Origin of the sequence: Collinsella aerofaciens (assembly GCF_015554145.1) — a bacterium.
In the GTDB taxonomy this organism is placed as follows: Bacteria; Actinomycetota; Coriobacteriia; order Coriobacteriales; family Coriobacteriaceae; genus Collinsella; species Collinsella aerofaciens_AA.
In genome coordinates this window covers 57,672-115,342 of the sequence record NZ_JADNHZ010000001.1, presented here as the reverse complement: position 1 = coordinate 115,342, position 57,671 = coordinate 57,672, and the positions used below count along the sequence as shown (strand labels likewise).

At 60.3% G+C, this 57,671-nt stretch carries 50 protein-coding genes and 1 riboswitch (2 of these 51 cut by a window edge); of the genes, 39 read left to right on the top strand and 11 right to left on the bottom strand.

Going from position 1 to position 57,671, the window contains the following annotated elements; all coding sequences use genetic code 11:
- Both map and I2E13_RS00545 read right to left on the bottom strand, forming a co-directional pair.
- A protein-coding gene (map, locus tag I2E13_RS00550; protein WP_117584149.1) for a type I methionyl aminopeptidase crosses the window boundary here: on the bottom strand, nt 1-24 show its beginning. The gene continues 864 nt to the left of window position 1, outside the view; only the first 24 of its 888 coding nucleotides appear in the window; the start codon lies at nt 22-24; the stop codon falls past the left edge of the window.
- A gap of 160 nt (nt 25-184) precedes the next feature.
- Complete coding sequence (locus I2E13_RS00545) at nt 185-961, bottom strand: radical SAM protein (RefSeq protein ID WP_195403872.1); 777 nt, start codon at nt 959-961, stop codon at nt 185-187.
- A gap of 225 nt (nt 962-1,186) precedes the next feature.
- Here I2E13_RS00545 and I2E13_RS00540 point away from each other — a divergent pair, with 225 nt between their 5' ends.
- The 8 genes from I2E13_RS00540 (at nt 1,187) to I2E13_RS00505 (ending at nt 8,115) form a co-directional block, all read left to right on the top strand.
- Entirely contained in the window at nt 1,187-1,984 is a 798-nt protein-coding gene (locus I2E13_RS00540; protein ID WP_195403871.1) for an alpha/beta fold hydrolase, read from the top strand.
- Nucleotides 1,985-2,195: 211 nt separating this feature from the next.
- Nucleotides 2,196-4,076, top strand: a complete 1,881-nt coding sequence (locus I2E13_RS00535) for a diguanylate cyclase (protein WP_195403870.1) — start codon at nt 2,196-2,198, stop codon at nt 4,074-4,076.
- A gap of 24 nt (nt 4,077-4,100) precedes the next feature.
- The gene (locus I2E13_RS00530) at nt 4,101-4,457 is read left to right on the top strand and encodes an Hpt domain-containing protein (protein ID WP_089572324.1); all 357 of its coding nucleotides are present in this window, start codon (nt 4,101-4,103) and stop codon (nt 4,455-4,457) included.
- Between the two features lie 230 nt (nt 4,458-4,687).
- Nucleotides 4,688-5,248 carry a hypothetical protein gene (locus tag I2E13_RS00525; RefSeq protein WP_117798465.1) on the top strand — a complete coding sequence of 187 codons (561 nt, stop codon included), beginning with the start codon at nt 4,688-4,690 and terminating at the stop codon, nt 5,246-5,248.
- 8 nt (nt 5,249-5,256) lie between these two features.
- Nucleotides 5,257-5,586 carry a helix-turn-helix domain-containing protein gene (locus tag I2E13_RS00520; protein ID WP_195403869.1) on the top strand — a complete coding sequence of 110 codons (330 nt, stop codon included), beginning with the start codon at nt 5,257-5,259 and terminating at the stop codon, nt 5,584-5,586.
- A 144-nt stretch (nt 5,587-5,730) separates the two neighbouring features.
- On the top strand, nt 5,731-6,492 hold the full coding sequence (locus tag I2E13_RS00515; RefSeq protein ID WP_195403868.1) for an ABC transporter ATP-binding protein: 762 nt from the start codon (nt 5,731-5,733) through the stop codon (nt 6,490-6,492).
- Nucleotides 6,489-7,313, top strand: a complete 825-nt coding sequence (locus I2E13_RS00510) for a hypothetical protein (RefSeq protein ID WP_195403867.1) — start codon at nt 6,489-6,491, stop codon at nt 7,311-7,313. The genes I2E13_RS00515 and I2E13_RS00510 overlap by 4 nt, the downstream gene beginning before the upstream one ends.
- Nucleotides 7,297-8,115, top strand: coding sequence for a hypothetical protein (locus tag I2E13_RS00505; RefSeq protein WP_195403866.1), 819 nt, complete (start codon nt 7,297-7,299; stop codon nt 8,113-8,115). The genes I2E13_RS00510 and I2E13_RS00505 overlap by 17 nt, the downstream gene beginning before the upstream one ends.
- 110 nt (nt 8,116-8,225) lie before the next feature.
- Here I2E13_RS00505 and I2E13_RS00500 read toward each other — a convergent pair whose 3' ends face one another.
- The 5 genes from I2E13_RS00500 to I2E13_RS00480 form a co-directional block, all read right to left on the bottom strand.
- Entirely contained in the window at nt 8,226-9,035 is an 810-nt protein-coding gene (locus tag I2E13_RS00500) for a gamma-glutamyl-gamma-aminobutyrate hydrolase family protein (RefSeq protein ID WP_195403865.1), read from the bottom strand.
- A gap of 87 nt (nt 9,036-9,122) precedes the next feature.
- Nucleotides 9,123-9,887 (bottom strand): amino acid ABC transporter ATP-binding protein, encoded by a 765-nt coding sequence (locus I2E13_RS00495; protein ID WP_117746439.1) that lies wholly within the window; start codon nt 9,885-9,887, stop codon nt 9,123-9,125.
- A 37-nt stretch (nt 9,888-9,924) separates the two neighbouring features.
- Entirely contained in the window at nt 9,925-10,758 is an 834-nt protein-coding gene (locus I2E13_RS00490) for an amino acid ABC transporter permease (RefSeq protein WP_117629933.1), read from the bottom strand.
- Entirely contained in the window at nt 10,755-11,414 is a 660-nt protein-coding gene (locus I2E13_RS00485; RefSeq protein WP_022094657.1) for an amino acid ABC transporter permease, read from the bottom strand. Before I2E13_RS00485 ends, I2E13_RS00490 begins: the two co-directional genes overlap by 4 nt.
- A 138-nt stretch (nt 11,415-11,552) precedes the next feature.
- The gene (locus tag I2E13_RS00480) at nt 11,553-12,545 is read right to left on the bottom strand and encodes a glutamate ABC transporter substrate-binding protein (RefSeq protein ID WP_117802881.1); all 993 of its coding nucleotides are present in this window, start codon (nt 12,543-12,545) and stop codon (nt 11,553-11,555) included.
- A gap of 269 nt (nt 12,546-12,814) precedes the next feature.
- Here I2E13_RS00480 and I2E13_RS00475 point away from each other — a divergent pair, with 269 nt between their 5' ends.
- Nucleotides 12,815-14,017: an iron-containing alcohol dehydrogenase gene (locus I2E13_RS00475; RefSeq protein ID WP_195403864.1), complete on the top strand. Its 1,203-nt coding sequence runs from the start codon at nt 12,815-12,817 to the stop codon at nt 14,015-14,017.
- A gap of 288 nt (nt 14,018-14,305) precedes the next feature.
- On the opposite strand, the gene I2E13_RS00470 is transcribed toward I2E13_RS00475, so the two are convergent.
- Nucleotides 14,306-16,087 carry a 1-deoxy-D-xylulose-5-phosphate synthase gene (locus I2E13_RS00470; RefSeq protein ID WP_195403863.1) on the bottom strand — a complete coding sequence of 594 codons (1,782 nt, stop codon included), beginning with the start codon at nt 16,085-16,087 and terminating at the stop codon, nt 14,306-14,308.
- 228 nt (nt 16,088-16,315) lie between these two features.
- Here I2E13_RS00470 and I2E13_RS00465 point away from each other — a divergent pair, with 228 nt between their 5' ends.
- From I2E13_RS00465 to I2E13_RS00430, 9 genes are all read left to right on the top strand, one after another.
- A complete protein-coding gene (locus tag I2E13_RS00465) occupies nt 16,316-16,873 on the top strand; it encodes an HD domain-containing protein (RefSeq protein WP_195403862.1) in 558 nt (185 codons plus the stop codon).
- Nucleotides 16,874-16,876: 3 nt separating this feature from the next.
- Nucleotides 16,877-17,896 (top strand): putative ABC transporter permease, encoded by a 1,020-nt coding sequence (locus I2E13_RS00460; protein ID WP_233502303.1) that lies wholly within the window; start codon nt 16,877-16,879, stop codon nt 17,894-17,896.
- Nucleotides 17,897-18,093: 197 nt separating this feature from the next.
- Nucleotides 18,094-19,371, top strand: coding sequence for an ammonium transporter (locus tag I2E13_RS00455; protein ID WP_117563834.1), 1,278 nt, complete (start codon nt 18,094-18,096; stop codon nt 19,369-19,371).
- A gap of 146 nt (nt 19,372-19,517) precedes the next feature.
- Nucleotides 19,518-19,856 carry a P-II family nitrogen regulator gene (locus I2E13_RS00450; protein ID WP_099432138.1) on the top strand — a complete coding sequence of 113 codons (339 nt, stop codon included), beginning with the start codon at nt 19,518-19,520 and terminating at the stop codon, nt 19,854-19,856.
- A gap of 87 nt (nt 19,857-19,943) precedes the next feature.
- Nucleotides 19,944-20,801, top strand: a complete 858-nt coding sequence (locus tag I2E13_RS00445; RefSeq protein WP_195403861.1) for an HAD-IIB family hydrolase — start codon at nt 19,944-19,946, stop codon at nt 20,799-20,801.
- A 471-nt stretch (nt 20,802-21,272) separates the two neighbouring features.
- Entirely contained in the window at nt 21,273-21,398 is a 126-nt protein-coding gene (locus I2E13_RS11035; protein WP_022094649.1) for a hypothetical protein, read from the top strand.
- A gap of 249 nt (nt 21,399-21,647) precedes the next feature.
- On the top strand, nt 21,648-22,358 hold the full coding sequence (locus I2E13_RS00440) for a TetR/AcrR family transcriptional regulator (RefSeq protein WP_117785895.1): 711 nt from the start codon (nt 21,648-21,650) through the stop codon (nt 22,356-22,358).
- An 11-nt stretch (nt 22,359-22,369) separates the two neighbouring features.
- Nucleotides 22,370-27,151, top strand: coding sequence for a 2-hydroxyacyl-CoA dehydratase (locus I2E13_RS00435; protein WP_195403860.1), 4,782 nt, complete (start codon nt 22,370-22,372; stop codon nt 27,149-27,151).
- A gap of 496 nt (nt 27,152-27,647) precedes the next feature.
- Complete coding sequence (locus I2E13_RS00430; protein WP_195403859.1) at nt 27,648-28,097, top strand: hypothetical protein; 450 nt, start codon at nt 27,648-27,650, stop codon at nt 28,095-28,097.
- 128 nt (nt 28,098-28,225) lie between these two features.
- Here I2E13_RS00430 and I2E13_RS00425 read toward each other — a convergent pair whose 3' ends face one another.
- Complete coding sequence (locus tag I2E13_RS00425) at nt 28,226-29,365, bottom strand: DUF389 domain-containing protein (RefSeq protein ID WP_195403858.1); 1,140 nt, start codon at nt 29,363-29,365, stop codon at nt 28,226-28,228.
- A 307-nt stretch (nt 29,366-29,672) separates the two neighbouring features.
- Here I2E13_RS00425 and I2E13_RS00420 point away from each other — a divergent pair, with 307 nt between their 5' ends.
- Nucleotides 29,673-33,128, top strand: a complete 3,456-nt coding sequence (locus I2E13_RS00420) for a CAP domain-containing protein (RefSeq protein ID WP_195403857.1) — start codon at nt 29,673-29,675, stop codon at nt 33,126-33,128.
- Nucleotides 33,129-33,329: 201 nt separating this feature from the next.
- On the opposite strand, the gene I2E13_RS00415 is transcribed toward I2E13_RS00420, so the two are convergent.
- On the bottom strand, nt 33,330-35,033 hold the full coding sequence (locus I2E13_RS00415; RefSeq protein WP_195403856.1) for an OPT/YSL family transporter: 1,704 nt from the start codon (nt 35,031-35,033) through the stop codon (nt 33,330-33,332).
- A 192-nt stretch (nt 35,034-35,225) separates the two neighbouring features.
- On the opposite strand from I2E13_RS00415, the gene I2E13_RS00410 reads away from it, so the two are divergent.
- The 13 genes from I2E13_RS00410 (at nt 35,226) to I2E13_RS11030 (ending at nt 47,023) form a co-directional block, all read left to right on the top strand.
- Nucleotides 35,226-36,077, top strand: coding sequence for a type III pantothenate kinase (locus I2E13_RS00410; RefSeq protein ID WP_195403855.1), 852 nt, complete (start codon nt 35,226-35,228; stop codon nt 36,075-36,077).
- Between the two features lie 84 nt (nt 36,078-36,161).
- Nucleotides 36,162-36,686: a deoxycytidylate deaminase gene (locus tag I2E13_RS00405; RefSeq protein WP_099432128.1), complete on the top strand. Its 525-nt coding sequence runs from the start codon at nt 36,162-36,164 to the stop codon at nt 36,684-36,686.
- A gap of 172 nt (nt 36,687-36,858) precedes the next feature.
- Entirely contained in the window at nt 36,859-37,137 is a 279-nt protein-coding gene (locus I2E13_RS00400; RefSeq protein ID WP_035137589.1) for a NifU family protein, read from the top strand.
- A gap of 109 nt (nt 37,138-37,246) precedes the next feature.
- The gene (gene lgt / locus I2E13_RS00395) at nt 37,247-38,068 is read left to right on the top strand and encodes a prolipoprotein diacylglyceryl transferase (RefSeq protein ID WP_195403854.1); all 822 of its coding nucleotides are present in this window, start codon (nt 37,247-37,249) and stop codon (nt 38,066-38,068) included.
- 145 nt (nt 38,069-38,213) lie between these two features.
- Nucleotides 38,214-40,397: a DUF6020 family protein gene (locus I2E13_RS00390; protein ID WP_271817551.1), complete on the top strand. Its 2,184-nt coding sequence runs from the start codon at nt 38,214-38,216 to the stop codon at nt 40,395-40,397.
- 164 nt (nt 40,398-40,561) lie between these two features.
- Complete coding sequence (locus I2E13_RS00385) at nt 40,562-41,368, top strand: YebC/PmpR family DNA-binding transcriptional regulator (protein WP_006234926.1); 807 nt, start codon at nt 40,562-40,564, stop codon at nt 41,366-41,368.
- 166 nt (nt 41,369-41,534) lie between these two features.
- Nucleotides 41,535-42,080: an Asp23/Gls24 family envelope stress response protein gene (locus I2E13_RS00380; RefSeq protein ID WP_195403853.1), complete on the top strand. Its 546-nt coding sequence runs from the start codon at nt 41,535-41,537 to the stop codon at nt 42,078-42,080.
- Entirely contained in the window at nt 42,073-42,450 is a 378-nt protein-coding gene (locus I2E13_RS00375; protein WP_233504631.1) for a DUF2273 domain-containing protein, read from the top strand. The genes I2E13_RS00380 and I2E13_RS00375 overlap by 8 nt, the downstream gene beginning before the upstream one ends.
- Nucleotides 42,451-42,494: 44 nt before the next feature.
- Complete coding sequence (locus I2E13_RS00370; protein WP_195403852.1) at nt 42,495-43,016, top strand: Asp23/Gls24 family envelope stress response protein; 522 nt, start codon at nt 42,495-42,497, stop codon at nt 43,014-43,016.
- 223 nt (nt 43,017-43,239) lie between these two features.
- Nucleotides 43,240-44,262, top strand: coding sequence for a YitT family protein (locus I2E13_RS00365; protein ID WP_195403851.1), 1,023 nt, complete (start codon nt 43,240-43,242; stop codon nt 44,260-44,262).
- Nucleotides 44,263-44,412: 150 nt separating this feature from the next.
- A complete protein-coding gene (locus tag I2E13_RS00360) occupies nt 44,413-45,729 on the top strand; it encodes a zinc-ribbon domain-containing protein (RefSeq protein WP_158567279.1) in 1,317 nt (438 codons plus the stop codon).
- Between the two features lie 195 nt (nt 45,730-45,924).
- Complete coding sequence (locus tag I2E13_RS00355) at nt 45,925-46,533, top strand: DUF4234 domain-containing protein (RefSeq protein WP_118081062.1); 609 nt, start codon at nt 45,925-45,927, stop codon at nt 46,531-46,533.
- Entirely contained in the window at nt 46,526-47,023 is a 498-nt protein-coding gene (locus I2E13_RS11030; protein WP_271817550.1) for a DUF2752 domain-containing protein, read from the top strand. Before I2E13_RS00355 ends, I2E13_RS11030 begins: the two co-directional genes overlap by 8 nt.
- Nucleotides 47,024-47,129: 106 nt before the next feature.
- On the opposite strand, the gene I2E13_RS00345 is transcribed toward I2E13_RS11030, so the two are convergent.
- Nucleotides 47,130-48,593: a M20 family metallopeptidase gene (locus tag I2E13_RS00345; protein ID WP_195403850.1), complete on the bottom strand. Its 1,464-nt coding sequence runs from the start codon at nt 48,591-48,593 to the stop codon at nt 47,130-47,132.
- 162 nt (nt 48,594-48,755) lie between these two features.
- Between I2E13_RS00345 and I2E13_RS00340 the strand changes: the two genes are divergently transcribed.
- The 7 genes from I2E13_RS00340 to I2E13_RS00310 all read left to right on the top strand — a co-directional run.
- Nucleotides 48,756-50,399: an amidohydrolase gene (locus tag I2E13_RS00340; RefSeq protein ID WP_229057752.1), complete on the top strand. Its 1,644-nt coding sequence runs from the start codon at nt 48,756-48,758 to the stop codon at nt 50,397-50,399.
- A gap of 918 nt (nt 50,400-51,317) precedes the next feature.
- Nucleotides 51,318-51,611, top strand: a complete 294-nt coding sequence (gene groES / locus I2E13_RS00335) for a co-chaperone GroES (RefSeq protein WP_022094351.1) — start codon at nt 51,318-51,320, stop codon at nt 51,609-51,611.
- A gap of 96 nt (nt 51,612-51,707) precedes the next feature.
- A complete protein-coding gene (groL, locus tag I2E13_RS00330) occupies nt 51,708-53,345 on the top strand; it encodes a chaperonin GroEL (protein ID WP_006234938.1) in 1,638 nt (545 codons plus the stop codon).
- Between the two features lie 368 nt (nt 53,346-53,713).
- Nucleotides 53,714-53,906: riboswitch (FMN riboswitch) on the top strand.
- Between the two features lie 5 nt (nt 53,907-53,911).
- Entirely contained in the window at nt 53,912-54,502 is a 591-nt protein-coding gene (locus I2E13_RS00325; protein ID WP_055252299.1) for an ECF transporter S component, read from the top strand.
- On the top strand, nt 54,499-56,403 hold the full coding sequence (locus tag I2E13_RS00320) for an energy-coupling factor transporter ATPase (protein WP_195403849.1): 1,905 nt from the start codon (nt 54,499-54,501) through the stop codon (nt 56,401-56,403). Before I2E13_RS00325 ends, I2E13_RS00320 begins: the two co-directional genes overlap by 4 nt.
- Complete coding sequence (locus I2E13_RS00315; RefSeq protein ID WP_195403848.1) at nt 56,403-57,203, top strand: energy-coupling factor transporter transmembrane component T family protein; 801 nt, start codon at nt 56,403-56,405, stop codon at nt 57,201-57,203. Before I2E13_RS00320 ends, I2E13_RS00315 begins: the two co-directional genes overlap by 1 nt.
- 30 nt (nt 57,204-57,233) lie before the next feature.
- Nucleotides 57,234-57,671: the 5' portion of a pyridoxamine 5'-phosphate oxidase family protein gene (locus I2E13_RS00310; RefSeq protein ID WP_195403847.1), read on the top strand. It continues 9 nt past the right edge of the window; the window shows 438 of its 447 coding nt (coding positions 1-438); it begins with the start codon at nt 57,234-57,236; its stop codon lies off the right edge, out of view.

Genomic DNA, 57,671 nt, shown 5'->3' with positions numbered 1-57,671 from the left:
GGGCACGGGTCCTTTGTCATACATGGCTAACTTCCTTTCATTCGCAGCTAGTATAGCCCACCCACGCGGCCATAAAAGTTGCGGTGATATAGTTCCGATTTAAGCGGTTTAACAGCACAAATAGGAACTATATCACCGCAACTGATGGGGCGGGATGGCGGGCACTAGCTGCTGCGTGGTTTTGCTAGTAGCTCACCTGGCAGGGAATACCGAGGGCGCGCACGCGCGCGGCAATGGCGTCGAGCACCTCGGGCGCTGCTTTGGCAAGGCCGGCGACTGGTGTCTCGCGCGCGACCGTGTAGATGGTCGCCTCCTGCGGACGAATGCGCTCAAGCGCCGCGAGCCAGGGGGCAACATACTCCTCGCCGGTATTGTCGATGAGCTTGCCCTGATACTCGCCGGTCAAAAAGATCGTCTGGATAATAACGTGACCGTCAAAGCTTGCGAACGTCTCAATCTGGTGCTCGACGTCGTAGGGGCCAACAGGCTGGTCGAGCAGCTGGATAAACGCCGGGTCGACGGTATCGAGCTTGAGGATGTTGTCGTCGACCATCATGAGCGCATCGTGCACTTGGGGACGGTCGGCGCGCGTGCCGTTGGAGAGCACGGCGATCTTGGAGTTTGGGGCTAGCTGGTCGCGCAGCGCAACGGCGCCGGCGATGGCCTGCGGAAAATCGGGTGCGGCGGTGGGCTCGCCGTTGCCTGCGAAGGTGATCACATCGGGGAGCTCGCCCTCGGCTGCCATCTCGCGCAGCTTTGCCTCGAGCGCGTCGAGTACCACGGCGGCTGTGTTGTACGGCTCGTGGCAGGGGCGCTCGGCGTTGAGGCCGTTTTCGCAGTAAATGCAGTCGAACGTGCAGATCTTGCCGCTGGCCGGCATCATGTTGACGCCGAGCGAGAGACCAAGGCGACGGCTGCGAACGGGCCCAAAGATGGGGCTGGCATTCAAAAACGTAGACATAGGCATATGCTCCTCAAGACAATTGTGCCTAAGCATAGCATCGGCTCCAAAGCAAGGTGCGGGCTCTTGCTTTACAAGTTTCGTTTTTTCACGTCGCTCATTATGACGTGCCATGAAAAGCCTCGGGTCGGGTACAGTTAATCTGTTAACAAGGCGTAAGGCAATGCGGGTCCATCCAACCGTACTGATGTACAACTGGATGGGCATTGATGACGGGGGCACAACATGGATTTTACGGTCGAGAACGCGGGCACCACGATTGCCTGTCGCGAATATGCCGGCCCGGATGTATCGCCTGATGCTCCCGCCTTGGTGTGCGTGCACGGTGCGTGCGTCGACGGCGTCTTTTTTGACGCCATCGCCCGCGAGCTCGCCTGTGGCTATCGCGTCATTGCCTACGACCGCCGCGGTTGCGGCGAGAGTGGCGACGCTGCAGACGGACGCTACGACCTCGCCACCCAAGCCGCCGACCTGCAGGCCGTTATCGAGCATATTGGTGCTCCGGCAAACGTGCTCGCGCACAGTGCCGGTACGCTGGTGACCCTGGAGCTTCTCCGTGCAAACCCCGCCATAATCTCGCGTGCGATTCTGCATGAACCCGCCGTGACGGATGAGGGTGCCGGCCTGGGCGCGGCCCCGGTTTTGCTCGAGATGATCGCCGCGGGAAAGGTCTCCAGGGCATTACGGGCCTTCCTGGGTGCCATCGGCGATTCGGACCCTGAGGCCCCCAAGTTAACCGAGGCAGAAGCCAAGCATGCTCTGCGCAACGGCCGCAGTTTCATGGCGAACGAATACGGGATTACTATGACCTGCGTTCCCGATTGGGGCAGCGTTCGTGCGTCAAAAACGGTGGCCGCCGTGCTTTTGGGCGAGCTCTCGATTGGTACGCCCCGCGAGGCGGGAACGAGGATAGCGGCTGAGCTTTTGGACTGTCCGCTCGTAATGGTTCCCGGCGCGCACAACGGCCTGCGCGATCGCCCGGCAGCGGCTGCCCAGACTGTCCGTGGCATCCTGGGGCTCTAGCAGCTGCAAAAAACAAAACAGGCTTCAGCCGCAAACGTTTCGGCCATGTTAACAAATGTTCTCAAAACCTCACGTCTGCGGCTTCAATCGCGCCGTCTGCCAACTCATAAAAATGTAACAGCATTCACGTGCTTACCTGCATCGACAAGGTGCTACTCTGGTACCGTTTGGAACCCACCGCTACCAAGCGAAACTATCGAAAGGGCCCCATATGCTCAATAATCACGAGGCAAATCTAACCGACGAGGAGGCTGCCGCTGAGGTCGCCCGCGTCGCGAAGACCTACCCCGTGGTGCGTTTGCTGTCGGCCGATCAGATTAAGAGCGAGCCTAACTGCCTACTCGCCGGCGATCGGTGTCCCTGTCTGCGTCAGTCAAGTCTTGAGGCCTTAGCAGGTTCCGATGATGTATCGGAGCAGCTACTCAATGATGGTACTGAGTACCGCGCCCGTCTGCGCCCTCTGAAGGTCGAGGGCGAGCCTCACGTCCTGCTGATGGTGCGTCCGATTGATGAGCAAGAGGCCGCAGAAGAGGACCTTGTCTACACCGACGTGCTGACGAGCGTGCGCAATCGCCGATATTACGAGGAAAAGCTCCGCAACGCCCGCATGAAGGCCGGTGTTGCGATGATCGACCTTGATGATTTTAGGGTCTTCAACGATACGTGTGGCCGCCATGCCGGCGACCTTGCGCTCGGTGCTGTGGCAACAGCCATACGCAGCGGTATTCGTTCGACTGACGAACTTGTGCGCTATGGCTGTGACAAGTTTGTAGCTGTCATGCCCAATATTCCCTCCGATGACTTTGCCCGTCGTCTGCGTCAGGTATCCGATGCCGTCCATTCCACGATTATTCCGGGCCATGAGCACGTGAGCTTGACGGCATGTGTTGGTGGCGTTCGCATTCATGGCGAGACGGTCGATGAGGGCGTTGGCCGCGCTGTCCAGTTACTGAGCCGTGCCAAGGCAAAAGCCGGTACGGTCGTGACCGATGGCGATTCCATCGAGGCCTTCCAAAGCGAAAAGCCTTCGGTGCTTATCGTCGATGACTCCGAGATGAACCGAGCCATTCTCAGCGAGATGCTCAAGGACGAGTATTGCATCCTCGAGGCCGACCACGGTCGTGCGGCGCTCGACATGGTCGACCGCTATGGCGATGAGTTGTCGCTCGTGCTGCTGGATATTGTCATGCCGGGCGTAAGCGGCTTTGAGGTGCTGGCCGATCTGTCGCGCCGATCGGTTAGTGACAATCTGCCCGTCATCATGATTTCGAGCGAAGATTCCGATGATATGGTTCTGCGCGCGTACGAGCTGGGCGCCTCGGACTATATCAACCGCCCGTTTGACTCCCGTGTCGTGCGCCGCCGTGTAAGCAACACCATCCGCCTATACGCCAAACAGCGCCGCCTGACGAACCTGCTGTCCCAGCAGTACAACGAGCGTGTCAAGAACAGTCGCATGCTCATCGACATCATGGCTGGCGTCATGGAGCTTCGTAACGGCGAGAGCGGCAGGCACGTTACGAACATCGAGAAGCTGACCGAGCTGCTGCTTGGCTGTCTGGTCCGGCGTAGCGACACGATCTCCCTCGACAATGAGGAACGCTCCACGATCGCCCTGGCTTCGGCGCTGCACGATATCGGCAAGATGTCGATTGACGATGCGATTCTCAACAAGCCCGGACGCCTTACGCCCGAGGAGTTCGAGATTATGAAGACGCATACCACGATCGGCGCCGACATGCTGCGTGAGCTGGGTAGCCATCACGCCGGCAATGCGCTTATGGAATATGCGTACCAGATCGCGCGTTGGCACCACGAGCGCTGGGACGGCAAGGGTTATCCCGATGGCCTTAAGGGCGACGAAATTCCCATTGCCGCACAGGTGGTTTCGGTGGCCGACGTGTACGATGCCCTGACGAGCGTGCGCGTGTACAAGGACGCTATCCCGCACGAGGAAGCGATCAAGATGATTCTGGACGGTAAGTGCGGCACCTTTAACCCGTTGCTGCTCGACTGTTTGCTCGAGGTGCAAGACCAAATTGCCGAGACATTGGCACGCCCCGCCGATGTCGTCGCGTTTCCTACGATTTAGTTTGACCAAAGGAGTTTTTAATCCATGATTTCCATGCGTGAGGCGTATGAGAAGATCGGCGCTAATTATGATGACGCGTGCGCTCGGCTGATGGGCGGGGAAATGCTTGCCCGCTTTGCCCTCAAGTTTTTGGATGACGAGAGCATGGACAAGCTGGAGGCCGCCATGGCGGCGGGAGACGCCGAAGGTGCGTTTATGGCAGCGCACACGCTCAAGGGCGTGAGCCAGAACCTGGGATTCGATAATCTGTACGAGCCGGCGGTCGTGGTGACCGAGGCGTTGCGCGGCGCCGATGCCGTTGACGGCGCTCGCGAGGGAATGCATGCGTTGCAGCAGCAATATGCGGCAACGATGTCGGCCCTGCGCGAGGCGGCCGAATAAGAGCTTGCGGGCCTTGATGACTATGAGAGTGGATAATCTCCCGTTTTAGGCCCGGTGGCGGCCTCAAAGTGGGAGATTATCCACTCTCGTTCGATATGTGTCCAAAAATCCACGCTCACCCCTCCGGGTTAGTAAATGGCCTATGCGCACTGGCGGGGCTTTCCGCATGCAATCAATATCGTTGTTCGATAAACTGTTCGAATAACGATAGAGTCGATGAGGGTGAGTGTATGTCTAACAGCGTTCAGCGTATGGCCAAAGCGGGCGAAAATATCAGGAAGCTTGGCTTTTGCATGGCAGCCGTTTTTGCAGGGATGCTCGTCGCTTTTGCCGCGTTGGTTGTTTACGTGATCTGGTATGCGGTTGCAAACGTTGCCTCTGTCGATTCTTTCGGCGTCGTGACGCTTCTCGATGGCGGGTGCATCGTTATCCCAAGCGGACTGTGCCTGGCACTCGTCGTGGGTATTTCGCTTGTCGTTCTGTGTGGGATCAGCCGTAACATCTCGCGAGGCGTCTCGCCCTTTACCAAGACGCATGTGCGGCTTATCCGTGTTCTTGCGCTTGCCTTTGCTGTTAACGCCGCGGTTTCGCTTATTGGTGCCTACGGATCGGTCAATCTTACCATTGGTGGGCTGGAGCTTTACGTCGTGCCTCATTCCTTCGTTATTGAGATTTGCCAAGGCGTTGCCTTTGATGCGGGGTCGCTTATCGGCGCGGCTGTCTGTCTGTGTATCTCGGTGATCTGGAGTTATGCCTCGCTGCTCCAAGAGCAGTCTGACGAGCTTGTGTAGGAGGAAGCATGAGCTATCTCATCATCGAGCTTGAGACGCAGCTACTTAAGACCGGAAAGACCAGTGCTGATCTGATTCGTGCCACGGGGCATACTCCGGCTAATATTTCTAAGCTAAGAAACGGAAAAATTAAAGCTATTCGCCTTAAGACGCTTCTCGATATTTGCGATGAACTTGACTGTCAACCGGGAGATATTATTCAGCGCGTGAGCGAGAAAGAGCTTGAGGAGCTTATTGTTGAGCGTGCAAAAAATATCGTGAGGCAGATGCGGGACGGCGGAGGCAATGAGGCGTTGCTTCCGACATCAGTCTTTGCTGTAGATTTGAGCGACGAGTAGCATAAAGCGAACAACTATAACGAAATATCAGCGTAAAGGGGCCCGTGTCTAACACGGGTTCTTTCTTTTAGATTACCTTGACAAATATGAGTTATCGAAAAACAATAACAACTATGAAAAACGATAAAGGAAAGAAGGAACGATATGAGCGGTTTTGCTATCAAGCAGAATAGGAGGCCAATGAGCGCATCAGCGATAAAGCTATCAAAGGTGTCAAAGCGCTATGGAAAACGGCGTGTGTTGCATGACGTTTCCTTCGAGGTGCATCAGTCTGAACTTTGCGCCCTTGTTGGTGCAAACGGGGCGGGCAAAAGCACGCTTATTAAAATAGTGCTGGGCCTCTGTGAGCCATCGTCGGGGAGCGTGGAGCTCTTTGGAGGCAAGTCGAAAAAAGAGCTGAGCCTGATGCGGACGCGTGTCGGCTATGTGCCAGATTCCAGCGGAGCATACCAATCCCTCAGTGCGGTGGAGAATCTTCGGATCCGATGTGCGGAATGGGGGCTCGATGAGAAACGTGAGGTTCCTCGCGTCTTGGGCCTAGTCGGGCTGGACGTCGATGAGAAAAAGAGCGTGAGCAGTTTTTCTCTGGGAATGAAACGGCGACTGGATATAGCTACGGCTTTGTTGGGCGACACCGACGTACTAATTTTCGATGAGCCGGCAAATGGGTTGGACCCGCTGGGCATCGAGAGTATATGGGCCCTTATCGGCCGATTGAATCGAGAACAGGGTAAGACCATGCTCATCTCTAGCCATGATTTGGATGAGTTGGCATCGGTTGCAACAAGTTGCGTGTTTATTCATGACGGTGAACTGCTGAAAAAGGAATCGATGGATGTCATAAGGGATGAGGCGTCGTCCCTAAAAGAATATTACAGGCGCTTGATGAACGCGGTCTCGCTATGAAGCGGGCGATCCATCCCATAAAGGCAGATATGATGCGTCTACACAGGATGTTTCCGGCGCAGTTTGGTCTTACGCTTATGTTGGCGTGCGGTCTTCTCTTCGGTGTTTTTCTAAATAACGGAGCAACGTTGCTAGGCTTTGGCTATGGCGTTTGTGGGGAGGATATTGGTTTCTTCTGGAATGCAATCGATCCTTCTGCGCCTGATGAGTCCCTTGCGCGCAGCGCTTTTGCCGGTACATCCCTGTTCGTTCCACTCATCGTTTGTTTGGTGCTTTTACAGGAGCATGGCTATAAAGAGGGATACCGAATTTCTTCAGCAAGAGGTCTCGCCCGCTTTAATGGGGCTTTGGCACATGTGCTTTCGTCTGCTTTAATAGTCGGCGCAGCATATAGCGCACTTTGCCTTCTTTTGTTTGCAATAGCCATACTGCGTGGGGGGCAAAACTACACGCACGGCATGCTGACTGCATTTTTGCCTGCGATGATAATCAACGCCGTATTGGTGATATCGGTTGCGCTGGAGACGGTGACCATCTATCGGATTACAGGCAGCGCTGTATTGAGCGGGGCTGCAATCATAATCGGATTTGTCATGAGCTTGACGCTCTACGGAGCCTTCCTTCAGGCACCTATACCATCCTTGCGATGGATCTTCTTCCTTCCTGGGCCGTACCTTGGAGTCGGATGCGCCCTTGGGTATAGCGATATGGGGCAACTGGCGCTTCTGGGCTATGGCGTGGCAGCCAGCTGTTTATCGGTATTGATTTACGCTCTCGTGAGCTTTCGTGCTGGGGGTGTGCTCAATGGCTCGTCAGATTAAAAGATTCCTCCATTCAGAATTGAAGCACGTGAGTAAATGGACGTACGCCTTAATCCCGGTAATTTATGCGTGCATGGTGATATTGCAGCTTAATTCTTTCCCGATGTGGTTCTGCAGCCTCCGTGAGAACAGTTTCTTGGGCTTCTTCCCAGACCCGACGCTTCGGCTATCGGCGGAGGATGTCCTTCTATTTGGTAATGCAGAGGTTTTTCGCGGTCTGCTGTTCAACGTAGCCCCGTTGGCTCATGCATTGTTCTTTCCGTTCATCGCGGCTTGTATTGTGCCGCGCTTTGTCAGTTCGGGCTTTGTCGAGGAACCGTGGGGGCTGTCGGAGGCTCGGGGAGGGAAGCGGGCGTGCGTTACCGTTGCGCGAGCGATGCTGTCTTCTTTCGCCCTATTGGGCGCGTTTATCCTGTCAAGTGTCGTTTTGTACTGTCTTAACTGCGCAATCGTTTTGGATGCTCAACAGTATTTCAACCTGAATATGTTTTGCGATCGACTTCTTCTGGCGAGTGCGGTCTGCCTTGCATACGTGGTCTCTTGCGTGATCGTTGTTTCCTATTTTGGATCCGGCTTCGGTCCTATTGGCATGCTGTTGCTTGTCAACGTCGTAACGATCTACATACAGGTCGGAGCCAATTCCATGCTTCCGTTTCCGTCCTCGATGCTCATGTGGATTTGCGGCGTGACCCCGTTGGAGGATGGTCAATGCGTTTCGATTTTAATTGACTGCCTCATAAACGTAGCAAGCGTTCTTGCCATTTGCTTTACCGTCGACCAATTGCGGTCGAGATTTCTTTGATTGTTTGTGAGGGATAATCATACCGAGCATATCAAATACAGGGGGGCGGGCACCGTAGCTGGTGTCCGCCCCCCCCGGCTTAGGAGGCTTTAACCTGAGTGGTTCGCGAGCTAGCGGGCCTGCTTTACCTTTGCCGCCGCCTCGACAAACGACTTCCACAGGTTAAAGTCGGTTTCGAGCGTCTTCCACGTGTACTCGGGATGCCATTGCACGCCTAGACAGAATGGTTGGCCTTCGACCTCGATGCACTCGGGAATACCGTCGGTTGCCTTGGCGACCAAGCGCGTGCTTTTACCCAGACGATCGACGCAGCAGTGATGTGCTGAGTTGGTCTGGATCAGTCTGTGGCCGCCAAGCGCGCGCTCCAGCAGCGAGCCCGGCATGACTTCGACAGGGTGCACGGGATCGTTGAGCACGTGGGTATGGCGCCACTGTGTGCGGCCCTCGCGAGCGCCCAGGCTCGGCACGTCCATGCACAGAGTGCCGCCAGTGGCGACATTGAGCAACTGCGTGCCGCGGCAGGTGGTAAAGAGCGGCTTTTTGGCGCGGAGCACCTCGCCGACCAGCTTAAACTCAAAGCAATCGCGGATCTCGCAGCAGAGGGTGGGGTCGTAGGGTCGATCATCGCCCCAGCGTTTGGGGTTGACATCCGGGCCGCCGGGAATAGCGATACCGTCGGCGATATCGACGTAATGGCGGATGACCTCAATGTCCTCGGTGATGGACATCTGCAGCGGCAGGCCGCCGGCGGCAAGGATGGCATCGACAAAGACGCTGGCAATCTCCTCGTTGGGGGAGAGCGTCTCGCTTAAAAACGGCTTTGCCTCTTCCCAACGCGGCGCGACGAGGATGAGTGGGCGGTCGGCGGGGGCGACGTCGACATGTGGGGTGTAGGGCGATGAACTGCGAGTTCCGATCATAGGTGTTGCTTTCGAATCTAAAGGTGACAGGGCGCATGAGAGACGTGGGACAACACTTCCGATGGATTTGTCCCACGGGGTGGCTGGTTAGTGGCCCTTGATGGAGTTGAGGAAGTCCTGGGCGCGCTTGGTCTGGGGATGGTCGAAGAACTCATCGGGCGTGCCGGTTTCCACGATCTGGCCATCGGCCATAAACACGACACGGTCGGCCACGCGGCGGGCAAAGTTCATCTCGTGCGTAATGACGATCATCGTCATGCCCTGCTGCGCCAAGCGCACCATGACCTCGAGCACCTCATTGATCATCTCGGGGTCAAGGGCACTCGTGGGCTCATCGAAGAGCATGGCCTTGGGCTGCATAGCAAGTGAACGGGCGATGGCCACGCGCTGCTGCTGGCCGCCCGAAAGCTGTGCGGGTACCTTGTCGGCCTGCTCGGCCACGCCCACGCGGCTCAGCAGGTCCATGGCGCGCTCACGAGCCTCCTCCTTGGATACGCCCAGCACATCGACCGGTCCCAGCATGACGTTCTGCAGTACCGTCATATGTGCAAACAGGTTGAACTGTTGGAACACCATGCCCAGCTCGGCACGCATGCGGGCAAGGTCTTTGCCTTCCTGCGGCAAGGGCTCGCCCTCGATGAGGATCTCGCCCGAGTCGATGGTTTCCAGGCGATTGATGGTGCGGCACATGGTCGACTTGCCCGAGCCCGAGGGGCCGATCACCACGACGACTTCGCCGCGGTCGACCGAGAGATTGATGTCGTTGAGAACGTGCAGGTCGCCGTAGTGCTTATCGACGTGCCTGAGCTCGATCAGCGGCTGATTGCCGGTGGAAGAGGTGCTCTGTGCCATGGTGCTCGGCTCCTTATGACTCGAAATGGTAAAAGCGTTAGCGGATGATCGTCGCGCCGGTCTTGTGCGAAACGTAGACAGCGGCCTTGTTGATCGCGACGTTGATGAGGATGTAGATGACCGCGATAACCAGGTAGACCGACACGAGGGCGTCGTAGTTGGTAATGAGCACGCGGGCATTTTGCATGAGGTCGGGGTAGCTCACCACATAGGCGACGGTGGTGTCTTTGACTACGACCACGAGCTGCGAAATCAACGACGGAATGATAAACCGAATCGCCTGGGGCAATACGATTTTAAAGGTGATTTTGGCCTTGGAGAGACCGAGCGCCTGGGCTGCCTCGACCTGACCACGCGGCACGGCGTTGACGCCGGCGCGGAAGATCTCGGCAAGTACGCCGGCTGCAGCGAGCGCGACGGGAAGCGTGAGCATCCAAAACGACGGCAGTGAAATCTTGTACTGAGGCAGCACCAAAAAGAAGAAGTAGATGAACAGCAGGCTCGGCACGCCACGGAAGAAATCGGTGAGCACGCGGCAGACCAGCTGCAGCGGCTTGATGTCGCTGGTACGGCCGAGCATGAGGGCTAAGCCCAGTACCAGCGCGATGGCGCCGGCGGTGAGCGCGACCTTAACCGTGCCCTCAAAACCGGCAAGCAGGAACTTCCAGGTGGTGAGGTGCGTAAAGAAGTACCAGTAATGGACCGAAAGCTGGCCGGTCACATAAAAGCGCTGCAGTACCAGAGCGATGAGCGCGGCCACGGCAACAAGTGAGATGGCGGTGCCGACGCGAATCTTGGCGCGCATCTTGGGGCCGGGAGCCTCGTAGAGCGCATCGCGCATGGTGAGCGCAGAGGTGGAGTGCTTGCTCATCGGAGGATCCTCACCTTCTTATCGATATAGTTGCCAATGTGGCTCACCACAAAGGCCGTGCCCAGGTAGCCGAGCGCCGAGATGAAGAACGCGGCGACGCCGCCGAGCGAGCGCGTGTTGATGTAGCTCACCACGCCGGTGAGCTCCTGCGGTTTAAGCGGCACCTGACTGCCGAGCGCGGTGGTGAGCATGACGGCGATAAAGAGGTTGGTCATGGGCAGCACGCTCGAGCGCAGCGCCTGCGGAATCACGATCTTAGCGAGGATACGGCTGAAGCTCATGCCCAGCGAGCGGGCGGCTTCCACCTGGCCGACACCGACGGTGTTGATGCCGCTCATAAAGTTCTCGGAGCCAAAGGCGGAGCCCAGCAACACCGTGGCGACGATAACGCAGGTACGGTAGGGCAGAACGACCTTGAGTGGCGGCAATGCGTAGACGACGATGATGAGCAGCGCGATGCCGGGGATGTTACGGAAGACCTGGACATACAGGTCGCCAAAGACGCGCAGCGGCTTGAGCGGCGACACGCGCATCACGGTGACGGCGACGGCCAGCACCATGGCGATGGCAAACGACTCAAGCGTCATGCCCCAGGTTGCTAGCAGCGCGTCAATGTAGTTCTGGCCATAGAGCGACCAGAGCTCGGAGAGACTCATGCGGACCTCCCGCCGATAAGGAAAGGGGCTCCCGTGTGTACGGAAGCCCCGACAACTCAGTAAGGAAACAGTTTAGCGCAATAAAGCGCACCGTGCGTTTCCGTATGGTTTCGTTGCGGCCGTTACTAGGCGCGTTGCCTAGGCGCCGATCTCGGGCAGCTCGGGAACATTGGTGTCGCCCGTGCGGTCACCGATGCAGATCTGCCACAGCTCGGTCCAGGTGCCGTCGTCCTCGATCTTCTTAAGGAAGTCGTTGACAAAGGCGACGCCGTCGGAATCGAGCGGCAGGCCGATGCCATAGGGCTCCTTGCTGCCGAAGGGCTTGCCGGCGATCTTATACTTACCGGGCTCGCGGACCAGGGCGCTCTGCTGCATGTTGTTGTCGATGACGTAGGCGTCAACGCGGCCCTGCTGGAGTGCCTGGCGGGCCTCCTCGTCGGTCTTGAACTCCTGCTGGCTGGCCTTGGGAGCGAGCTCCTCCAGGATGGCGGGGCCGTTGGAGCCGGACTGGACGGCGACGTTCTTGTCGGCCAGGTCGTCGACGCTCTTGATGTCGTCGTTGTCGGCGAGCACCAGGATGGCCTGCTGGGTGTAGTAGTAGGGACCGGCGAAGGAGACGAGCTTCTTGCGCTCGTCAGTGATGGTGTAGGTGGCAAAGACAGCGTCGACTTGGCCGTTCTGCAGGACGGACTCGCGCGTGTCCGAGGTCACCTGGGTGATCTCGACCTTGTTCTCGCCCAGAATGTAGTTGGACAGGAGCTGTGCGATACCGGCGTCGAAGCCGCGGGTCTGACCGTCCTTCTCGTTGAGGAGGGAGAAGAGCGTGGAGGTCTGGACGCCACCGATCGTAAAGACGCCGGCATCCTTGACGGCCGTAGCCCAGGTGCTGGCGGCGATGGCGTCATCATCGGCCTTGGGGCCGTCGTTGACCAGCTTGTCGAATGCCTTGGCGTCGAGCGTGGCGGAAACCTCGGTATCCTCGGAGCTCTTGGAGGAACCGGCGGAACCCTTGTCGGCCTCGGTACTGGTGTCGGAGCAGCCGGCAAGACCAAGGCCGGCGACGGTTGCGAAGGTGGCGGCGACGAAGCCGCGGCGGTCGAGAACGACCTGCTGGGAGAGGTTCTTGCTCATGGTAGAACACCTTTCTCAATAAAATCCCTAGTGGTTGAGTAGAGTTATACCCTATCGCGCTCAAATGGGTCAACACGAAATAACTCAGAAACATACTTACCTTATGGGTTATTCTACCTACCATAAAGGGACAGGTTTATTTTGGTAGGTTTTACCTGGGGAAACGTCGATTATTATGGCTGAGATAGCGTTTTGCCGACGGCATGATCGCTCGCAGCGGTCGCTATAATGGCGGCAATGCGACGCATATATAAGTAAGGAGATCGCGTATGAACGGTTATTCGTTTTTCGCACCGACCAAGGTGTTGTCTGGCGCGGGCAAATTGGGCGAGCTGGGCGCGCAGAAGCTGCCCGGCACCAAAGCGCTCATCGTTACCACGGGTGGCAACTCGGTCAAGCGCTTTGGATATCTGGGACGTTTGGAGGTCGAGCTCGAACGCGCCGGCGTGGCGCACGAGCTGTTCGATCGCATTGAGCCCAACCCCCTGCGCGAGACCGTCAACGCAGGTGGCTGGATGGCGCGCACCCATGACTGTGACTTTGTGCTGGCGCTCGGCGGCGGTTCGGTCATGGACGGCAGCAAGGGCATCTGCGCGGTGGCGACCAACCCGCATACCGATGCCGAGGGCAACGAGTGCCCCGGTGACATCTGGGACTTTGTGAATGGTGGCACTGCGCTCGGCCTGTCCATCCCTAACGATCCGCTGCCGCTTGTTTGCGTGACCACCACGGCGGGTACCGGCTCCGAGGTCGATGCGGGCGGTGTCCTGTCCTGCGAGGACAATGATGAGAAGCTTCGCCTGGGCGATCCGCGCCTGTTTCCGGTACTTTCGATCGTTGATCCCGAGCTTATGGTGAGCGTTCCGGCACGTCTGACCGCCTATCAGGGATTCGACGCCCTGTTCCATTGCGTTGAGTGCTACATCTCAAATACCAACACGCCCATGGGTGACATGGTTTGCCGCGAAGGCATTCGCCGTGCCGCCGTGGCGCTGCCTGCGTGCGTCAATAATGGCGATGACCTGGAGGCGCGCTCGAGCCTTGCGTTTGCCAACACGCTCGGCGGTTACGCCATGGATGCCTCGGGCACCACGGGCTCGCATGGTCTTGAACATGGCATGAGCGCGCATCATCACGACCTGCCGCACGGCGCCGGTCTCATTATGATCGCCCGTGCCTATCACACGTGGATGATCGATCATGGTGCCGCACCCGAGCGCTATATCGACATGGCGCGTCTGATGGGCAATGCCGCCGCGGATGATCCGCACGATTTTGTGATTGAGCTCACGCGCCTGATGGAGGCTTGCCATGTGGCAGACCTCGCCATGAGCGAGTGGGGGATTACGGTCGAAGAGCTGCCGGCCATCGCGCACAACGCTCTGACGACCAACGGCGTCCTGTTCAGCCACGACCCCGTGACGCTGACCGACCCCGACGTCGTCAAAATTCTCAAGAACAGCTACCGTTAGTTGCCTTGCTGCTTTGTCTCGATCTGTAACATCTGCAGCCGTTTTTACCGAGTAACTGTTACAGATTGAGATTTTCTCTTCAGGGGAATTCGAATGTCTCAATCTGTAACATCTGGACGGCCAAAAGGTCTCTATCTGTTACAGATTGAGACAAAGGTCTGGGACTAAGACGTCTTATCTAGATCTGTAACAGTTAGACGGGAATTCGGGCCCTAGATGTTACAGATCGAGATAATCGCGTCGCGAAAATATAAACCTCCGCAGGGGTGCTTCCCTTGCGGAGGCTTTTTACTTGTTGAGTAGCCTTACGGCCTCGGCGGCCATGTTCTCGACCGTCATGCCGTTCTGAGCGAGCAGCTCGTTGGGGTCGTAGCGGTCGGGGAAGCCCTTGGCGATGCCGAAGGTGCGCGTGCGCACGGGCGTGCAGGCCAAGTAGCACGCGACGCGTTCGCCCCAACCGCCGTCCAAGATGCCGTCCTCGAGGGTGATGACAACGCGATGCTCGGCGGCAAGGCTGTCGAGGAACTCGCGGTCAAGCTCGGTTGCAAAGCGAGGGTTGACGAGCGTGGCCTCGATACCGTATTCGGCTGCCAAGCGGTTTGCCACGCGCTCGCCCAGCTCAAAGAAATCGCCGAGCGCGAGCACGGCCACGTCGCGGCCCTGGCGCACCACGTTGTAGCGCGCGACACCGTAATCGGCGTCCTCGGCAGGCGCCAAGTCGGGGCGGCTTACCAGGCCAATGCCGGGCACGCGAATCGCCACAGGATGCTCGCGATGGTCGAGCGACCAGCTCAGCATGGATAGATATTCCTCCATGCAGGCCGGCGCCAGGTAGCGCATGTTGGGAAGACCGCCCAGCATGGAAATATCAAAGAACGAGAGATGCGTCTCGGATGTGGTGCCAAAGATCGACGCGCCAAATACCAGGATGGTTGCGGGGGCGTCGTTGAGGCACAGGTCGTGCCACAGCTCGTCGTAGGCGCGCTGCAAAAACGTGCCGTACACACCAAAGACTGGCTTGGCGCCCGAGCGCGCAAGCGCGGTGGCAAAGGTCACGGCGTGCTCCTCGGCAATGCCCACGTCAACAAACTGCTTGCCTGCCGCGGCGCGAAGCTCGGGCGTAAAGCCCATGATGTAGGGCGTTGCGGCCGTGATGCCCACAACCTGCGGATCGCGCTCTATGGCAGCGCTCAGGGCCTCGCCCGTAATGTCGGCATAGGTGCGCGGCGCAGGCTCGCTCGGATGGCCCGGGCAGAGCTTGCGCCCAGTCGCCATGTCAAACGGACCTACATGATGCCAGCGCTCGGGGTCGCTCTGGGCTGGCTCAAAGCCCTTGCCCTTGGCGGTCGAGACGTGCAGCACGATGGGGTGATCGATATCGCGCAGCTCCTGCAGCGCGTCGACGAGGGCCAACACATCGTTGCCGGCGTCTAAATAGCGGTAGTCGAGCCCCATCGCGCGGAAAACGTTGCGCCTGCAGGTGCCGTTGCTGGCGCGCAGCTCGGCCAGATTGCGATACAGGCCACCGTGGTTCTCGGCAATGGACTGGTCGTTGTCATTGACAACGATGATCAAGTTGCTGTCGAGCTCGGCGGCATTGTTGAAGCCCTCAAACGCCAGACCGCCCGAAAGCGAACCGTCGCCAATGATGGTGATGACGTTGTACGCATCGCCCGCCAGGTCACGAGCGTGCGCCAAGCCGCAGCCCAGGCTCACCGATGTAGAGGTGTGGCCCATGGCGAACAGGTCGTGTTCGGACTCGTCGGGATTGGCAAAGCCAGAGGCCTCGCCGTAGCGTGCCGGGTCGATATAAGTGTACGCGCGCCCAGTCAGCGCCTTGTGGGCATAGGTCTGGTGCGATACGTCAAAGACAATTTTGTCGGTGGGGGAGTTAAACACGCGATGAAGCGCAACCGTAAGCTCAACGACGCCCAGGTTGGGGGCAACGTGCCCGCCGACGGCGGCGGAGCTTTCGAGGATGGCGTGGCGGATCTCGCCGCAGAGCAGCGGAAGCTCGGCGCGATCGAGAGCCTTGACGTCCTCGGGCGTTGTCGTTTGCGTAAGCAGCATCGTTGTGGGTTACTCCATGCGAATCGTGCGCCGGCACTCCCTCGGCCGGCACAATTGCACAAGACAGTCTCGCACATTTTGGCGTTTGATATGTGACGGCGGCGCGGTAATTCGCCAACTGGTGGGGCAAAACGTTTTGTCCGATGCCATACTGATAAGTTCCATGATGATTTTATTCATTGCGTGCAGGCTGCGGCTTGCCGCCGAGCGCCGCCGGAAGGAGGCCGCATGTCCGATACCGTTCGTGCCGAGAAAATCGCGCGCGAGGTCGACGATGCCGCCCGTCAGCTTGCCCAGGCGGGCCGCTTGGACCTGATGCATGAGTTTATCCAACATGGCGATGTGACGGTTTATGCACATGTGACCTCGGTGGCGCGGGCAAGTCTGTCCGTTGCCGAGCGCCTGGGCCGCGTCGGTATCTCCGTCGACCGCTTATCGCTGCTGCGCGGGGCCCTGCTGCACGATTACTTTCTCTATGACTGGCACGATCCCGACCCAAGCCATCGGCTGCATGGCTTTCGCCACCCGTTTTTTGCCTTGGCGCGTGCGGAGGAAGATTTTGAGCTGACGCCGCGCGAGCGGAATATTATCGTACGGCATATGTTTCCGCTGGTACCGGTGCCGCCGACGTGTCGTGAGGCATGGATTGTGTGCCTGGCGGATAAATGGTGCGCGCTGCGCGAGACGATTGCCGGCCGTCTGCCGCGCAAAGGCGGCGCGAACGATTTGAACGAGGGGTCGAGTGACGGCTCGAGCAAAGAATCGAACGAAAAGAGGAGTGGGTAGACGGTGGGAACCGCGATCGACATGGCATTTGACGGCGCGACGCTTGCCGCCTGTCCGCTCTCGGCGCTGGTACTCTCGTTTGCCTTCTACGGTTTTTGCGGCTGGGTATGGGAGTCGACAGTCTGCGCCATGCTCAACCACGGACGCTTTGCCAACAGCGGCTTTTTGCTAGGGCCGTGTTGTCCCATCTACGGTGCGGGCGGCATCGCGTGCTGGTTGCTGCTGCGTGGAATCCCAGACGCCTCGAGCCAGTTTGTCGCTGCCGCGCTCGTATGCAGCGTGATCGAATATAGCGTGGGCGTGCTGTTGGAAAAAACGACGGGTGCCCGGTTTTGGGATTACTCGCATCTGCCGTTTAACCTGCACGGACGCATCTGCCTGTACTGGGCCTGCGCATTTGGCTTGGGTGCGTTGTGTATTTGCCGTTTAGTGGAGCCGGCATTGCTGGGGCTGCTTGGCCATCTGCCGGTGCTGATTGTGCGGCTGTCCGCCTTTATCGTCGCGGTCGCGATGATGGTCGATGCGGTGTGCTCGTTGGCCAGCTGGCGCCGCCTGTCCGATCAGCTTGAGCGTGTGCGTGCCGACCTTGCCGACCGCATCAATGAGTCGCTTGCCGACGCCTCCGACTCTATGCTCGAACGTATTCCCGATTCGGCGATCGACTCGGTGGCGCAGACGCATATCCGCGGTCGCGCCGTTAACGCTTGGCTGGCCGAGCTGGGCGACGCGGCGCTCGATGCCCTGCGCGAGAAGGCTTCGATGCCGACGTTTATCTCGGATGGTGCTCGCGGCCTGGCGCTTGCTGCCCGCCGCGTTGCCGATGCCGCGCCGAGCATGCCGCGTCCGTCGCTCAGTCGTCGCCTTGCCGGCAAGCGCATGAGCCGTCCGGTGCCGAGTGTGTCGCTCAGTCGTCGCGACCTGCGCTTCTTCAATGCCTTTCCGCGCTTGCGCATCAATCGCTACGAGGGCGTCATCCGGGCCACCGATCTCCGCGACCGAGCTCGCGAGCTGTTCCGGCGCTAGGCGGGGCGGGCGCGCTCACGGCTTCCTTGCTCGCGTATTTCCCGTTCGTTTCGCGCCCGTTGCCGCGCCGTTTCCAAGATTGCGGCACCGTTTCCATTCGACAACGCAGCGTTTAACAACGCCGTATCTGGTCTACACCAGTTGCCCCTCGGCCGCATTATGGGCGCCGACAACGTTCATGCGACCAAGGGGGACGAATGTACGATACGGGATCGACAACGTTTATGCTCATCTGCACCATGCTCGTGTTTTTAATGACACCGGGCCTGGCGTTTTTCTATGGCGGTCTGTCTAGGCGCAAAAATGTCATCAACACCATGCTTATGTGCTTTGGCGCCATTGGCCTGGTTGGTGTGCTGTGGATTGTTGCCGGCTGGTCGCTGGCCTACGGCGGCGACGGCTCGAGTCCGTTTATTGGAGGCCTTGACCAGTTGCTGTGCCTACCGGTGCTCAACCAGGTGCTGCAGGCGGCCGAGGGCAATGCCGCGGGCGGTGCCGTCTACCCTCAGATCATCAACATCGCCTTCCAGATGGCGTTTGCCATGATCACCGCCGCTATCGTTACGGGCAGTCTGGCAGGCCGCGTTAAGTTTGGTGCCATGACGGCCTTCCTGGGCATTTGGCTGCTCGTGGTCTATGCGCCGCTCGCCCACATGGTTTGGGGCGGCGATGGTTCCTTTATCGGCGACATCATCGGCGCGCTCGACTTTGCCGGCGGCGACGTGGTACACATTTCGTCTGGTCTCACGGGCCTGATTCTCTGCTTAATGCTCGGCCGTCGTCGCGGCTTTGGCATGGTGAGCTACCGTCCGCATAACGTGCCGTTTGTGGCGCTGGGCGCCGGTCTACTTTGGTTTGGTTGGTTTGGCTTTAACGGCGGCAGCGAGTTTAAGGCCGACGCCGTGGCGGCACTCGCCATCCTCAACACCGTGACGGCCAGCGCGGCGGGCATGGTCTCGTGGCTTGCCGTCGAGCGCGTGCACACCGGTCGTCCCACGCTGGTGGGCGCCAGCACCGGTCTGGTTGCGGGCCTTGTGGTGGTCACGCCGGGCGCGGGCTTTGTCGAGCCGTGGGCGGCGCTGGTCATGGGCCTGATCGTCTCTCCCGTCTGTTACCTGGCCATCAGCCATCTCAAGACCAAGTTCGGCTACGACGATGCGCTCGACGCGTTTGGCTGCCATGGTATCGGCGGCATCTTGGGCGGCGTGCTCACGGGCCTGTTCTGCGTGCCGGAGCTTTCGTGGACCGGTAAGGGCGGCCTGTTCTACACGGGTGACATGTCGCTGCTCATCTCGCAAATCCTGGGCATTGTGGTGACGGTCGCTATTGTGCTGGTGCTCGACTTGGTGATTGCCGCGGTGGTCAAGGCGCTGTTCCGCGGCAGCCTGCGCGTGGACGAGGCCGATGAGGCGCTGGGCTTGGATGCAAGTCAACACGGCGAGAGCGCATATCCCTCCTTCTCGGGACTTGACTAGCGGCTTCCCCAGGCACCGCACCTTGGGTTTCAAACCGTCGCTTGCGTACAAAAGTACGCGGCGCTCCTCTTTCAACCCAATCTGCGGCACCTGGGAAACCCGCGTCTCATGTAAAGGGATACGTTGATTATTGAGAGGAATTCATTATGAAAAAGATCACGGCTATCGTGCGCCAGGAGAAGCTTGAGGTTCTTAAAGACGCGCTGTTTGCTGCTGATGTTCGCGGTATGACTATCAACCAGGTGCAGGGCTGCGGCGCGCAGCATGGCTGGAAGGAATACGTGCGCGGCAACGAGTTGCTTGTCAACACGATCCCTAAGGTGCAGTTCACCCTCATCTGCGCCGATGAACATGTCGACGGAATTGTCGACATCATCTGCAATGCCGCCCGCACCGGCGCCGTCGGCGACGGCAAGATCTGGGTCGAGCCGGTCGAGGAAGTCATCCGCATTCGCACCGGCGAACATGGCCCCGCCGCGGTGTAGGACAATCTTTCGCCTGACGGGCGTGCCTCTCTTGGGGCGCGCCCGTTCTCGTCTACAATATCGTGCAGACGAAAGAGAGGCATGCCCATGATCAAGATGTTCGCGAGTGACTTAGACGGTACGTTGCTTAACGCCCTGCACGAGGCGGATGGGACCATCCGCCGTGTCATTCGCGAACTGACCGAGGCTGGCCTGCATGTGGTTCCCGCGACCGGACGCTCGACGCTGCCGATCGGCGAGCATGGCTTTACGGGGCTGGCGCTCGATGCCTGCTGCTCTAACGGTTCCATTGTGCGCGACAGTCATGGCGAGGTGCTCAAGACCTGGACCATCGATCCGCAGATCACCGAGGAGCTACTCAAGGAGTTTCCGGATATCTGTTTTGATTGTTCTACGCCCGATGGCATGTTTTCGAGCGGTTCGTTCGAGATGCATCAGGCGGGCTTTAAAAAAGACAGTCCTATCAAGCGCATCTTGATGCGCGGCATGCGTGCGCGTGGCGGGTACCATGAGGAACAGTATTTCGACCAGTCGATCGGTGACATCCTGCGTCACGATGTATGCAAGATCAATTGTCGCGTGACCTCGCCCGAGCTGGAGCGTGACCTTAAGACATATTTGGCCGAGCGTTCGGACCGTGTGGTCAACGCGCCGTTCGACCCGGTGATGTTCGAGATCACGGACGTGGCGTGCAACAAGGGCGAGAGCGTGGCCTGGCTGGCGGGCTACTACGGTATTGCCGAGGACGAGGTTACGGTCTATGGAGACGGCGGCAACGACATCGCCATGCTCAAGCGTTTCCGCCACAGCTACGCGACCAAAAACGGCAGTGATGCAGCTAAGGCCGCCGCGAGTGCGACCATCGGCAGCTGCATGGTCCACGCCGTCCCCAAACACATGCTCGCCACCATGCGCAAGCAAAACTCCCGCACCGTCATCGAATAATGTGACAAAGGGACTGTCCCTTTGTCACATGGGAGATACCGGCTTTTGGCGTATAGGACTGTCACACTTTCGCTACCAACAAATTTCGAGTTATTCGGCCTGTCGGAGGTCGTTAAATGGCTAGAGATGCCCTCTCGGGAACATTCATGCCTCTAATGGTGTTTGATTCGGTGACGTAAGTGCGCAAATGGGCATGTATACGCTCAAATAAGGACAAAAACCCTCAGATAATCCCGGCGGTGCATTTATACAAAACCAGTAGCGTGGCCGAATAACTCGAAAAATGTAGTTGGCAGTTCGGCGACAAGCTCGGGTATGGCAAAGGAACTGCTCCTTCGCCATACCCGAGCTCCGATCTTCTGAAATGCGAACAAACATTCGCATATCTAACTGCGCTTTGATAGAATCGGTATCGTTGACGGCAGTTCCATGTGCCGGGCAGCGCCCTCCATTTGATGGGAGGTGATGCCCATGACCGATTTGATTGATTTCGTGAGACTTCTGACCGCTTTGGTCTCGTTCTTCACGGCGCTTGTCGGCCTTTCCGAGGCACTCAAGCAGCGTTCGAAGCGCAACAGAAGGGGTCGCCGCCGCTAAGGCGTTGACCCCCTAATGCAAACAACGGCGCTGCCCAGCCAGCTACAACTTGGGCTGCCGTCGACACTATTCTACCCACGAATGACATTTTGGACAATCGGTAATGCCGCTCCAAAAGCCAGGCGGGTTGTGACAAAGGGGCTGCCTCCTCGTCACATTCCAAATATTGCCTTTACGTGTTGATGCACACGGTGTGCAATAATACTCGCACTGTGCAATAGCGCACAGGCTGAGTAACAAGGAGGACGCTTGTCCCAGCTCGAGAAATGCGATCGCCGGTCCCTTCGCTCGCAGCGTGCCCTTCGCCAGGCACTTGCCAGCGAGCTTGCCGAAAGCGGCGACCTTTCGCGCATTAATGTCGCGTCGCTCACCGAGCGCGCCGGTCTTACGCGTCGCACGTTCTATTCGCACTACCGCGATATCCCCGACTTTATCAATCAGATCGAGGATGGCTTGCTGGCCGAGATCCGTGAGCGCATTGAGCTCATCACCGCAGCTCAGCTGCCCGATCTCTATCACAACATCGATGAGCTCGAGCCGGCGCCCGGTTCGGTTGAGCTGCTGCGTTATCTTGCGGCCAACCGCGACTTAATCGGTGCGCTGCTGGGTCCGGGCGGCGACCAGGCCTTCATTAAAAGGATCATCGACACCGCGCGTGAGGCTGTGGTGCCGCGTGCGCAGACGGGCATTTTGGGCCTGGCGCTGGGCACGTTCTTTGACTACTACGTCACCTACGTCGTGAGTGCCGAGGTCGGCCTGATTCAGCGCTGGTTTGAGCGTGGGCTCACCGAATCGCCCGAGGCCATGGCGCGCATTATGACGGTGCTCGCTTTTGTGCGCCCCGGCGACCTGTATGGCCAACCCATCGATATCAACGTGCCGGAATACGGCATGAAGCTATTGAACTTGCAGCTCGAGGACGCGGCCGACACCGCTGCAACCGTCGAGTCCAACAACTAAGAGGAGAGACAATGAGCAAACTCGTCGAGGGCATCAAGGACCGCATGGTTGCTGCCGCACGCGAGGCCGCGCCCACCGTGATGGACGCTGCGCAGAAGGCCGCGACCGCGGCTGTCGAGAAAGTTGCCGAGGCAGTTGCCGATGCCAAGAACGCGGCAGGGGAGACGTCCGTCGCCGCCGAGCCCGCTACCGCTACTGAGCCCGTAGCCGCCGCCCACGCCCCCGAAGGCGCGATTTTCAACCCCGAGGCCGCCCGCGGCAACCTACACCTGGGCATCGATGTGGGCTCCACCACCGTCAAGCTCGCCGTGCTCAACGACGACAACCAGATCGTCTACGCCAAGTACCAGCGCCACCACACCGACGTCCGTGCCTGCGCCCGCGACCTGTTCGAGGGTGCTGCGACCGTGCTGCCGACGGCCCAAATGACCTGCGCCATTACCGGCTCGGGCGGTCTGCTGCTTTCCCAATGGCTCGACCTAGAGTTTGTCCAGGAAGTCATCGCCAGCAAGCGCGCCGTCGAGACCCTCATCCCGGCCACCGATGTCGCCATCGAGTTGGGCGGCGAGGACGCCAAGATCATCTACTTCGATAACGGCATCGAGCAGCGCATGAACGGCACCTGCGCCGGCGGCACGGGCGCGTTCATCGACCAGATGGCAACCCTGCTCCACACCGATGCCGGCGGCCTCAACGAGCTCGCGGCCAACGCCACCACCATCTATCCCATCGCCAGCCGCTGCGGCGTTTTTGCCAAGACCGACGTGCAGCCGCTGCTCAATGAGGGCGCCCGCCCCGAGGACGTGGCCGCCTCCATCTTCCAGGCGGTCGTGACCCAGACCATCTCGGGTCTGGCGTGCGGCCGTCCCATCCGCGGCAACGTCGCCTTCCTGGGCGGCCCGCTGCAGTATCTCTCCGAGCTGCGTCACCGCTTCTACCTCACGCTCAACCTGGACGAGGAGCACCGCATTGTGCCCCAAAACGCCCACCTGTTTGTGGCAAGCGGCGCCGCCATGGCGCACGAGTCCAACAAGCTCAGCACGTTCCCGCAGCTCATCGAGGCCATCGACAGCTTGGGCGACACGCAGGGTGCCGAGGTCGAGCGTCTAGATCCGCTCTTTGCCACCGACGAGGACTTTGCCGAGTTCAAGGGTCGCCACGACACCGAGGTCGTCCCCAAGGGCAAGCTCGACGGCTACACCGGCCGCGTGTTCATTGGCATCGACGCCGGCTCTACCACCATGAAGGCCGCGCTCGTGGGCGAGGATGGCCAGCTGCTGCACACCTGGTACGGCAACAACAACGGCGACATCCTGGGCACGGCCAAGGTCATCATGGCCGATTTCTACAACCACATCCCCGCGGGCTGCACCATCGGCCACGTGACCACCACGGGCTACGGCGAGGCGCTGCTCATCGAGGCCCTCAAGGCTGACTCCGGCGAGATCGAGACCGTCGCGCACCTGCGCGGCGCCAAGGCATTCCTGCCCGGCGTCGAGTTTATTCTGGACATCGGCGGCCAGGACATGAAGTGTCTGCGCGTCAAGGACGGCGTCATCGAGCACATCATGCTCAACGAGGCCTGCTCGTCGGGCTGCGGCAGCTTTATCGAGAGTTTCGCCGTGTCTATGAACATGGACGTGCGCGCGTTTGCCGATGCCGCCATTCATGCCAAGGCCCCCGTCGACCTGGGCAGCCGCTGCACGGTCTTTATGAACTCGCGCGTCAAGCAGGCGCAAAAGGAAGGCGCCACGGTGGGCGACATCGCGGCCGGCCTGTCTTATTCCGTCATCAAGAATGCCCTGTTCAAGGTCATTAAGCTGCGCGACCCCAAGGAGATCGGCAATCAGGTGATCGTCCAAGGCGGCACCTTTATGTCCGACGCCACGCTGCGTGCGTTTGAGCAGCTCACCGGTGTTCACGCCGTGCGCCCCGACATCGCCGGCTGTATGGGCGCCTACGGTGCGGCCCTGCTCGCCCGCGATCGCGCCGGCGCCGACGGCACCTCGACCATCCTTTCGGCCGAGGACATCGCGCACCTCACCGTGACGCAAAAGCACGTCCGCTGCGGACGTTGCTCCAACAACTGCCAGCTTACCGTCAACGATTTTGGCGGCGGCAGGCGCTTTATCACCGGTAACCGCTGCGAGAAGGGTGCCGGCCACAAAAAGCAAAAGACCGAGGCCCCCAACCTCTTCAAAAAGAAAAACGAGTTGCTGTTTAACCGCGAGGTGCTGAGCCCCGACGAGGCCCCGCGCGGCACCGTGGGTATCCCGCGCGCACTCAACATGTACGAGAACTACCCCTTCTGGCACGCGTTCTTTACGCGCCTGGGCTTTAGCGTGCAGCTGTCCGACCAGTCGAGTAAGAAGACCTACCAGGCGGGCATCGAGTCCATGCCGTCCGAGAGCGTGTGCTACCCGGCAAAGATGAGCCACGGCCACGTGATGAATCTCATCGACCGCGATGTCGACTTTATCTGGATGCCGTGCGTGCGCTGGGAGCGCAAGGAGGACCCGACGGCTGGCAACTGCTATAACTGCCCCATCGTCATGAGCTACCCCACGGCGCTGGCGCTCAACATCGACGAGATCCGCGAGCAGAACATCGAGTTCTTGTATCCGTTTGTGCCCTATCATGACAAGACCGAGCTCAAGCGCCGCCTGTACCAAGTGCTCGCCGTCGACCGTGTGGCCGACGCCGAGGCCGGTCGCGGTCGTGTGCGCGGCCCCAAGATTACGCGCTCCGAGGTCGATGCCGCCGTCAACGCCGCCTACGAGGCCGACGCACGTTTCCACGAGGACATCCAGACCATGGGCGAGGAGGCCCTTAAGTGGGTCGAGGACCACGGCGGCCACGGCATTGTGCTCGCCGGCCGTCCCTACCACAACGACCCCGAGATCAACCACGCCCTGCCCGAGCTTATCTCGAGCTTTGGCTTTGCGGTCTTTACCGAGGATTCGCTCGCGCATCTGGTGAAGCCCGAGCGCCCGATCCGCGTCGTCGACCAGTGGATGTACCACAGCCGCCTGTATGCCGTCGCTCGTTTTGTGACCATGCGCAACGACCTTGACCTGATCCAGCTTAATTCCTTCGGCTGCGGTCTCGATGCCCTGACCACCGACCAGGTGCAGGAAATCCTGGAGGCCAGCGGCAAGATCTACACCGTGCTCAAGATCGACGAGGTGTCCAATCTGGGTGCCGCGCGCATCCGCATCCGCTCGCTCATGGCGGCACTCAAGGACCAGGAGGCCGAGCGCCTGGCAGAGGCCACGGCCGCGGGCGAGGCCTACGAGCAGGGCGATGCCGCGCCGGTGGCTCCCTCCGCGGATGCCCCCGCGTTCGCGAGCCGCAAGTATACGTTCGAGGCGCAGCGTGAGAGCGCTTCGACCGCATGGCCCAAGGTGCCCTTTACCGAGCAGATGCGCGAGGAGGGCTACACCATCCTGTGCCCGCAGATGGCGCCGATCCACTTTGACCTGGTCAAAGAGGTGTTCCGTGGTGCCGGCTACAACCTGGAGCTGCTGCCCTCGACTGACCACGATGCCGTCGAGGCCGGTCTGCGCTATGTGAACAATGACATCTGCTATCCGTCGATTCTGGTGACGGGCCAGATCATGGAGGCCATCGAGAGCGGTCGGTACGACCTGTCCAAGACGGCCGTGGTCATCAGCCAGACCGGCGGCGGCTGCCGTGCCACCAACTACATCGCGCTCATCCGCAAGGCACTGCGCGAGAGCGGGCACCCCGAGATCCCGGTGATCTCGCTTTCGGCCGTGGCGCTTGGCGAGGACAACCCCGGCTTCAAGCTGACGCCGGCGCTGCTTAAGCAGGCGGTCTACGCGGTGCTCTTTGGCGACGTGATGATGCAGATGCTCTACCGCTGCCGCCCGTACGAGGCCACGCCCGGTGCCGCCAACGCGCTCTATGAGGAGTACATGGCGCGCGCTCGCAAGCTGGTGCCCAAGTTCAACAGGCATAACTACACCAAGCTGTGCCGTGAGGCCATTCGCGCGTTCGACACCATGCCACTTGTGGGCGAGGGTACCAAGCCGCGTGTGGGCGTGGTCGGCGAGATCCTGGTCAAGTTCCACCCCACGGCCAACAACCACGTGGTCGATGTCATCGAGCGCGAGGGCTGCGAGGCCGTGGTGCCGGGCCTGCTCGACTTCTTCCTGTACTCCATGAGCAACGCCGAGCTGCAGAAGGACGAGTTGGGCAGCTCTGCCACGACGCGTGCGGGCATGCAAGCGCTCATCAAGCTGGTGGACTGGATGCGCACGCCGGTGGAGGAGATGCTCGAGAAGTCCCGCCGCTTTGAGGCGCCCGAGCGCATCGGCACCATGGCTGACAAGGCCCGCACGGTGCTTTCGGTGTGCAACAACATGGGCGAGGGCTGGCTGCTCACGGCCGAGATGCTCGACCTGATCGATCACGGTGCGCCCAACATCATCTGCACGCAGCCCTTCGCGTGCCTGCCCAATCACGTGGTGGGCAAGGCTGTAATCAAGGAGCTGCGCCGCCAACATCCCGAGAGCAACATCGTCGCGGTGGACTACGACCCCGGCGCGTCCGAGGTCAACCAGCTCAACCGTATTAAGCTCATGATCAGCGTGGCCAAGGAGAACATGCGCGCCGGTAAGGGCTTTAAGCTCGAGAAGGTGGCGCCGCTCGCGATGGACGAGGTCACCGGCCAGATGCGTGCCCACGATGGCTGCGTGAGCTGCGGGCCGGCCAGCGAGGAGGCCGTTGCATCGGTCGCCAAGCGTCTGGGGCGCTGCATTAAGAAGTAGCCGGCCTGCTTTGGGCTAGATATGAGACAAGCGGGTGGTAGCCGTACCGGCTACCACCCGTTTTTGCTGGACATATGTTGCGCAAATGACCTTGCTACAGCCTTCCGTGGGCTTGTCCGATTTTTGGGCCGGTTCGGGCTTTGAGGACAAGTTGCTGCAGGCTCAAGGCGATTATTCGCTCAACGCGGGCCAGCACAGTTTGACCTATCTGCCAAACGACGAGATGATCGCTGAGGACTGCCCATCGCTACCTACGAGATGGAAGCCGAGAAGTACATCTATCGCGTGTACAAGTACAAGTTGTAGCGCTGCGCTTAGGTTTGACCAATGGAGTATGAAAACACGCCGTTCGCCGATGCCCCCTCCGCGAGTGGCAGCCATATGGTTTGATGTTGGAAACATATGATTGCCGGCAGGCCATAGGTGACGTTCCCCCTGATATCGGAGGTTCCAGGTATGTTTCGCGCTCCGTTAAATAACTATCGGTTGGGCTAACATGGGTCGCCGTGCTATTTCGATAACCCTTGCAGTGGTCTGCCTGGCTGTGCTCTTTGGCGCTACGGGGCTGTTTGCTATAAGTCGAGAAACATCCTATATGCAGGAATGTGCTTCCGAAGGCTTTGCCATTGATGGTTACTATCGGGATGATAAAACGAGTCGGGAAACCCTGGCTTTTCTTGAGGAGGACAACTGTCGATGGCAGCTGGTCGACCAAGACGGAATCTGCACAGACGGGCAGTTTAAGCGTGCGGATGACCCCAACATCCTGATATTAAAGAAGGAAAACGGTGAAGAATTCGGTACGGTCCACGTGGCGTACTTGTCACGCCGACGCGATCAGGGCTTGCTCTACCTATTTAGAGATACCAGGGTGACCCGTTTTTATCTGGTGAGTACCGGTCCGGCGTTTACGGTGGAGTCTGGCGATGTCGATGCGGACAGTTGATTCACGGCAATAAAACAGCGAGCGGGGCACGGACATGAATCGCGCCCCGCTTTTTTGCTCGCGGCCTGCGTCGCGTCTGCGCCTCGTTCCGACTCGCGCCTGTGCGCGCATCCATCTCACATCCCGCATCACTTCACATCGAACTCCACGCGATCGAGCTCGGGCACGTTGAGGTCGATGAGCTTGCGGGCGACGTGACGGTCGTGTGCCCCGAGTGTCTCGCTCGTCGTCACGTGGGCGACGATTTCGCGCTCTACAATGCCTTCCTCGTCCCCTTCGGTGGCCGAGGTCTCGACGGCGACGGTGTAATCCTTAAAGCCCGGCAGCACCGCGGCAAGCTCGCGTGTGGTCTCGGTGACGCCGTAGCCGTCCTGCACGCCGACCTGCGCCGAGCCAATAGACCCCGCGGTCATAGCGATGCAGGGGATGGCAAAGATCACCGTGCCCACAATAATGCGGCGGCGCACCTTGCGTGACAGCTCGTCGACCTCGGCATTTTCCTCAGCAGTCACAATACCGTCGCCGTTGAGGTCGCGCTTGAGCGGCACACGCAATAGAAGTAGTACGGCTTCGGCAGCCAGTGCGATAAAGACCACGTTGATGCCAAACTCGTAAAGCGCCGAGAGAAACAGCGACCCGCTTGCGATGGCGATGCCGTAGCCCGCCGCGCACAGGGGTGGCATGAGCGCGGTCGCCACGGCCACACCGGCGATGAGCGTGGCGGGTTCCTGGTCGCGCGAGTTGCCCAGGCCGCCTGCAAAGCCGCCGGCGAGCGCGACAGCGAGGTCCCAGACAGTCGGTGTCGAATTGTCGATAATGGCGGCCGTGGTGGTGCCAAGGGGCGAGAGCTTAAAGTACAACGTGGATGTGACCAGGCAAAAGGCCATTTGCAGCGCAAGGCTGGCGACGGCTTCGACGGTAATCTCGCGGTCGAGCGTGGCAATGCCGTATGCCATGGCAAGAACCGAGCCCATGAGCGGGCAGATGAGCATGGCGCCCACGATGGCGATGTCCGAATCGATATCGAGGCCGATGCTCGCGATCAACATGGCGATGATGAGGATGCATAGGTGGGAGCCAGTCAGACGCGCCCCGTTTACAAAACGCTTGCGGATCACGTGATAGGGCGCGCGTCCCTCGCGAATGTTGAATGCGCGCTTTAGGAAGCGGGTGGCGTTCTCCATGGCCTCACTATGGGCAGGGCGGATGCCGTGACGCCGATGATGACGCTCGCGCAGGCGCTTGAGCTGTTGGTTATCGAGTTCCATGTTCACCTCGTTCTGGCACGGGCCGCGCAACGCGCCCGTTGTCTTAACTCTACACCGTGGCGGGCGGGGTGTCTGTTGGATGCGGAATCCGATAGGGTGGATGACGCGGGAGCAAATACAAATCACAGGCTCAATTCGATCCCGCAAGAATATGATGCACCAGCTCCTACATATGTGACGAAATTGTGAAGCACGAGAGCGCGAATTTCAAAAAATCCGCTGGTGACCAATGTTGCGCAACAGAATTCAAAAATCAGCTCCTACATTTTGAAGCGTATGGATACATCCGTGTCAAAGGGAGAAAGCCATGGCAAACTACAGTCCACAACACTTTGAGCCTCGGGCCAAGGCCGTCAACGTCAAGGGCGTTGCCAACCGCGCCGTCGCAACCGTTTTGACGGCGGGCCTCATCGCTCAGCCGCTCATGTCGCCGCTGGCGGCAATCGCCGCACCGACGGCAGATAACGGCGATTCTGTTCAGGGGGGGGGTAGTTCTGTAGAGAACACCGTTGCCGCCGGCAACCAAGCGGTCGTAAAGACGGCTGCCCAGCTGGCAGAGGAGTCGGCAAAGCAGCTCAAGGACGCTCAGGCCGCCTACGATGCGGCTCAGAAGAAGGCCGACGCGGCGGGCCAGTCTCAAAAGCAGGCACAGCAGCAAAAGAATCAGGCCTCGCAGGCTGTGAGCGACAACGAAATCGAGCAGAACGCAGCAGAAGTCGCCGCGCTCCAGGAGAAGATTGACGAGCTCAAAGTCGCCGTCGAAAAGACCGAGCAGCAGCAGAAGAAGCTGGGCGACCTGAACGATCAGCTCGAACAGGCCAACAAGAGTGTCGAGGATAAGACCCAGGCGCTCAAGGACGCCAAGGCAAAGCAGGATGAGGCCAAGAAGGCCCTCGATGATGCCCAGGCCAAGCTCGAGGCCATGGGTATGGACGAGTACGAGGCCGCCAAGAAGGCCGTCGAGGACGCGCAGGCAAAGCTCGATGACGCCAATAAGGCCGTTGCTACTGCACAGGACAATCTGGACCAGGCCAAGGCTGCCGAGGCCAGCGCCCAGCAGGAAAAGCAGAATACCGAGGCAGCTTTGACGACTGCCCAGGCCAAGAAGCAGGAGACTGCCGCTGCTCTCGCAGCCGCAACCACCGCGCGCGATAACGCCCAGCAGAAGTTCGACCAGGCGCAGGCCGCGCTCGATGCTGCCGTCTCGGGTACGGGTGTTGACCTGAGTGCGCTTGAGGCCGCCAAGAAAGCTGCTGCTGGTGAGCTCAAGACCGCGCAGGCGGAGCTCAATGCCGCGACGGATGCCGACGCTACCGCCCAGGCGAACCTGCAGGCGGCCCAGAATACCGCCACCGCCGCGCAGGAGAAGGCCAACGCCGCCAACGCTGCTGTGGCATCTGCCCAGACTGCATACGATGCGGCAAACAAGGAGTACAAGGACGCGGCCAGTAAGCGTGACGCCGCGAAGTCGGCATACGAGCAGGCGCAGCAGACCGAGGCCGACAAGAAGGCGGAGTACGACCGACTCGTCGAGGTTCGTCAGCAGAAGAGCAACGAGTTCGATCAGGCTCGTGCTGAAGTAACCGACGCGCAAAATGCATACGACGCCGCAAACGCCGAGGTCGAGAAGCTTAATCAGCAGATTGCCGACCTCAAGTCGAACATGACCGTAGACCAGAATGTCATCAGCCAGGGCATGTTCGGCTTCATGAACTACATCATCGGCGGCAGCCAGTTCACAGCCACGCAGAAGTCGAATGCAAGTACTGCCGCGTCGATGCTCATGGGGACGACAGAGAAACAGGACTGGTATGATAATTACGTCGATCAGGACATGTCTCGCGACACCAATCCGCTCTCCTTGGAACAGATGCGTAACGCCCTGACCTATCTCGATACCCAGAACAACCTCCGCAAGGCGAACGGTCAGTCGGAGCTTAGCGTCAGCCTCCGCATGACTGCGGCAGCCGCCCTTAATACATCATATTCATCGAACATCTGGGGACACTCGGACTGCTATTTCGATGAAAGCGAGAATCTTGCAGGCGGCGGTGGAGCATACACCGGAGGCGAGACCGAGGATACGCTTGGCTGGCCATATACCGGTCTCTACACCCAGGAGAAAAAGGCATTCGATAAGTACGTCGAACAGTATGGTGACGCACTTGGAAGCCATCGATATGATTCATACTATATCTACCAGCATTACTACAGCATCTACAAAGAGTGCGGGCACTATCTCAACATCATCGATGCCGGTGCTACCGCTATCGGTATCGCAACCGGTAGCGGCAAGAACACCGATTCCGAGGTAACCGTTTTCGACTATAGCGGAAGCGCGAGCCAGGCCGATTTCACGGTCTCCGAGTTCAAGAAGCTCGTGAACGACTACATCGACTCTGCCTACAACGCAGGCGGCACTCAGGAGCAGAAGGAGCAGCTGAAGCAGCTTCAGAATAAGCTGGCAGAGGCGCAGAAGAACTTCGGGGCTGCTGGAACGGCTTATTCTAACGCATTGGATAAGCAAGAAAACGCACGCGACGCCTATACCGCGGCCGACACGAACATGAACACCGCCAAGGGCGAGTACGAGAAGGCTAAGTCCAACACCGCCGCCGCGAAGACGGCATACGACGCCGCCGAAGCCAAACTCAAGGGCATCGACGTCAAGACGCCTCAGGCCAAGCTCGATGCCGCCAAGAGCAAGGCCGCTACTGCCCAGGCGGCCCTCGACAAGGCAAACGCCACGCTTGCTGACAGCAAGAAGAAGGCGGCCGATGCCGCTGCTCACAAGGCGAAGGCTCGCAGCGCCCGCGATGCCGCCAAGGCAAAGTCCGACAAGGCCAACGAGGCGTATGACAACGCCACTGCTTCGGTCAAGGATCTCACTGCCAAGCGTGACGCCGCTAGGGCGGACCTTGCGAACAAGCAGGGCACGCTTAACGATGCCAAGAAGGCCGACGACACTGCCCAGGCTGGCGTTGACAAGGCTCAGGCATCAGATGCCCAGGCCGCGACCGCTCTTTCGGACGCCAAGCAGGCAGTTGCCGCCAAGACGCAGGCTGTGTCCGACGCGCAGGCCGAGGCCAAGGCTGCCGAGGGTGAGCTGACCCGCGCAAACAAGGCCTTCGAGCGCTTCGCCGGCGCTCAGAAGGCGGTCGACGACGCTAAGGCCGTCTATGACGCTGCCGTAGACGGTGTCGCCGATGCCCAGAAGCAGCTTGAGGCCGCCAACGAAGCCGTCGTCGATGCGAACCTCGAGATCGTCAAGGCCAAGGCCGAGCTTGCCAACGATGAGGCACTCAAGGCCGATCTTGAGGCTGTCGACCACAAGGCATCCCTTGCCGCGGGCACGACGGGCAACGAGAAGCTGGTCAAGCTGAACGCTGCCTACGCTCGCTATAAGGCCGCCGTCGATGCCGCCGCTGGCCTCAAGGCTGCTCTGAGCGATGCCGATGCCAAGCTGTCCGATGCCAACGACGCCTATGCCGCCGCGCTGGCCGAGCTTGGCGATGCCAAGGATGCCCTGGCTGCCGCACAGGCCGAGTACGACAAGTATCATCCCAAGGCTGAGCCGCAGGCCAGGCCTCAGGTTGCGCAGGCTGCTGCAAAGGTCCCCGTTGCCAAGAAACAGGCCGCGCCTGCCGCGCTCGCCCAGACCGGTGATGATTCCGCGCTTGCGGGCGAGGTGTTCGTCATCGGCGGTTTCACCCTCGTGGCCGCGGGCGTGACGCTGGGCGATCGTCGTCGCAAGCACATGTAGCGATCCGGGCGTAGATTCTGCAACGAACTTCGGTTCATAGTAGGAACGCTTCGATAGCTAAACCAATAAGGCCGGCGCGCTGTTAAACGCAGCGCGCCGGCCTTTCTTTGCGTTGGTATCAAAAAGCCCGGTCGGTAGCCGCGAAAGCTACCGACCGGGCAAATCGTGGGAAATATGGTTGCTGTCGAGCAGCTGCTCAGCTTAGCCCAGCAGGCTCAGACCCACGGAGACAAACGCCAGGATAACGCCGACGATAGACTCGCCGCCGAGCAGGCCGCTGGCGGCAACCAGGCCCTGCTCCTGAAAGGCGGCGTCCTTGGCAGCCCTCTCCTCGTCAGAAAGACCAGCGGTGGCGTCGCGGTGGGCGGACCACTTGTCGTAGGCGAGCTTGACGCAGGAGCCCAGGAATGCCGTGAGTGACATGTAGAACGGCAGGTACACGCCCAGGCCGATCATCATGGCCGGAATGCCGAGCCAGTACATGACGATGCCGGCGATAAAGCCGCCAACGAACCACGGCACGCTCGGGATGCCCGAGACCATGGTGGCGACGACGCTTGCCTGCGCGGCAACAAAGCTCTTGTCGGGGCCAAAGGCGTCCGGGCCATAGGCGGTGACGAGCGCGACCATGACGGCTGCGGCGACCAGGGCGCCCACGATGCCGCCGATGGCTTGGCCGATCCACTGCGCACGCGGGTTGGTGCCCAGCACGGCGCCGGCCTTAAAGTCGTTCATGACGTCGCCCGCAAGGCCACACGCCACGGCCACGATGCCGGCGATAAAGAACAGCTTGACCTGAGCGATCTGTGCAAAGGCAGCCACGATGAGCATAACGATGAGGCCAAAGATCTCCATGGGGTCGATGCCCGTCTGGCCGCAGCTCTGTGCGCTCATGATGGTGGTGACAAAGGTGAACAGCGTCACGATGACGGCCGGAACGGGGCCAAGGTCAAGCACGATGGCGATGATCACGGCGATGGCGGCAGCGCCCAGGCCGATGATGCCGGCGTCGAGCTTAAGGGAGCCCGAGATGAGCGACTGCTCGTCGGTGTCGGTGGAGCTGTCGGCGGCAAGACCGCGGACGATGCCGGCGACCTGCGGCAGGATGTCCTTGAGGACGACGGCGACACCAAAGCCCATCATGAGGCCCATGCCCAGGGACTTGACGATGCCCTGCGCAGTCACAACGTCAAACAGACCGGCAGCGGTGCCGCCGACAATGATGCCAAAATTGCCCAGCAGCGCGCCGGCAAACCAGAAAGCGACCGGGGCGAAGCCCACGAGGAAGCCGACGGAGAGCAGCATGGGCGAGTTGTAGATGCCAAAGGTCACGCCGGGGATGTTGAGCGTGCACAGCATGCTGGGCACCACGCCCAGGGCGTCGCGTAGCACGCTGTAGATGCCGGCGATGGCCATGGAACCAAAGAGCTGCTTGCCGGTTTTGCCGCCAGCCTCGGTCGCGCGCAAGGTCTGAGCTGCGGCGTTGCCGGTGGGAAACTCAAGCGCGGCGTCCACGATAAAGTGACGGTGGATGAGCGCGGTGGCCAGCAGGCCCAGGATGGTGCCGGCGAGTGCCACGATAAACATGTCGAGCCAGCTGATCTGGTCGGCATAGCCCAGCATCCAGGCGCCCGGGATGGTAAACGCCAGACCGCCGGCGACCATGGCGCCTGCGGACATGATGGTGTGGGTGACGTTTGCCTCGTTGAGGCTGGCGTTGCCCATGAGCTTAAGGAAGAACAGCGAGATGACGGCAGCGAAGACGATCGGCCAGGGGAGTGCGCCCATCTTGAGGGCGGTGTAGGCCGAGCTTGCCGTGATAATCACGCAGCCAAGGACGCCGATGACGACGCCGCGCAGCGTGAGTTGCCCGCGCATCGAGGCGCGGTTCGAGGGATTGCTCATATAGAACTCCTTTGCGTATATCCGCTTCCCCCGGGAGCGCCGCTACGGATACGGCGCGGGAAGTCGGGTTACCAAGGGCCGCCGCGTGAGCTCGCGCGCGACCGCGCACCAGTATAGCCGCAAGCTAGTCATTTTGGGATGACTGGTTTAGGTAGGCGATATACTGCTGGGCAGACGAAAGGAGCGCCGACGATGCTTAATGGGTGCGCATATATATTGACGGTCGACGTGGGCAACACGTTCATTCGCTTTGGCCTGTTTGCCGAGGATTCGGCCGCGGCGCAGGAATGCCCGCTTGCGACGTGCGAGATCACGACGCCGTCGAGCATTACGGCAGACGAGGCGCGCATGAGGCTCGCGCAGGTCATGGGCGCATTGGCAGCCGATGCGGGCATGCCGGGTGCACTCGTTCCCGCGGCGGCCGTGCTGAGCTGCGTGGTGCCGGCGCTCGAGCGCCCGTGGAAGGCAGCACTTTCCCGTACCTGCACGGGGCGCGTGCTTACCGTGGGGCCGGGCCTCAAGACCGGTATGCCCGTGCATTACGATGACCCGGCCGAGATCGGCCCCGACCGCATCGCCGACGCCGTGGCGGCCCGTGCCGTCTACGGCTCTCCGTGTATCGTGATCGACTTGGGCACTACGACCAATATCGAGGTCATCGACGCGCGCGGAACCTTTGTCGGCGGCGTCATCGCGCCGGGTCTGGCACTTGGCGCCCGCTCGCTTTCGGCCGCTGCGGCGCGCCTGCCGCAGGTCGAGCCCTCGGCGCCAACGCATGTGATCGGTCGCAACACGCGCGAGGCCATGCGCTCGGGCGTGGTCTTGGGCGAGGTAGCCCGCATCGACGGCATGCTCGACATGGTGCTTGCCGAGATGCGCGCGACCAAGGCGGCGGGGGAGGATGGCGTGCCCATCGTCATTACCGGCGATGATGCCGAGGCGCTCGCGGCGTTGGTCGGCCACAGCCTGACGGTCGACGACGCACTGACGCTGCGGGGTCTCGCCGAGCTCTACCACATCAACCAAAAGCCCCGCCGCGTGTAAAGGTGAGGGCGCCGGTGGGATAAACGCCCCCACCTTTCACCTGCTACAATGGGTCAAACTATTGCGATTACGGAGGTGTCTGCCATGTCGGACGATCTTCATCAAACTTCGTCAGGCAAGCGCCTGGACGTCATTAGCTGGGACGAGTTCTTTATGAGCGTGGCCATCGCCGCGCAGCGCCGCAGCAAGGACCCCAACACGCAGGTGGGCGCGTGCATCGCCAGCACCAACCACCGCATCCTTTCGGTGGGCTACAACGGTACGCCCTCGGCGCTCAACGATGACTTTTTCCCGTGGGGCACGAGCGACGACCCGTTGCAGGACAAGCACAACTACGTGGTGCATGCCGAGGCAAACGCCGTGCTCAACTACCGTGGCTCGCTCAAAGATCTTGAGGGTTCCACGGTCTACGTCACGCTGTTCCCGTGCCACGACTGCGCCAAGATTTTGGCGCAGGTGGGCGTGGGCGAGGTTGTCTACCTGGACAACAAGTACGCCGACACCGATGACGGACGCATCAGCCGCCGCATCCTCGACTCCTGCGGCATCAGCTACCGCCAGGTTATCGTCGATGTTCACATCGGCACCGAGGGGCAGGCTCAGCAGTAGCGCGTGGCAACGCCAGCTGGCAACAAAAGGCAGCCAAAAGAGCCCCGTCCCAAATTGACTACTCGTGAAAGTCGCGTCTGCGCGCATGGACGGCTCGTGAGCGGGTACACGGCTGTAGTAACATAGCTTCTGTCCGCGGGCGCGCCCGCGTTATTGTGAGAAAGGAGCCCCTGTGGCTGTTAACGAAGAGCTGCTTAAGAAGGTTCTTGAGGAGATCCGCCCCAACCTGCAGGCCGACGGCGGCGATATGGAGTATGTGGGTGTCGACGACGAGGGTGTTGTCAAGCTGGAACTGCAGGGCGCCTGCGCCGGCTGCCCCATGAGCTCGCTGACCCTGTCTATGGGCATCGAGCGCATCCTGAAGGAGCACGTGCCTGGCGTTACCCGCGTTGAGCAGGTCAATGCTTCCGGCGAGGCCGAGGACCTGTACGACGAGTACGCGCCGTTCTAAGATGCGAAAGCTGCGGGCGATGTGCTCCGCATAGACGTCACGCCCAAATATGCGGCTGCGAGCGAAAGGCCCGCGGCCGCATTTGTATGTAGGGAGCAGGGGGACCGATATGCTCAACGACCTCTACCATATGCTTGATCCCGTCGCCATTTCGGCGGGGCCCATCACCATCTACTGGTACGGCTTGGCCTATGTGGTCGGAGCTCTGCTCACGGCGGTCGTCATGTATCGCACGCAGCGTCGCTGGGGTTTCGACATTACGGTCGACGACCTGACGAGCGTCGTGGTCGGTGTGGTCTTTGGCCTTATCATCGGCGCCCGCCTGTTCTACGTCATCTTTTACGGCGACGGCTACTACTGGGCACATCCGCTCGAGATCTTTGCCACCAACGAAGGCGGCATGAGTTTCCACGGCGGCCTCGTGGGCGGCATCATCGGCGGCGTGCTCGTGTGCCGCGTGTACAAGCTCGATGCCTGGACCATCGCCGACCTTGCCGTTATCGGTGCTCCGCTGGCCCTGTGCCTGGGGCGCTGTGCCAACTTTGTCAACGGAGAGCTGTGGGGCAAGCCGACCGATTTGCCCTGGGGCGTGATCTTTGGCGGTACCGCGGGCGATATGCCGCGCCATCCCTCCCAGCTCTACGAGGCGTTTCTCGAGGGCATTGTGCTCTTTTGCATCTTGCAGGTGCTCAGCCGCAAAAAACCGCTGCTGCCTCAGGGAACGTTTATGGGCGTGTTTGTGATGGGCTACGGCATCGTCCGCTTCCTCATTGAGTTTGTGCGCGTGCCCGATGCCCAGCTGGGCTATCTGCTGGGCGGCGTCATCACCATGGGTCAACTGCTGAGCCTGCCGCTCGTGATTGTGGGCCTGGCGCTCGTCATCTTTGCCCTCCGCCGCAACCGTCCCCAGCGCGTCTACCTCGATGCCTAGCCGCCACATACCACCACAAAGGGGTAGGCACCTTGGGGGTGGTTTTGCCGGGCAACGATGACAGAACCGTAACGTTTCCCCAGATAAAACCTGTCAAAATAAACCTGTTCTTTTTTGGCAGGTTTCTAGAAAGGCTATTCGGACTGTGAAGGATTCCGACCTCTCCACAACGGCTGCGCGCGATGCCGCTCGCATCGTCTGGTTTAAACGCTATCCCGCCAAGCAGACGCTCGTCGCATTTGTGCTCGCCCTGTTGGCGACCACGGCGTTTTCCATCGATCCCGCCCCGGTGTCGAGTAACGCGGTCCTGGCGATCGATCCCAAGGCGACGGGTACGCTCTATGTGTGCTACGAGGTACTTCTCTCGTTTGCCGGCCATACCGACGCAGTGATGCTGCTCGCACTTGCCTGTTTGCTCACGCTGCCGTTTCGCTATGTGTTCTTTGGTCGCGGTGACGCTTGGCGTCCGTCGGTCGTGCTGCCATCGCTGTTCTTTGCCGTCTGCATGGTGTTCGGCCGTAGCTACGACCTTACCGATTCGGCCGAGACTGTGCTGGGCGACAAGGCACGCGTTATCTGCGCCTGGATTGGCGGCGCGGGTTGGATGCTCTTGGCGATTGTGGCCTTCTATCTGGCTTTTGAGTTTTTGGATTGGTTGAGCTCTCGCCGCATTCCGTTTTCGGAGGCGCATTTTGGCCGCGTGTGGCGTGTTGCCCACGCCGTGCTCTCGGTCCATCCTTTTGTCGGGCCGTTTCTTGTGCTCATGATTGTCTGGGCGCCCACGCTTATCGCCTCGCTGCCCGGCCTCTTTATGGGAGATACGGGCGCGCAGATCCGCCAATGGTTCAACTACCCCAACGGCACGAGCGATTACCTACGCCTGCTTAACCCCAACGTGCTGCTCAACGGCCATCATCCGGTGGTGCACACGGCCATCATCGGCTCGTGTGTGCAACTGGGGCTTTCGCTATTCAACAGCGCCAATGCGGGCCTTGCCATCTACACCTGTGCCCAATTTGTCATCACGGCCGCCTGCATGGCCTATTCCATATCGTCGCTGCGCAAGCTGGGCGTGAGCCTGCCGGTCCGCGGCGTCATCTTGCTGTTCTTTGCGTTTATGCCGATGTTCTCTAACTACGCGGCGTTGCTCACCAAAGACGTGCTCTTTGCCGACGCGTTCTTGGTGCTGCTGGTACAGACCGTCAAGCTCGTGGCATGCGGCCTGCCCCGTCGCGATGCCAATGTCGAGCGAGCGGGCGAGAAAGCCCCCGTGCTCTTTGCGCGCCACGACTGGCTGCTGCTCGCTCTGGGCTCCATGGGTTCCACGTTCCTGCGCAACGGCGGCCTGGTGTTTCCCCTGGCGGCATGCGTAATCGCGGCGGCGTTTTGCGTATGGGACGTGCATGTGGCTCGTCGTGCAGCCAAGCAGACTGGTGCTGCGCCTTCGGGCACCATCCCGCGTTTCCGCTGGGTTGGCGTTCTCGCGGTGCTCGCGCTCTGCCTTGCCTCTAATATGTACTTCACCAAGGTCTTTATGCCGGCGCACGATATCACGCCTGGTTCCAAGCGCGAAATCCTCTCGATTCCGTTCCAGCAGACGGCTCGTTTCGTCCAAAAGCACGACGGTCTTAACTCGGGCGTCAACCCTACGGTTAAGGAGGACGGCACCATCGTGGAGGCTCCTTGCGACGGTTCGGTGACCGACGAAGAGCGTGCCGTGATCGACCGTGTGCTCAAGTACGAGAACCTGGGCCGCCGCTACAACCCCGACAAGTCCGACGCCGTCAAAAATTGCTTTAACGAGTACGCCTCGCAGGATGACATCAAGGCCTATTTTGAGGTGTGGGCCCAGATGTTTAAAAAGGATCCCGAGTGCTATATCTCGGCGCTCATCAATAACTACTACGGCTACTTTTATCCGAGTGCCCGTGATGCGTGGGTCTACAGCACGGCGCGTAGTGCCGAGATCATGGCGAAGCCCGATAACCTCAAATACTTTGACTTCCATCCGGTCGATAGCAAGGTCGTGCGCTGGTGCGACCACCTGATCAACCTGTATCGCGTGGCAGTACAACGCGTCCCGTTTATCTCGCTCACCATGAGCTCGGCCACCTATGTGTGGATCATGATCGTCGTGGTGGCCTATCTACTGCGTCGTCATTCATGGCGTGCGCTGGCGATCTGGGTGCCGCTGTTGGGCGTGCTCGCCGTGTGCCTGATTGGCCCGTGCAACGGCTCGACTTACATGCGCTACCTGTATCCGGTCATCGCCTGTATGCCCTTCGCCATCGGCGCCACCGTCACCCGCAGCGACTTCCTCTGGTCCTAACTTGGTGCACTGGGGTCAGGTTTCTTTGCACCAAAGGGGTCATCATCACGACGCCTTCATTTTGGGGTTTATCTCGCAGGCCAGTAGGTATATCATAACGACGTTTGTTTATATTGCCCGAGCATCTGCGCTGGGCTTTAGGTCGAAACCGATAGGAGACACGTATGTCCGGACACTCTAAGTGGGCCACAACCAAGCATCGTAAGGGCGCGCAGGACGCCAAGCGTTCCGCCCTCTTCTCCAAGCTCAGCCGCAACATCACCGTTGCTGCCCGTCTCGGCGGTGACCCGCTGCCCGAGAACAACGCCAGCCTCGCCGCTGCCGTTGCCAAGGCCAAGGCTCAGTCCATGCCTAAGGACAAGATCAAGTCCGCTATCGACAAGGCTTTTGGTTCGGGTGCTGACGCCGCCGTCTACGAGAACATCGTGTACGAGGGCTACGGTCCCGCCGGTGTCGCCGTCTACGTCGACTGCCTGACCGACAATCGCAACCGTACCGCCGCTGATGTCCGTTCCGCCTTCTCCCACGCTGGTGGCAACCTGGGCACCTCCGGCTCCGTCGCCTTCCAGTTTGAGCGCAAGGGCCAGATCGTCGTCGCCAAGGAGATCCTGGACGAGAACGCCAAGAAGGAGACCATGATCGCCAACGGTGCTGCCGGTGACGAGGATGAGTTCATGATGGCCATCGCCGAGGCCGGTGGCGAGGACTACGAGGACGCCGGCGAGGAGTGGATCGTCTGGACTACTGCCAACGAGGTCATGGCTGTCTCCAAGGCGCTCGAGGAGCAGGGCGTCCAGGTCAAGGGCTCCGAGACCACCATGGTCCCGACCACCCCGACCGAGGTCTCCGGCGCCGACGCCAAGAAGGTTCAGCGCCTCATCGACCGTCTTGAGGAGCTCGACGACGTCCAGGATGTTTACAGCACCATGGACATGACCGACGAAGTCATCGCTGCCCTCGAGGAGGAGTAGCGCCCGCACGGGTTAAGCCGTGCATATCTGGGCATAATGAAGCGAGCATGCAAGCCTCGTGGAATAGATGAGCCGGATCCGCGTGCGTAGAGCACCGGACCCGGCTCTTTTATAATGATGCGAACCGTTTTGCATTCCTTGGATCGAGATTTGAAGGGAGCGCCGCATGCGCGTGCTCAAACGAGCCCTGGCGATCGTGTATCTTGTCGCCGCCGTTGTGGCGCTGGGTACGTTGGTCTGCCAGTTTTGGGGGCCATATACCTATCGCTTTATGCTGCTGATGCGCGATTCGCTGCCTCGCATCGTTGTTACGGCGTGCGGCGGTGTCGTGGCGCTCGGCGTGCTCGTGTGTTTCTTTCGCCTGATGTTTGCTCGTCGCGAGCCGTCCTGCGTGCATCCGGCGGGGGAGCGTAATATCGAGGTCACGCTCGCCGCCCTCTCCTCGTGTGCTCGCACCGCGGCAGAGCGCGACGACCGCGTGATGGTCGAGCATGTCGAGGCGCGCGTGCAGGGCTCCGACGAATCGCGCGTCCGTTTTAAGGTCGACGCCATCGCGCTCGACGACCGGGATGTGGCCTCCCTTGCAGCCGCGATGCAGCAACGTATCGAAGAGGCCTGCGACACCATGCTCGGCACGCCGGGCACGACCGCACGCGTTCGTTTTTTGCCGTCCAAGACTACCGTCCAGACCGTGGAGGTTTCCGGTGAGTGATACCAATCAAGACAAGACCGTCCGCACTCCGCGCCTGACTATCGATCAGAGCGCCGCGCCGGCTAGCGAGGTCGTCGATCCCAAGGTGGAGGGTACCGAGTCGCATGACGCGGTCGCCAATGATTTTGATGAGGCCATGGGTCTCATCAAGGGTACGGGGGCAGCCATCTGGAGCTATGCCGTCCGTCATCCCAACACCACGCTTGGAGCCGTCGCTGGTTTTGTGCTCGCCGTGCTGGTGCTCACGCTCGGCCTGTGGGATACGCTCGTCATCGCTTTCTTTGTACTGATCGGCGCCGTGATTGGCCAGATCCGTGACGGCGAGAACGGGATCGTCAACTTCTTCGGTCGTCTGTTTAGCGGCCGCTAGTATGTATTCGACCGCCGCGTGTGCGGTGGGCATAAGGAGGAACCATGGCTTTTAACACGAAGGTCGATGTGGCCGATACCGAGCTCGAGGCAGACGAGACCGTCACCGCCGAGGCCGAGGACGTAACGCTCGAGGACGAGGCGCTCGTCGAGGCCGAACCCGCCGACGATGCGGACGAGGACGATGAGGAAACAGACGAGTCCGAGGACTCGCTGACCTATTCCAACGGTGTGATTGAGAAGATCGTCGCTATGGCCACCCGCGAGGTGCCGCACGTCTTGGGCATGAAGGGCAACCTCATGCACTTTGTGCAGGAGCAGTTTGGTGCCGAGAATCTGACCAAGGGCGTGACGGTCGAGGTCACCGATGACAACCGCGTGGTCGTCAACATTTCCGTCATTATCGAGTACGGCGCCTACGCGCCCGCGATTTTCGACGACGTTAAGGCACGCGTGACCGAGCGTCTGGCTGCGATGACCGGCCTTGAGGTGGCGGGCGTCAACCTGCGCATCGAGGATGTCATCACCCCCGAGGAGTACGAGCACCGCACCAACCAGCACGAGTAGCCTACCAAAAAGGTAACCTGCCAAAAAGGGACAGGTTTATTTTGGCAGGTTTTATCTGCGAAAACGTCAAACGGCCGGTCGCACGGATGTATGTGCGGCCGGCCGTTATTTGTATGCCCCCGATGTAGGCATACCGCTCGTCTAACTAGGGGTTGCAATCGTCGCGTTCCGCGTTACCCTAATGGGCGCATTGTTTCCAAATTGTTAACGAGGGGTTGCCGTAATGGCTGACGAGCACGAAACAGAAAGCCAGGCATGGGCAATTGAGGCTGCCGCGGCAGAGGCGGCATCGCGAGCTGCCGAGGAGGTGCATCGTCCTCCCGTGGTGCCGATGGAGCGCGTGGTTGATCGCACCGATATTGAGCGCGGCGAGCGTGCCGGCCAAAAGCGCAGCCAGGAGCCGGGCTTCCCGCGCTTTTTCGCCGAGCTCAATCTGGGCCTGATTCTTACGGCCTTTGCCATCGTTGCGTTTAAAACCCCTAATCACTTTGCTTTTGGCGGCACCTCGGGCGTGTCGGTCATTCTGTCCACGCTGTTCCCGACCCTGCCCGTCGGCGTCTTTATGTGGATTATCAACGCGGTTCTCGTCGTTTTGGGCTTTATCTTTTTGGAGCGCAAGGCAATCCTGTGGAGCGTCTTCGCCTCGTTTGCGCTGTCCGCCTATGTTTCGTTTTTTGAGCTCTTTATTCCGACTGATGTTTCGATGACGGGCGATATGTGGCTCGACCTGTGCTTTGCCGTGATACTGCCGGCGCTCGGCAGCGCCATCGTCTTTGATATTGGCGCCTCGACGGGCGGCACAGACATCCTCGCCATGATCCTCAAGCGCCGCACCACGCTCGAGATTGGCCGCGCGCTGCTGTTGGTTGATATCGGCATCGTGGCCATCGCGGCCTTTTTGTATGGTCCGCGTGTCGGCCTGTATTGCGTGCTCGGCCTGTTTGCCAAGACGCTCGTGGTCGACAAGGCCATCGAGAGCATTCACCTTCGTAAGGTCTGCACGGTCATTTGTTCCGAGCCCCTTAAGGTCGAGGAGTTTATCGTCAAGCATCTCAACCGTACGGCGACCATCTGTCGCGGCTACGGTGCCTTCTCGGGCAAGTGCGTGACGGTGATCATGAGCGTGCTGAGCCGTCGCGAGGCCGTGCAGCTGCGCCGCTATGCGCGCGAAGTCGATCCGGGTGCCTTTATCACGATTGTCGACAGTTCCGAGATCGTCGGCAAGGGTTTCCGCGGTACGAACTAGCGCGAACGCATTCAACGAACCGCCTGCTGGCGCCGTGTACCTTGCAAATCGGTCATCTTTGAGTATTTGAACTCACATTGGGTGATAATGATGCCAAAGACATCGTTTGCGATCCAGGTGACTCGCTCAAGATACGAAGGGATGATTTCGATGTTCTGCTCGCAGTGTGGCGCCCCCATGGGCGATAACGACAAGTTCTGCGGCGTGTGCGGTGCCCCCAATGCCGGCGCTGCAGCCTCCGCCCCTCAGGGTCAGCCTCAGCCTCAGCAGTTTGTTCCGCAACCGCCCGTGGCGAATGCGCCAAAGGGCTGCACGGCTCAGGCGTTCCAAGATATGACAAAGACTCCAGGCGTGCTTCAGCGTGTATGCCAAATCGCGTTTTTGCCGGCGCTGATTTGCGTTGTGTCGGTGCTCGTGTTGTTTATTCCCGTTATTGGCGGCATTGCGGCTGCCATCGGCTTTTTGGCAGCTTGCATTGCGAGCGTGTGCGGTTCCGGCTTTGGTATTGAGTGGGGACGTGATCTTTCGCTCAAGGTCGATGACGGCATGGACCGTCCACTCATGCGCTCCACGTCGTTTGGTCTCGGAGTCTTTTCGAGCGTCATCTCGGTGGTGCTCGAGGTTATCGCTGCCATTCCCGTTATCGGTGTAGTGCTTTCGCTGGTGGAGGGCGTGGTAATTGGCGCCGCGGGCTCGTATTCTTATTACGGCTCCTATGCACTCGAGGCAGCGCTGTTCGGTTCGCTCGGCCTGCTTGTCCTGGCTCTGATTGCCTCGGCGATTCTGGGTGTCTTCTTTAAGATGTTCGCCGACATCGCCGTGATGCACTTTGCGGTGACCGGTCGCGTCGAGAGCGCGTTTTCGCTCGATAAGGTTTGGGCGGCCTTTAAGCACAACAAGACCAAGCTGTTCTGTGCTTCGTTCCTTCCCGAGTTTTTGACGGGCCTGGTTTCCAACGCCATTACGTGGATCTTGACAGCTGTCTTTGGTGCCATCGCCGGAATTGGCGCGTACGGCTATTACTATCGCCCCACGGGTATCGAGGCGATTGTTACCGCCGGTGGTGTCACGCTCGTATTGTTCCTGGTGCTGATTGCATTCGTCACGGTGTTCCTTACGGTCTTTGGCAAGATGCTCAAGCACCGTGCCGTTGGCTATTGGGCTGCACGTTATGCAAGCGAATGGGCCGATGAGGACAAGGACGACGTTTTGACTTTTGTGCTCCCGGGTGAGAAGAAGCCTGCTCCTGCGGGATTCAATCCCACGGCAGCCACTGGTGCTGCGCCTGCCCCGGCACCCGCGCCTGCACCTGCCCCGGCACCCGCGCCTGCCCCTGCCCCGGCACCTGCTCCTGTCCCCGCACCGGCGTCCGAGGCGACGCCTGCGGAGCCCGATTGGGATGCCGTTGCCACGCCGGCGGATGAGCCGGGCGATAATCCTGCTGCCGAAAACAATCAAACCGAATAGCCGGTCGAGGCGCCCTGGGCAACTGAGCCCGGGGTGCCTTTTTCTACTGCGAAAGCAAGAAAATGCCTGGGAAAACGGTTGCAGCAAAATTTCTCGGAAATTGGTCAATGTTGCGCAACAACGTCGCGGCTATTGTTGAGAACGTAGACGTGTAAGGTTTGAAGGCGTGCGACGCCTTAGGAAAAGGAGAGGCTCATGTTCTGTCCCACTTGTGGTTCTCCCATTTCGGATGATGCCAAATTCTGCCCTGTTTGCGGATCCGCCGTTGGTGCCGCTTCTGCCGCTGCGGCCCCGCAGCCCCAGCCCGCTCCGGCCCAGGCTATTCAGCCCGCGCCCCAGCCTCAGCAGCAGTACACCGGTCAATACGCCCAACAGTCCGCATCCGCTCCGATGGGCTATGGCCCCATTAAGGCTGACCGCAGCCTGATCGGCTGGCTGCTGCTCTCTCTTGTGACCTGCGGTATCTATTCGTTCTACTTCCTGTATTGCTTGGCACGCGACGTCAACACGTTGTGTCAGGATGACGGCGATTACACGCCGGGTCTGGCGGAATTCATCCTTCTATCGTTTGTGACCTGCGGCTTCTACGCGTACTACTGGTATTACAAGATTGGCAACCGCCTGCAGGCCAACGCTCCTCGCTACGGCCTGGTGTTCCAGGAAAACGGCACCACCGTTCTTCTGTGGCAGATCTTCGGCGCGCTCCTGTGCGGCCTTGGTCCCATCTTCGCTATGAACATCGTCATCAATAATACCAATGCCATGGCAACGGCTTACAACACTCGCCTTGGCGCTCGTGCCTAACAATAAGGGCGGCGTGAACAGCTCCCAGGGACATAGGGGCACGGCAGAGCTCCTTCGCCGCGCCCTTTTTTGCACCGGCGCGCTCTTTGTCGCCTGGCTCGCGCTCTACCTGCTCGACATTGGCTGCATTTTTCGATTGATGACGGGCATTCCTTGTCCGGGATGCGGCATGACGAGGGCGTGGCTGGCGGCGCTGCGCCTCGATTATGCGGCTGCCTTTGCCTACCATCCGCTGTTTTGGGTGGTGCCGATTGCGTTTGTGCTCGCGTTCGTGCGCGAGGAGGTGGCATCGAGCAAGCTAAAGCGTGGTATCGACAGTGCGGTCACCGTGTTGTGCGTGCTGGTCGTCGTCGTATGGATCGTGCGCCTCATCAATCCGGCAGATGCCGGTCTGCTCTTTGGCGGCTATGCGCCCGCCGGAGTTCCCGACGATATCATCCACCTCGAACCCCCACGCTGGCTCACCATCCTTCGCTCTTACCTGGCGTGACGGAGGACGCGCTAGAAAAACGGTCGACACATAAGCGGGGGCGAACGTTGAGATAACGTCCGCCCCCGCTTTGCTTTAGCCAGGCTGTTATGGATGGGCGTGACGGCTACTCGTCGCGCTTTTCCTCGTGGCGAGCGGCAGCCCGCGCATCGTGGATGCCCTTGATTGCAGCATGGCGGGCGGTGCGAGCATCGTGCATGGCGTCGCGCGCCTCAGCGGCCGTGGCCTTGGCAGAGCGCAGCTTGGCGGCCAAGTCGGGGTTGGTTTCGGCGACCGCGGTAATCGCGGGGCCGTCGAGCTCCTCTTGCGTGGGCTCGGCCAAAAAGTCGATAGCATACTGGGCTGCCACCATGGAGCCCTTGGCCAGCACGCTCTCGTCGATCTTGTAAAAGCAGGAATGTTGGGCGTACGTGGCGCCAATCTTGGGGTTGCGCGTACCTACAAAGGCGAGCACGCCCGGTACGCGGCGCAGGTACTCCGAAAAATCCTCGCCCGAAAGCGTGCCACGATAATGGCCTTGGCCGGCGGGGCCCAGACACTTAATTACAGCCTGACGGCAGCGCTCGCTCGAGCCCGCGTCGTTTTCGACCTTGTAGTTGGCGATGGTGTAGTCGGTGAGCTCTGCCTCGGCGCCCAAGGCGGCCGCAGTATGCTCCACGATGCGGCGCATAAGCTCCGGCATTTCCTCGTGGGTCGAATCGCCGTAGGTGCGCACCGTGCCGGCGAGGTAGGCCGTGCCGGCGATAACGTTGCGCGCGGTGCCGCCATGCAGCTCGCCGACGGTGATGACGGCCGGCTCGTAGGGGCTGATTTCGCGCGAGACGATGGTCTGCAGGGCATTGACGATCTCGGCGGCAACCATGACGGCGTCGTGGCCGCGCTGGGGCATGGCGCCGTGGCACGAGGTGCCGCGGACATCGATGCGGAACCAGTCGGTATTGGCCATGCGCGGGCCGGGCTCGCAGCTTACGGTGCCGGCGTCGACCTCGCTCCAGATGTGCGCGGCGTAAGCGCCATCGACGCCGTCGAGCACGCCCGTGCCGATCATGAGTTTGGCGCCCTGGCCGTTTTCCTCACTGGGCTGGAAGACGATGCGGACCTCGCCGTGGATGTCGTCGGTCATATGGCGCAGGATCTGCAGCGTGCCGAGCATCATGGCGATGTGGCAGTCGTGGCCGCAGGCGTGCATGCAGCCCTCGTTGACGCTGGCGAATTCCTCGCCGGTCTGCTCGGTGACGGGCAGGGCGTCAATATCCGCGCGCAGCAGGATGCGGCGGCGCGGCGTGCCGTCCTCGCGGTAGGCGTCGGGTGCGGTGCCGCGGAGGGTCGCCACCAGGCCCGTCTTAAGGGGGCGCTCATAGGGGATATTCATGGCGTCGAGCTGGTTGGCGATGTCGGAGGTTGTGCGCTCTTCGGCGAGGCTCAGCTCCGGATGCTTATGGAAGTGCCGGCGCTGCTTGATGATATAGGGCTCAAACTCGGCGGCGATATCTCGGATGGCCGCGGTGACGTCGTCTGCCGCGCGAGCCTCGGTCGCCGCCATAATCTGCTGTGCCTTGGTCTTCGTCATGATCGATTTGCTCCTTGCTGGGTTGATCGCAAAATCGTACAGGCTCTCTCCAGTATGCCACCTGCCGCTAGGGCTGGCAAAGCTGCCGTTTGCCGCTTGGCATTTTGTAACCGAGACGGGGGAGTACACTCGGGGGTGTTGAATTTCCTGCCAGAGATGGGGATGCCCATGCAACATATCGATCGGATTATCCGCTCCAAGAACGTCTTTACCGCGCAAGACGGCATCGATACTGCTCGTGAGCTGGCGATTGCCATCGCAGGTGACCGTATCGTCGCAGTCGGCAAGCCCGATGACGTGATCGCCGCCGCTCCCGCCGCCACGCCGGTTCTCGACTACGGCGAGCAGTTTGTCTGCCCCGGTTTCCATGACGCTCATCTGCACTTCTTCCATACCTCGGTCGGTTCCTCGCCGTACATGCTCATGGATATGGGCACGTCCGAGGCGGCGCTGGTACAGCACGCGCTCGAGTTTTCCCAGGACCTGCCCGACGACGCTTGGGTTGTGACGCAGGGCTGGCGCGACTACCGTTGGGACCCGCCCGAGCATCCTACCAAGGCGTCGCTCGATGCGGCATTCCCCGATCGTCCCTGCGTTATGTATTCGGGCGACGGCCACACGCTGTGGCTCAACAGCCGCGCACTCGAGGCGCTCGGCGTCACGCGCGACAGCGAGCCGCCGGCGGGCGGCAGCTACGACAAGGACGCAAACGGCGAGCTCACGGGCATTGCTCACGAAGCGGCTGCCATGCAGCTGTTGCCGCGCTGTCTTGAGTGGCTGGGCGAAGATCGCATCGCAAGCGCTTACGCCGATCAAATGAGGCGCATGGCCGAGCAGGGCATCACCTCGATCTGCGATATGTCGCTCATGCCCATGCTGGGCTGTGATTTTATCCGCGACGATGTCTACGACAAGCTGCAGACGACCGGCAAGCTGGGCATTCGTGCCCATCTGTTCCCCACGCTGCTGGATGACCAGTCGCGTCTAGAAGAGCTCCAGGTACGTTACGCGAACAACGCGCTGCTTTCGGCGCCAGGTTTTAAGCAGTTCTTCGATGGCGTGTCGAGCGAACACACGGCATATCTCACCGAGCCCTATACCAATCCGCGCTTCCCGGGCGACCGGGGCCGTCTGACGGTCCCGGCTGAGCGCATGCGCAAACTGGTTCTGGCGGCCGCGGAGCGCGGTCATACCGTACGCATCCACGTTATTGGTGACGGTGCGATTCATGCCGCGCTGGATATCTTCGAGGAAGCGGCCGACCTGTACGGCCTGCCCCAGCACGGCCATAACACGCTCGAGCACCTAGAGAACCTTCTGCCCGAGGACATCGACCGCCTGCGCAAGCTCAACGTGGTCGCCTCGAGCCAGCCCTGCCATATTACGCTCGATCCGGGTGGACCGGAGCGCGATCTGGGCCTGGAGCGCAGCCGCATCATGTGGCCGTTCGCAACCTATAAGCAGCGCGGCATTCGCCAAGCCTTCGGTACCGACAGCCCTATCACGCCCGTTACCAGCATGAACGTGCTCTACACGGCCATCACGCGCCAGGACCCCAAAAGCCACTGGCCCGAGGGCGGCTGGTTGCCGAGCGAGCGCATCGATGCGGCAACGGCTCTGCGCAACTACACCCTGGGCAGCGCCTATGCAGCGGGCGACGAGCAAAACCTCGGCAGCCTGGAACCCGGCAAATACGCCGACCTGGTAGTCCTGGACCAAAACCCACTCACCATCGACCCCCAAGAACTCCAAGCCACCAAAGTCCAAGCCACCTACCTAGCCGGCAACCTGATCTACGAGCGCTAAGTATTCATGTCTTACCGTTTAACGCGGCTCGGGCAGCTTATTTTGGGATGGCGCTCGAGCCGCGTTTGCGTTTCGGTGAGGATCCGCCATGTGCGTCCCTGCTCTGTTGGATTTGGGCGCGGGGTTGAGGTGCTGCTCCGTGCGTTCAATTTGGACATCAGCAGTGAAACCTCATGGTGTTTTGCATACTTCCAGTTGCAGATTGCATAAAAAAGCTGAGATGTTCTTTCCGGCCCTGATGTACCCCCGCCTGGGCCGTGCAAAAAACGGAGTATTCAGCACCGCGAGCTCTGCCGGTGCCGCTGCGGCTGAGTAACGTTACGGAGATTGACGTCATTTTGGGCTCCGGTACGGCGCGAAGTACGCCCATTTGTCCCAACGGGGTCTGCCCACCGACCAAAACCGCCCGCTGAAGGCGTTCTTGGGACCAATAAGGTATGTCCGGCGCGTATGCAGCCACCCTGGCCTGCTGAATACTCCCAAAAATGCACGGTGCTCCCCAGGGGACCCGTGCGCGCAGCGAAAACCATGCACATGTCGCTATCCGCATCGCCATTTTGCTGCACTGACTTTTCTGAATGCCGGGACCGAATTAGTTAACCTGGCTCCCGTGTGGCTCCGGAGGGGCGGGGCATAAGGTTTATCGCGAGTTCCGCACGAGCCGAAGGCCACTTAATGTGGCCTTCGTGCGAGCAGGACTGCCCGAGCAGGAAACCTTATGCCCCGCCCCTCCGGAGCCACACGGGAGGCATCGCTAAGTTATCCCCCGGCATTCAGAAAATCTAAGTGCCAAAAAATAAGATTTTTTGACTCCGTGTTGTATAACCCGCCATTCGTGGGTACCATTCAACGCGTACGCAAACAAAAAGGGTTAATTCGCGCGGCATAACCGCGCGGCCCAAAAAGGAGGAAACAAGCATGTCGTCTTTGAAGCCGCTTGCAGATCGTGTTCTGGTCAAGCCCGACGAGGCCGAGCAGAAGACCGCTTCTGGTCTGTATATCGCCAGCAACGCCCAGGAGAAGCCGCAGCGCGGCACCATCGTTGCCGTTGGCGCCGGCAAGGTCAACGACAAGGGTGAGCGCATCCCCATGGACGTCAAGGTCGGTGACGTTGTCATCTATGGTAAGTTCGGTGGCAACGAGGTCAAGGTCGACGGCGAGAAGTATCTGCTGATGCGCGCCGACGACATCTACGCTGTCGTCGAGGCCTAGTCTCGTCAGAATCTCTGATTCGTCTTTGAACGCGCCCGCCGCATAGGACTCGGAAGCGGCGACGCGAGTCACATTTCTTTTGGAGGATTACCTACCATGGCAAAGAACATTACGTTCAACACCGATGCCCGCGCTAAGCTTGCCAAGGGCGTCAACACTCTGGCCGACGCCGTTACCGTCACCATGGGCCCCAAGGGCCGCTACGTTGCGCTGCAGCGCACGTTCGGTGCTCCGACCATCACCAACGACGGCGTTTCTGTCGCCAAGGAGATCGAGCTCGAGGACAACATCGAGAACATGGGCGCTCAGCTGGTGAAGGAGGTCGCCACCAAGACCAACGACACCGTGGGTGACGGCACCACCACCGCAACCCTGCTCGCTCAAGCCATCGTCAACGACGGTCTGCGCAACGTCGCCGCTGGCGCCAACCCGCTGGCCATCCGTCGCGGCATCGACAAGGCCGTCAACGCCGCCGTCGCCGAGATGAAGAAGCAGGCCAAGCCGGTCGAGACCAAGGAGCAGATTGCTTCCGTCGGTACCATCTCCGCCGGTGACCCCGAGGTCGGCGAGAAGATCGCCGAGGCCATGGAGGTCGTGGGCAAGGATGGCGTCATCACCGTCGAGGATTCCCAGACGTTCGACATCACCATCGACACCGTCGAGGGCATGCAGTTCGACAAGGGCTATGTCTCCGCTTACTTCGTCACGGATAACGACCGCATGGAGGCCGTGATGAAGGATCCGTACATCCTCATCACCGACCAGAAGATCTCCAGCGTCCAGGACATCATGCCTGTTCTCGAGGCTGTCCAGCGCGCTGGCCGTGGCCTGCTCATCATCGCTGAGGACATCGATGGCGAGGCTCTGCCGACCCTCGTCCTCAACAAGATCCGTGGCGCCCTCAACGTCTGCGCCGTCAAGGCCCCGGGCTACGGCGATCGCCGCAAGCGCATCCTGGAGGACATCGCCGTCCTCACCGGTGGCCAGGCTGCCCTGGACGAGCTGGGCGTGAAGGTCGCTGACATCACCGCTGATATGCTCGGTACCGCTAAGTCCGTCACCATCTCCAAGGACAACACCGTCGTCGTCGGCGGCGCTGGCTCCAAGGAGGCCATCGACGCCCGCATCGCTCAGATCAAGGGCGAGATGGAGAACACCACCTCTGACTTCGACCGTGAGAAGCTCCAGGAGCGCCTGGCCAAGCTCTCCGGTGGCGTTGCCGTCATCAAGGTCGGCGCTGCTACCGAGTCCGAGCTCAAGGAGATCAAGCACCGCGTTGAGGATGCCCTGCAGGCTACCCGCGCTGCTGTCGAGGAGGGCATCGTCGCCGGCGGTGGCGTCGCCTTCATGGACGCTGCTCCTGCGCTCGATGCTGTCGAGATCGACGACCCCGAGGAGAAGATTGGCGTCGATATCGTCAAGAAGGCTCTGACCGCTCCGGTCGCCACCATCGCCAAGAACGCTGGCTTTGAGGGCGCTGTCGTGGTCGACAAGGTTGCCGAGCTGCCCGCCGGCCAGGGTCTCAACTCTGCCAACGGCGAGTGGGGCGACATGATCGAGATGGGCGTCCTCGACCCCGTCAAGGTCAGCCGCGTCACCCTGCAGAACGCTGCTTCTGTCGCCAGCCTGATTCTCATCACCGAGGCTACCGTCTCCGATGTGCCCAAGAACACTCAGCTTGAGGACGCTATCGCTGCTGCCACCGCTGGTCAGCAGGGCGGCGGTATGTACTAAGGCCGACAAGGTCTAGAACTCCCACCGGGGATCCGGGGGCGGGACGGGGTTTCTCTCCGGAACGTCCTCGGACATGCAAAGAGGCTCCGCATCGCGCTTCGCGCTGCGGAGCCTCTTTGCGTCCTGCGGAATGTTCCGGAGAGAAACCCCGTCCCGCCCCCGGATCCCCTATGTTTACGGCCTTGAGGTCGGCGGGCGGAGAAGGACGTGGTCGATAGGGATACGTATCCCCTTCGCTGTTTCGCGCTTTGCGCGAAAGGCGCGTTACTTTGGGATGGGTGGGGAACGTGGTTGTTGCGGCAAATGATCTCCGCCGCAAATTACCCTCGGCATACTTGCGCGAACGATTGCTCGTGCTACACTTGCAATTGCTGTTTCAGGGCGGGGTGGAATTCCCCACTGGCGGTAAATCGGGCGGTGCCAAAGGGGTGCCGTGGCGCAGGCGAGGTGCCTGTGTTTGAGCCGATGAGTCCGCGACCCGTGTGTGTGTTGGTTCGCATGCCGGCTGAACTGGTGAGATCCCAGTACCAACGGTTAGAGTCCGGATGAAAGAGGCAGGTGATCTTATGTCTGAACAGTCGCAGCATATTCATTTTGAGAACACGAATAGGTGGAGCACCAAACAGCTCGTTACCATGGCGCTGATGTGCGCCTTGGGTGCCCTGTTTATGTATGTGCAGCTGCCCATTCTTCCCTCGGCGCCGTTTTTGACGTATGACCCGTCGCTGGTGCCGGCGATGGTGTGCGGGTTTGCGTATGGCCCTGGCGCCGGCACTGCTGTTGCCGCCATGGCGATCGTTATCCATGCGCTCACCACGGGTGACTGGGTCGGTGCGCTTATGAACCTGGTGGCTACGCTGGGTTATATTCTGCCCGCGGCTATCGTCTACCAGAAGATGCATACCTATAAGGGTGCCGTGATTGGCCTAGTGCTCGGCGTTATTGCCGCTACAGCGTTGTCTATGGTCGCAAACCTTACTATTGGTGTTTGGTTCTGGTATGGCTCGGTCGATGTGATCGCCCCGCTCATGATTCCCGCCGTGCTGCCGTTCAATCTCATCAAGACCGTGCTTAACTCGGTGTTGACGCTGGCGGTGTATAAGGCAGTCTCCAACCTCATCACGCCTAAAAAGGATCAGGTCAAAGGTCGCGCATGATTGAGTGTCGGGGCATCTCATTTAGCTACGACGGCGCTGCGAAAGCGCTCGACGGCATCGATCTGAACATCGAGGATGGCGAGTTTTTCTGCATCCTTGGTGGCAATGGGTCGGGCAAGTCGACGTTTGCCAAGCATCTGAATGCGTTGCTGCAGCCCGATGCCGGCACGGTGCGCATCGATGGCATGGATGCGTCCGACCCCGAGCTGGTCTACGACATTCGTTCGACCGCGGGCATGGTATTCCAGAATCCCGATGACCAGCTGGTGGCAACGCTTGTCGAAGATGACGTTGCGTTTGGTCCCGAAAACCTTGGCGTGCCATCGGCACAAATTGCGCAGCGTGTACGCGAGGCGCTGAAGGGCGTGGGCCTGGTGGGCTTTGAGCGCCACGAGACCCATGCACTTTCGGGCGGTCAAAAGCAGCGCGTGGCGCTTGCCGGTGTGCTCGCCATGGAACCGCGCGTGCTCATTTTGGACGAGGCGTCCTCGATGCTCGATCCGCGCGGGCGCAAGGGCCTTATGAAGGCCTGTCACGTGCTGCACGAACGCGGCATGACCATAGTGATGATTACGCACTTTATGGAAGAGGCCGCCGAGGCCGATCGTGTCGCGGTGTTTCGGGCGGGGCGCGTTGCCATGCTCGGTACGCCCGAGGAGATTCTGACGCGGGCAGATGGGCTCGTGGAGCTCAACCTGGATATGCCGGCGTCGTGCTGCTTGGGCATGGCACTTCGTGCGAAGGGCGTGCCCGTTCATGCGCAGGTGCGCGAGGCGGATATGGTCGCCGAGATTGCGCAGGTATATGCCGACCGGAGTGGGGAAGACACCGCAGGGCGGCCTTCTGCATCCGATTCTCGTGTGCTCGACAACGTCTCCTCTGCAACCGACGGGACAGCCGTGTCGGAGCCCGTCATCGAGATTTCGCACCTCTCGCATAGTTACTCGCTGAGTGCCCGCGAGCGCCGTCGATGGCGCAAGCGCTCGGCCACTGCGGGCAAATCGAGCAAACAGGCTCTCTGGGGAAACGACCCCAGCAGCCCGTGGGCGCTGCGCGATGTATCGCTGACGGTGCGTCGCGGCGAGTTCCTGGGCTTGGCAGGTCATACCGGTTCGGGTAAGTCGACGCTGGTCCAGCATCTCAACGGTTTGATTCGCCCCCAGGAGGGATTCGTTCGCGCACTGGGGCTCGATCTGTCAAACAAGAAAGACGCCGCCGCGGTTAAGGCCAAGGTCGGCGTGGTGTTTCAATATCCCGAGCGTCAGCTGTTTGCCGAAACCGTGACGCAGGACGTGGCGTTTGGCCCGCACAACCTTGGCTTGCCGCAAGATGAAGTCGACCGTCGCGTCGAGTCGTCGCTCTCGCGCGTGGGCCTCGACCTTTCCACGGTCGGCGACAAGAGTCCCTTCGAGCTTTCGGGCGGTCAGCAACGGCGTGTGGCATTCGCCGGTGTGCTCGCCATGGGGCCCGAAGTCCTGGTGCTCGATGAACCCATGGCGGGGCTCGATCCGGCTGCGCGCAGGGATTTCCTTGAGCTTATCGATCGACTTCACCGCGATGGCCTGACCGTTGTCATGGTTTCGCATAGTATGGATGACCTGGCCAATTGCTGCGACCGTATCGTCGTGATGAACGAAGGTGCGGTGTTTGCCGAGGGAACCCCCGCGCAGGTTTTTGCGCATGCGGATGAGCTTAAATCGATCGGCTTGGGTGTCCCCGCTGCCCAGCGCATGGCGCTGGCGCTTGCGAAGGCAGGCGTGCCGCTGCGCTTTGACGGCCTCTATACGGTTGAGTCGCTGGCAGACGAGTTGGTGGACCTGCTAATCGGTCGCTCGGGCGGTCCTTCTAACGTCGCGGACATTGCTAAATCCAAGACGGTTGCGCGAGAGGAGGGCTGCTAATGGAGGCGTTTTCGTTTGGCAGCTACTATCCCGGCGATAGTGCGATCCACCGCCTAGACCCGCGAACTAAGTTGCTCTTGGGCTTTGTGTTTCTGATCACGACGCTGACCGTCGGCGGCTTCCGCGGACTGGCACCGGTCGCAATTTTCGTTGTGCTGATCTATGCCGTGTCCCGGGTGCCGGCTCGTCGCGTCCTGTCATCGATGGCGCCGCTGCTGGCAATCGTCGTCGTGGTCGCGGTGCTCAACTTGTTTACCGATCAGAGTGGGCGCATCCTGTGGCAGCTCGGCTTTCTGCAGATAAGCGAGGGCTCACTGCGTTCTGCCGCCTTTATGGCGTGTCGCCTGACCCTGATGATGGCCGGCATGAGCGCCATTACGCTCACCACGCCTACGCTCGACCTCACCGCGGGCTTTGAGCGTCTGCTCGCACCGTTTGCGCGCGTGGGGCTCCCCGCGCATGAGCTCGGCATGATCATGGGCATCGCGTTGCGCTTTATGCCGCAGTTTGCCACCGAGATGAAGCAGACGGCCGATGCGCAGGCGAGCCGCGGTGCGCGCGTGACGGGAGGCCCGCTCGGCGGCGTGCGTATGCTCGGCAGTGTGGCGATCCCGCTGTTCACGGGTGTGTTCCGCCATGCCGAGACGCTGTCTGCTGCCATGGATGCACGCTGCTATCACGGCGAGCAGGGCCGCACGCGCCTGCATGCGCTTGCATTTGGCCGCGGCGATGCGTTGGCGGCGGTGGTGACGGCGTTGTTGCTCATCTGCGTCATCGTCATCAATCTTCAACTTGTTTAGGCGCGATTCGAGCGCAAGAAAGGGGTCCCTATGACCGACAACGACCGCATGGCTCAGCTCGAGCGCGCCTGTTCGTATCTCAGGCGCATTCCGGCGTGGTATCTTGCCACGACCGATGCGAGCGACGGGCATCAGCCGCGCGTAAGGCCGTTCTCGTTTGCCATGGTCGATGACGGCAAACTGTGGTTCTGCACGTCGCGCGACAAGGACGTGTGGGCGGAGCTGAGTGCGAATCCCAAGTTCGAGCTCTCGGGCTGGAAGCCGGGGGAATGTTGGATCGTGTTGACCGGCGAGGCCGCGCTCGAGGATGATGCGGCCGTGAGCGACAAGGTGCGCCAGGCAGGCTTTAAGCACATGGTGGGTATTGGCGAGAAACACGAGAGTGCCAACGACGGCCGCCTTGCTTTCTTTTCGGTCCGCAACATTGCCGCGCGCTTCTGTGATATCGACGGCAGCGAGGAGCGCCTG

Coding starts and splice junctions, on each gene's coding strand:
- I2E13_RS00545 (WP_195403872.1), bottom strand. CDS start 961: ATGTCTACGTTTTTGAATGCCAGCCCCATCTTTGGGCCCGTTCGCAGC.
- I2E13_RS00540 (WP_195403871.1), top strand. CDS start 1,187: ATGGATTTTACGGTCGAGAACGCGGGCACCACGATTGCCTGTCGCGAA.
- I2E13_RS00535 (WP_195403870.1), top strand. CDS start 2,196: ATGCTCAATAATCACGAGGCAAATCTAACCGACGAGGAGGCTGCCGCT.
- I2E13_RS00530 (WP_089572324.1), top strand. CDS start 4,101: ATGATTTCCATGCGTGAGGCGTATGAGAAGATCGGCGCTAATTATGAT.
- I2E13_RS00525 (WP_117798465.1), top strand. CDS start 4,688: ATGTCTAACAGCGTTCAGCGTATGGCCAAAGCGGGCGAAAATATCAGG.
- I2E13_RS00520 (WP_195403869.1), top strand. CDS start 5,257: ATGAGCTATCTCATCATCGAGCTTGAGACGCAGCTACTTAAGACCGGA.
- I2E13_RS00515 (WP_195403868.1), top strand. CDS start 5,731: ATGAGCGGTTTTGCTATCAAGCAGAATAGGAGGCCAATGAGCGCATCA.
- I2E13_RS00510 (WP_195403867.1), top strand. CDS start 6,489: ATGAAGCGGGCGATCCATCCCATAAAGGCAGATATGATGCGTCTACAC.
- I2E13_RS00505 (WP_195403866.1), top strand. CDS start 7,297: ATGGCTCGTCAGATTAAAAGATTCCTCCATTCAGAATTGAAGCACGTG.
- I2E13_RS00500 (WP_195403865.1), bottom strand. CDS start 9,035: ATGATCGGAACTCGCAGTTCATCGCCCTACACCCCACATGTCGACGTC.
- I2E13_RS00495 (WP_117746439.1), bottom strand. CDS start 9,887: ATGGCACAGAGCACCTCTTCCACCGGCAATCAGCCGCTGATCGAGCTC.
- I2E13_RS00490 (WP_117629933.1), bottom strand. CDS start 10,758: ATGAGCAAGCACTCCACCTCTGCGCTCACCATGCGCGATGCGCTCTAC.
- I2E13_RS00485 (WP_022094657.1), bottom strand. CDS start 11,414: ATGAGTCTCTCCGAGCTCTGGTCGCTCTATGGCCAGAACTACATTGAC.
- I2E13_RS00480 (WP_117802881.1), bottom strand. CDS start 12,545: ATGAGCAAGAACCTCTCCCAGCAGGTCGTTCTCGACCGCCGCGGCTTC.
- I2E13_RS00475 (WP_195403864.1), top strand. CDS start 12,815: ATGAACGGTTATTCGTTTTTCGCACCGACCAAGGTGTTGTCTGGCGCG.
- I2E13_RS00470 (WP_195403863.1), bottom strand. CDS start 16,087: ATGCTGCTTACGCAAACGACAACGCCCGAGGACGTCAAGGCTCTCGAT.
- I2E13_RS00465 (WP_195403862.1), top strand. CDS start 16,316: ATGTCCGATACCGTTCGTGCCGAGAAAATCGCGCGCGAGGTCGACGAT.
- I2E13_RS00455 (WP_117563834.1), top strand. CDS start 18,094: ATGTACGATACGGGATCGACAACGTTTATGCTCATCTGCACCATGCTC.
- I2E13_RS00450 (WP_099432138.1), top strand. CDS start 19,518: ATGAAAAAGATCACGGCTATCGTGCGCCAGGAGAAGCTTGAGGTTCTT.
- I2E13_RS00445 (WP_195403861.1), top strand. CDS start 19,944: ATGATCAAGATGTTCGCGAGTGACTTAGACGGTACGTTGCTTAACGCC.
- I2E13_RS11035 (WP_022094649.1), top strand. CDS start 21,273: ATGACCGATTTGATTGATTTCGTGAGACTTCTGACCGCTTTGGTCTCG.
- I2E13_RS00435 (WP_195403860.1), top strand. CDS start 22,370: ATGAGCAAACTCGTCGAGGGCATCAAGGACCGCATGGTTGCTGCCGCA.
- I2E13_RS00430 (WP_195403859.1), top strand. CDS start 27,648: ATGGGTCGCCGTGCTATTTCGATAACCCTTGCAGTGGTCTGCCTGGCT.
- I2E13_RS00425 (WP_195403858.1), bottom strand. CDS start 29,365: ATGGAACTCGATAACCAACAGCTCAAGCGCCTGCGCGAGCGTCATCAT.
- I2E13_RS00420 (WP_195403857.1), top strand. CDS start 29,673: ATGGCAAACTACAGTCCACAACACTTTGAGCCTCGGGCCAAGGCCGTC.
- I2E13_RS00415 (WP_195403856.1), bottom strand. CDS start 35,033: ATGAGCAATCCCTCGAACCGCGCCTCGATGCGCGGGCAACTCACGCTG.
- I2E13_RS00410 (WP_195403855.1), top strand. CDS start 35,226: ATGCTTAATGGGTGCGCATATATATTGACGGTCGACGTGGGCAACACG.
- I2E13_RS00405 (WP_099432128.1), top strand. CDS start 36,162: ATGTCGGACGATCTTCATCAAACTTCGTCAGGCAAGCGCCTGGACGTC.
- lgt (WP_195403854.1), top strand. CDS start 37,247: ATGCTCAACGACCTCTACCATATGCTTGATCCCGTCGCCATTTCGGCG.
- I2E13_RS00385 (WP_006234926.1), top strand. CDS start 40,562: ATGTCCGGACACTCTAAGTGGGCCACAACCAAGCATCGTAAGGGCGCG.
- I2E13_RS00380 (WP_195403853.1), top strand. CDS start 41,535: ATGCGCGTGCTCAAACGAGCCCTGGCGATCGTGTATCTTGTCGCCGCC.
- I2E13_RS00370 (WP_195403852.1), top strand. CDS start 42,495: ATGGCTTTTAACACGAAGGTCGATGTGGCCGATACCGAGCTCGAGGCA.
- I2E13_RS00365 (WP_195403851.1), top strand. CDS start 43,240: ATGGCTGACGAGCACGAAACAGAAAGCCAGGCATGGGCAATTGAGGCT.
- I2E13_RS00360 (WP_158567279.1), top strand. CDS start 44,413: ATGTTCTGCTCGCAGTGTGGCGCCCCCATGGGCGATAACGACAAGTTC.
- I2E13_RS00355 (WP_118081062.1), top strand. CDS start 45,925: ATGTTCTGTCCCACTTGTGGTTCTCCCATTTCGGATGATGCCAAATTC.
- I2E13_RS00345 (WP_195403850.1), bottom strand. CDS start 48,593: ATGACGAAGACCAAGGCACAGCAGATTATGGCGGCGACCGAGGCTCGC.
- I2E13_RS00340 (WP_229057752.1), top strand. CDS start 48,756: ATGCCCATGCAACATATCGATCGGATTATCCGCTCCAAGAACGTCTTT.
- groES (WP_022094351.1), top strand. CDS start 51,318: ATGTCGTCTTTGAAGCCGCTTGCAGATCGTGTTCTGGTCAAGCCCGAC.
- groL (WP_006234938.1), top strand. CDS start 51,708: ATGGCAAAGAACATTACGTTCAACACCGATGCCCGCGCTAAGCTTGCC.
- I2E13_RS00325 (WP_055252299.1), top strand. CDS start 53,912: ATGTCTGAACAGTCGCAGCATATTCATTTTGAGAACACGAATAGGTGG.
- I2E13_RS00320 (WP_195403849.1), top strand. CDS start 54,499: ATGATTGAGTGTCGGGGCATCTCATTTAGCTACGACGGCGCTGCGAAA.
- I2E13_RS00315 (WP_195403848.1), top strand. CDS start 56,403: ATGGAGGCGTTTTCGTTTGGCAGCTACTATCCCGGCGATAGTGCGATC.